The organism is Halomarina pelagica (genome assembly GCF_024228315.1).
Lineage (GTDB): Archaea > Halobacteriota > Halobacteria > Halobacteriales > Haloarculaceae > Halomarina > Halomarina pelagica.
Window position 1 is genome coordinate 1,217,356 of sequence record NZ_CP100454.1, and the last position, 53,823, is coordinate 1,271,178.

Annotated in this window: 57 protein-coding genes and 2 pseudogenes (2 of these 59 cut by a window edge); 30 read left to right on the forward strand and 29 right to left on the reverse strand. The window is 69.9% G+C overall.

What is annotated here, in order from left to right:
- On the forward strand, window positions 1–1,186 hold the 3' portion of the coding sequence (locus NKI68_RS06410; RefSeq protein WP_254545879.1) for an NAD(P)/FAD-dependent oxidoreductase. It extends 158 nt beyond the left edge of the window; the window shows 1,186 of its 1,344 coding nt (coding positions 159–1,344); its start codon lies off the left edge, out of view; its stop codon occupies window positions 1,184–1,186.
- A 60-nt stretch (window positions 1,187–1,246) separates the two neighbouring features.
- Here NKI68_RS06410 and fer read toward each other — a convergent pair whose 3' ends face one another.
- The 3 genes from fer to NKI68_RS06425 form a co-directional block, all read right to left on the reverse strand.
- Window positions 1,247–1,888: a ferredoxin Fer gene (gene fer, locus NKI68_RS06415; protein ID WP_254545880.1), complete on the reverse strand. Its 642-nt coding sequence runs from the start codon at window positions 1,886–1,888 to the stop codon at window positions 1,247–1,249.
- A 123-nt stretch (window positions 1,889–2,011) separates the two neighbouring features.
- Entirely contained in the window at window positions 2,012–3,274 is a 1,263-nt protein-coding gene (locus NKI68_RS06420; RefSeq protein ID WP_254545881.1) for a thermonuclease family protein, read from the reverse strand.
- A gap of 97 nt (window positions 3,275–3,371) precedes the next feature.
- On the reverse strand, window positions 3,372–3,974 hold the full coding sequence (locus NKI68_RS06425; RefSeq protein ID WP_254545882.1) for a DUF6149 family protein: 603 nt from the start codon (window positions 3,972–3,974) through the stop codon (window positions 3,372–3,374).
- A 130-nt stretch (window positions 3,975–4,104) separates the two neighbouring features.
- Between NKI68_RS06425 and NKI68_RS06430 the strand changes: the two genes are divergently transcribed.
- From NKI68_RS06430 to NKI68_RS06465, 8 genes are all read left to right on the forward strand, one after another.
- Window positions 4,105–5,364, forward strand: coding sequence for an NAD(P)/FAD-dependent oxidoreductase (locus tag NKI68_RS06430; protein ID WP_254545883.1), 1,260 nt, complete (start codon window positions 4,105–4,107; stop codon window positions 5,362–5,364).
- A gap of 89 nt (window positions 5,365–5,453) precedes the next feature.
- On the forward strand, window positions 5,454–5,867 hold the full coding sequence (locus tag NKI68_RS06435; RefSeq protein ID WP_254545884.1) for a DUF7124 domain-containing protein: 414 nt from the start codon (window positions 5,454–5,456) through the stop codon (window positions 5,865–5,867).
- 52 nt (window positions 5,868–5,919) lie between these two features.
- Window positions 5,920–6,771 carry a DUF7847 domain-containing protein gene (locus NKI68_RS06440; protein WP_254545885.1) on the forward strand — a complete coding sequence of 284 codons (852 nt, stop codon included), beginning with the start codon at window positions 5,920–5,922 and terminating at the stop codon, window positions 6,769–6,771.
- 38 nt (window positions 6,772–6,809) lie between these two features.
- The gene (locus tag NKI68_RS06445) at window positions 6,810–7,055 is read left to right on the forward strand and encodes a hypothetical protein (RefSeq protein WP_254545886.1); all 246 of its coding nucleotides are present in this window, start codon (window positions 6,810–6,812) and stop codon (window positions 7,053–7,055) included.
- 109 nt (window positions 7,056–7,164) lie between these two features.
- Window positions 7,165–7,695 (forward strand): DUF5815 family protein, encoded by a 531-nt coding sequence (locus NKI68_RS06450; protein WP_254545887.1) that lies wholly within the window; start codon window positions 7,165–7,167, stop codon window positions 7,693–7,695.
- Between the two features lie 61 nt (window positions 7,696–7,756).
- Window positions 7,757–7,984: a hypothetical protein gene (locus NKI68_RS06455; RefSeq protein WP_254545888.1), complete on the forward strand. Its 228-nt coding sequence runs from the start codon at window positions 7,757–7,759 to the stop codon at window positions 7,982–7,984.
- Window positions 7,985–8,340: 356 nt separating this feature from the next.
- Window positions 8,341–11,688: a carbamoyl-phosphate synthase large subunit gene (carB, locus tag NKI68_RS06460; protein ID WP_254545889.1), complete on the forward strand. Its 3,348-nt coding sequence runs from the start codon at window positions 8,341–8,343 to the stop codon at window positions 11,686–11,688.
- 164 nt (window positions 11,689–11,852) lie between these two features.
- Entirely contained in the window at window positions 11,853–12,803 is a 951-nt protein-coding gene (locus NKI68_RS06465; RefSeq protein ID WP_254545890.1) for a hypothetical protein, read from the forward strand.
- Between the two features lie 9 nt (window positions 12,804–12,812).
- Here the strand turns inward: NKI68_RS06465 and NKI68_RS06470 are convergent, their stop codons facing one another.
- The 3 genes from NKI68_RS06470 to NKI68_RS06480 form a co-directional block, all read right to left on the reverse strand.
- Window positions 12,813–14,315, reverse strand: coding sequence for an MATE family efflux transporter (locus NKI68_RS06470; RefSeq protein WP_254545891.1), 1,503 nt, complete (start codon window positions 14,313–14,315; stop codon window positions 12,813–12,815).
- Window positions 14,312–14,917: a TetR/AcrR family transcriptional regulator gene (locus NKI68_RS06475; RefSeq protein WP_254545892.1), complete on the reverse strand. Its 606-nt coding sequence runs from the start codon at window positions 14,915–14,917 to the stop codon at window positions 14,312–14,314. Before NKI68_RS06475 ends, NKI68_RS06470 begins: the two co-directional genes overlap by 4 nt.
- 231 nt (window positions 14,918–15,148) lie before the next feature.
- A complete protein-coding gene (locus tag NKI68_RS06480; protein WP_254545893.1) occupies window positions 15,149–16,081 on the reverse strand; it encodes a methionyl-tRNA formyltransferase in 933 nt (310 codons plus the stop codon).
- Between the two features lie 254 nt (window positions 16,082–16,335).
- Here NKI68_RS06480 and NKI68_RS06485 point away from each other — a divergent pair, with 254 nt between their 5' ends.
- A complete protein-coding gene (locus NKI68_RS06485) occupies window positions 16,336–17,604 on the forward strand; it encodes an inorganic phosphate transporter (protein WP_254545894.1) in 1,269 nt (422 codons plus the stop codon).
- A gap of 42 nt (window positions 17,605–17,646) precedes the next feature.
- Here the strand turns inward: NKI68_RS06485 and NKI68_RS23920 are convergent.
- Window positions 17,647–17,727 (reverse strand): annotated as a pseudogene (locus tag NKI68_RS23920) (hypothetical protein); the annotation flags it as partial.
- On the opposite strand from NKI68_RS23920, the pseudogene NKI68_RS06490 reads away from it, so the two are divergent.
- Window positions 17,693–18,121, forward strand: a pseudogene (locus NKI68_RS06490) (universal stress protein); the annotation flags it as partial. The pseudogenes NKI68_RS23920 and NKI68_RS06490 sit on opposite strands and share 35 nt — an antisense overlap.
- A gap of 37 nt (window positions 18,122–18,158) precedes the next feature.
- Here the strand turns inward: NKI68_RS06490 and NKI68_RS06495 are convergent.
- The 6 genes from NKI68_RS06495 to NKI68_RS06520 form a co-directional block, all read right to left on the reverse strand.
- Window positions 18,159–18,668 carry a winged helix-turn-helix transcriptional regulator gene (locus NKI68_RS06495; protein WP_254545896.1) on the reverse strand — a complete coding sequence of 170 codons (510 nt, stop codon included), beginning with the start codon at window positions 18,666–18,668 and terminating at the stop codon, window positions 18,159–18,161.
- Window positions 18,665–19,003 carry a DUF7471 family protein gene (locus NKI68_RS06500; protein ID WP_254545897.1) on the reverse strand — a complete coding sequence of 113 codons (339 nt, stop codon included), beginning with the start codon at window positions 19,001–19,003 and terminating at the stop codon, window positions 18,665–18,667. Before NKI68_RS06500 ends, NKI68_RS06495 begins: the two co-directional genes overlap by 4 nt.
- 109 nt (window positions 19,004–19,112) lie before the next feature.
- Complete coding sequence (locus NKI68_RS06505; RefSeq protein ID WP_254545898.1) at window positions 19,113–19,634, reverse strand: hypothetical protein; 522 nt, start codon at window positions 19,632–19,634, stop codon at window positions 19,113–19,115.
- Between the two features lie 79 nt (window positions 19,635–19,713).
- A complete protein-coding gene (locus NKI68_RS06510) occupies window positions 19,714–20,397 on the reverse strand; it encodes a hypothetical protein (RefSeq protein ID WP_254545899.1) in 684 nt (227 codons plus the stop codon).
- Window positions 20,398–20,773: 376 nt separating this feature from the next.
- Window positions 20,774–22,618 (reverse strand): Nramp family divalent metal transporter, encoded by a 1,845-nt coding sequence (locus NKI68_RS06515; protein ID WP_254545900.1) that lies wholly within the window; start codon window positions 22,616–22,618, stop codon window positions 20,774–20,776.
- A gap of 190 nt (window positions 22,619–22,808) precedes the next feature.
- Entirely contained in the window at window positions 22,809–23,378 is a 570-nt protein-coding gene (locus NKI68_RS06520; RefSeq protein ID WP_254545901.1) for an ArsR family transcriptional regulator, read from the reverse strand.
- Window positions 23,379–23,855: 477 nt separating this feature from the next.
- Here NKI68_RS06520 and NKI68_RS06525 point away from each other — a divergent pair, with 477 nt between their 5' ends.
- Window positions 23,856–25,553, forward strand: a complete 1,698-nt coding sequence (locus NKI68_RS06525) for an L-lactate permease (protein WP_254546492.1) — start codon at window positions 23,856–23,858, stop codon at window positions 25,551–25,553.
- A 36-nt stretch (window positions 25,554–25,589) separates the two neighbouring features.
- Here the strand turns inward: NKI68_RS06525 and NKI68_RS06530 are convergent, their stop codons facing one another.
- Window positions 25,590–25,727, reverse strand: coding sequence for a hypothetical protein (locus tag NKI68_RS06530; RefSeq protein WP_254545902.1), 138 nt, complete (start codon window positions 25,725–25,727; stop codon window positions 25,590–25,592).
- A gap of 399 nt (window positions 25,728–26,126) precedes the next feature.
- Between NKI68_RS06530 and NKI68_RS06535 the strand changes: the two genes are divergently transcribed.
- Complete coding sequence (locus NKI68_RS06535; protein WP_254545903.1) at window positions 26,127–26,369, forward strand: HalOD1 output domain-containing protein; 243 nt, start codon at window positions 26,127–26,129, stop codon at window positions 26,367–26,369.
- 475 nt (window positions 26,370–26,844) lie between these two features.
- Window positions 26,845–27,132 (forward strand): PadR family transcriptional regulator, encoded by a 288-nt coding sequence (locus NKI68_RS06540; RefSeq protein WP_254545904.1) that lies wholly within the window; start codon window positions 26,845–26,847, stop codon window positions 27,130–27,132.
- Window positions 27,133–28,142: 1,010 nt separating this feature from the next.
- Here NKI68_RS06540 and NKI68_RS06545 read toward each other — a convergent pair.
- Entirely contained in the window at window positions 28,143–29,609 is a 1,467-nt protein-coding gene (locus NKI68_RS06545; protein ID WP_254545905.1) for an MDR family MFS transporter, read from the reverse strand.
- 101 nt (window positions 29,610–29,710) lie between these two features.
- On the opposite strand from NKI68_RS06545, the gene NKI68_RS06550 reads away from it, so the two are divergent.
- On the forward strand, window positions 29,711–30,328 hold the full coding sequence (locus tag NKI68_RS06550; RefSeq protein ID WP_254545906.1) for a DUF8173 domain-containing protein: 618 nt from the start codon (window positions 29,711–29,713) through the stop codon (window positions 30,326–30,328).
- 124 nt (window positions 30,329–30,452) lie between these two features.
- Here the strand turns inward: NKI68_RS06550 and NKI68_RS06555 are convergent, their stop codons facing one another.
- Window positions 30,453–31,616 (reverse strand): endonuclease/exonuclease/phosphatase family protein, encoded by a 1,164-nt coding sequence (locus NKI68_RS06555; RefSeq protein ID WP_254545907.1) that lies wholly within the window; start codon window positions 31,614–31,616, stop codon window positions 30,453–30,455.
- A gap of 159 nt (window positions 31,617–31,775) precedes the next feature.
- On the opposite strand from NKI68_RS06555, the gene NKI68_RS06560 reads away from it, so the two are divergent.
- From NKI68_RS06560 to NKI68_RS06570, 3 genes are all read left to right on the forward strand, one after another.
- On the forward strand, window positions 31,776–32,324 hold the full coding sequence (locus NKI68_RS06560; protein ID WP_254545908.1) for an HD domain-containing protein: 549 nt from the start codon (window positions 31,776–31,778) through the stop codon (window positions 32,322–32,324).
- A gap of 42 nt (window positions 32,325–32,366) precedes the next feature.
- Window positions 32,367–33,083, forward strand: a complete 717-nt coding sequence (locus NKI68_RS06565) for an SDR family oxidoreductase (RefSeq protein WP_254545909.1) — start codon at window positions 32,367–32,369, stop codon at window positions 33,081–33,083.
- Window positions 33,084–33,205: 122 nt separating this feature from the next.
- Window positions 33,206–34,288 carry a carbon-nitrogen hydrolase family protein gene (locus NKI68_RS06570; RefSeq protein WP_254545910.1) on the forward strand — a complete coding sequence of 361 codons (1,083 nt, stop codon included), beginning with the start codon at window positions 33,206–33,208 and terminating at the stop codon, window positions 34,286–34,288.
- 76 nt (window positions 34,289–34,364) lie between these two features.
- Here NKI68_RS06570 and carA read toward each other — a convergent pair whose 3' ends face one another.
- Window positions 34,365–35,441 (reverse strand): glutamine-hydrolyzing carbamoyl-phosphate synthase small subunit, encoded by a 1,077-nt coding sequence (gene carA, locus NKI68_RS06575; protein WP_254545911.1) that lies wholly within the window; start codon window positions 35,439–35,441, stop codon window positions 34,365–34,367.
- An 89-nt stretch (window positions 35,442–35,530) separates the two neighbouring features.
- On the opposite strand from carA, the gene NKI68_RS06580 reads away from it, so the two are divergent.
- Together NKI68_RS06580 and NKI68_RS06585 are read left to right on the forward strand one after the other, a co-directional pair.
- On the forward strand, window positions 35,531–35,944 hold the full coding sequence (locus NKI68_RS06580; protein ID WP_254546493.1) for an Lrp/AsnC family transcriptional regulator: 414 nt from the start codon (window positions 35,531–35,533) through the stop codon (window positions 35,942–35,944).
- Window positions 35,945–36,041: 97 nt separating this feature from the next.
- A complete protein-coding gene (locus NKI68_RS06585; protein ID WP_254545912.1) occupies window positions 36,042–37,007 on the forward strand; it encodes a diacylglycerol/lipid kinase family protein in 966 nt (321 codons plus the stop codon).
- Window positions 37,008–37,065: 58 nt separating this feature from the next.
- Here the strand turns inward: NKI68_RS06585 and NKI68_RS06590 are convergent, their stop codons facing one another.
- Complete coding sequence (locus NKI68_RS06590; protein WP_254545913.1) at window positions 37,066–37,785, reverse strand: PHP-associated domain-containing protein; 720 nt, start codon at window positions 37,783–37,785, stop codon at window positions 37,066–37,068.
- Window positions 37,786–37,838: 53 nt separating this feature from the next.
- Here NKI68_RS06590 and NKI68_RS06595 point away from each other — a divergent pair, with 53 nt between their 5' ends.
- The 3 genes from NKI68_RS06595 to NKI68_RS06605 all read left to right on the forward strand — a co-directional run bounded on the left by NKI68_RS06595 (window position 37,839) and on the right by NKI68_RS06605 (window position 40,225).
- A complete protein-coding gene (locus NKI68_RS06595) occupies window positions 37,839–38,783 on the forward strand; it encodes a diacylglycerol/lipid kinase family protein (RefSeq protein WP_254545914.1) in 945 nt (314 codons plus the stop codon).
- A 52-nt stretch (window positions 38,784–38,835) separates the two neighbouring features.
- Window positions 38,836–39,426 (forward strand): NUDIX hydrolase, encoded by a 591-nt coding sequence (locus NKI68_RS06600; RefSeq protein ID WP_254545915.1) that lies wholly within the window; start codon window positions 38,836–38,838, stop codon window positions 39,424–39,426.
- Window positions 39,427–39,526: 100 nt separating this feature from the next.
- Window positions 39,527–40,225, forward strand: coding sequence for an SDR family NAD(P)-dependent oxidoreductase (locus NKI68_RS06605; protein WP_254545916.1), 699 nt, complete (start codon window positions 39,527–39,529; stop codon window positions 40,223–40,225).
- Window positions 40,226–40,431: 206 nt separating this feature from the next.
- Here NKI68_RS06605 and NKI68_RS06610 read toward each other — a convergent pair whose 3' ends face one another.
- The 5 genes from NKI68_RS06610 to NKI68_RS06630 form a co-directional block, all read right to left on the reverse strand.
- Window positions 40,432–40,836, reverse strand: coding sequence for a methylated-DNA--[protein]-cysteine S-methyltransferase (locus NKI68_RS06610; RefSeq protein WP_368410933.1), 405 nt, complete (start codon window positions 40,834–40,836; stop codon window positions 40,432–40,434).
- A 227-nt stretch (window positions 40,837–41,063) separates the two neighbouring features.
- Window positions 41,064–41,264, reverse strand: coding sequence for a hypothetical protein (locus NKI68_RS06615; protein ID WP_254545918.1), 201 nt, complete (start codon window positions 41,262–41,264; stop codon window positions 41,064–41,066).
- 14 nt (window positions 41,265–41,278) lie between these two features.
- Window positions 41,279–41,428: a hypothetical protein gene (locus tag NKI68_RS06620; RefSeq protein ID WP_254545919.1), complete on the reverse strand. Its 150-nt coding sequence runs from the start codon at window positions 41,426–41,428 to the stop codon at window positions 41,279–41,281.
- A gap of 413 nt (window positions 41,429–41,841) precedes the next feature.
- A complete protein-coding gene (locus NKI68_RS06625; RefSeq protein WP_254545920.1) occupies window positions 41,842–42,489 on the reverse strand; it encodes a helix-turn-helix domain-containing protein in 648 nt (215 codons plus the stop codon).
- A 267-nt stretch (window positions 42,490–42,756) separates the two neighbouring features.
- On the reverse strand, window positions 42,757–43,485 hold the full coding sequence (locus NKI68_RS06630) for a helix-turn-helix domain-containing protein (protein ID WP_254545921.1): 729 nt from the start codon (window positions 43,483–43,485) through the stop codon (window positions 42,757–42,759).
- 234 nt (window positions 43,486–43,719) lie between these two features.
- Between NKI68_RS06630 and NKI68_RS06635 the strand changes: the two genes are divergently transcribed.
- Both NKI68_RS06635 and NKI68_RS06640 read left to right on the forward strand, forming a co-directional pair.
- Window positions 43,720–43,893, forward strand: coding sequence for a hypothetical protein (locus tag NKI68_RS06635; protein ID WP_254545922.1), 174 nt, complete (start codon window positions 43,720–43,722; stop codon window positions 43,891–43,893).
- 362 nt (window positions 43,894–44,255) lie between these two features.
- The gene (locus NKI68_RS06640) at window positions 44,256–45,638 is read left to right on the forward strand and encodes an NAD-dependent succinate-semialdehyde dehydrogenase (RefSeq protein ID WP_254545923.1); all 1,383 of its coding nucleotides are present in this window, start codon (window positions 44,256–44,258) and stop codon (window positions 45,636–45,638) included.
- A gap of 34 nt (window positions 45,639–45,672) precedes the next feature.
- Here the strand turns inward: NKI68_RS06640 and NKI68_RS06645 are convergent, their stop codons facing one another.
- Together NKI68_RS06645 and NKI68_RS06650 are read right to left on the reverse strand one after the other, a co-directional pair.
- On the reverse strand, window positions 45,673–45,783 hold the full coding sequence (locus NKI68_RS06645; RefSeq protein WP_254545924.1) for a rubrerythrin-like domain-containing protein: 111 nt from the start codon (window positions 45,781–45,783) through the stop codon (window positions 45,673–45,675).
- A 67-nt stretch (window positions 45,784–45,850) separates the two neighbouring features.
- Complete coding sequence (locus tag NKI68_RS06650; RefSeq protein ID WP_254545925.1) at window positions 45,851–46,363, reverse strand: DUF6789 family protein; 513 nt, start codon at window positions 46,361–46,363, stop codon at window positions 45,851–45,853.
- 157 nt (window positions 46,364–46,520) lie between these two features.
- Here NKI68_RS06650 and coxB point away from each other — a divergent pair, with 157 nt between their 5' ends.
- The 4 genes from coxB to NKI68_RS06670 are packed head-to-tail and all read left to right on the forward strand — an operon-like array spanning window position 46,521 to window position 50,407.
- Window positions 46,521–47,330, forward strand: a complete 810-nt coding sequence (coxB, locus tag NKI68_RS06655; protein WP_254545926.1) for a cytochrome c oxidase subunit II — start codon at window positions 46,521–46,523, stop codon at window positions 47,328–47,330.
- Window positions 47,327–49,882: a cbb3-type cytochrome c oxidase subunit I gene (locus NKI68_RS06660; protein ID WP_254545927.1), complete on the forward strand. Its 2,556-nt coding sequence runs from the start codon at window positions 47,327–47,329 to the stop codon at window positions 49,880–49,882. Before coxB ends, NKI68_RS06660 begins: the two co-directional genes overlap by 4 nt.
- 9 nt (window positions 49,883–49,891) lie before the next feature.
- Complete coding sequence (locus NKI68_RS06665; protein ID WP_254545928.1) at window positions 49,892–50,149, forward strand: cytochrome C oxidase subunit IV family protein; 258 nt, start codon at window positions 49,892–49,894, stop codon at window positions 50,147–50,149.
- Window positions 50,150–50,152: 3 nt separating this feature from the next.
- Window positions 50,153–50,407 (forward strand): hypothetical protein, encoded by a 255-nt coding sequence (locus NKI68_RS06670; RefSeq protein WP_254545929.1) that lies wholly within the window; start codon window positions 50,153–50,155, stop codon window positions 50,405–50,407.
- Between the two features lie 24 nt (window positions 50,408–50,431).
- On the opposite strand, the gene NKI68_RS06675 is transcribed toward NKI68_RS06670, so the two are convergent.
- The 4 genes from NKI68_RS06675 to NKI68_RS06690 all read right to left on the reverse strand — a co-directional run bounded on the left by NKI68_RS06675 (window position 50,432) and on the right by NKI68_RS06690 (window position 53,387).
- Window positions 50,432–50,710 carry a DUF7410 domain-containing protein gene (locus NKI68_RS06675; protein ID WP_254545930.1) on the reverse strand — a complete coding sequence of 93 codons (279 nt, stop codon included), beginning with the start codon at window positions 50,708–50,710 and terminating at the stop codon, window positions 50,432–50,434.
- Complete coding sequence (locus NKI68_RS06680) at window positions 50,707–52,128, reverse strand: hypothetical protein (protein WP_254546495.1); 1,422 nt, start codon at window positions 52,126–52,128, stop codon at window positions 50,707–50,709. The genes NKI68_RS06675 and NKI68_RS06680 overlap by 4 nt, the downstream gene beginning before the upstream one ends.
- Before the next feature lie 65 nt (window positions 52,129–52,193).
- A complete protein-coding gene (locus NKI68_RS06685) occupies window positions 52,194–52,889 on the reverse strand; it encodes a DUF7546 family protein (protein ID WP_254545931.1) in 696 nt (231 codons plus the stop codon).
- A gap of 54 nt (window positions 52,890–52,943) precedes the next feature.
- Entirely contained in the window at window positions 52,944–53,387 is a 444-nt protein-coding gene (locus NKI68_RS06690; protein ID WP_254545932.1) for a hypothetical protein, read from the reverse strand.
- A 101-nt stretch (window positions 53,388–53,488) separates the two neighbouring features.
- On the opposite strand from NKI68_RS06690, the gene NKI68_RS06695 reads away from it, so the two are divergent.
- Window positions 53,489–53,823 carry the 5' portion of an acetolactate synthase large subunit gene (locus tag NKI68_RS06695; RefSeq protein WP_254545933.1) on the forward strand. The gene runs 1,261 nt beyond the window's last position, so the window shows 335 of its 1,596 coding nt (coding positions 1–335); its start codon is at window positions 53,489–53,491; the stop codon falls past the right edge of the window.

Sequence of the window (53,823 nt, forward strand, 5' to 3'; positions counted from 1 at the left end):
CCACCTCTCGAAGTCGGAGACGGCGATCGTCGACCTCGCGACGGTGGTGGGCGTCGGCGACCGGATCGAGTGGCGCGTCGGGAAGAACGCCTGCTACGTCGACGGGACCGTCTACCCGCTCGACGCGCCGTGGGAGGTCCTCGCCTACCCGGAGCTGAGCCTCTACGACACGCTCAGGCTGGGGCTGCTCACGCTCGGCGTCGACGTGCGCGGCGGTCGCCCCCGGCGGAACGCCTACGACGACCTCGCGGCGTTCGACGACGTTCCGGTCCGGGAGTTCCTGCTCGAACACGCCACGGAGGGCGTCTACGAGCGCTTCTTCGAGCCGCTGCTGGACGCGAAGTTCGGCTCGCGCAAGGACGACGTGAGCGCCGCCTGGCTCCTCGGCCGGATCCGGTTCCGCGGCGAGCGCGACCCCCTCAGGGGGGAGGTCCTGGGCTACGTCGAGGGGGGGTTCGGCGTCCTGCTCGACGCGCTCGTCGAGGCGGTCGGCCGCGAGAACGTCGTCACGGGTGCCAGGGTGACGGAACTCGACTACCGCGACCGCGTCGAGTCGCTGACCGTCGAGACGCCGGACGGCGAGGAGACCCACGACGTGGAGGCCGTGGTCGTGGCGACGATGCCCGACGTGCTGGAGGCGCTCACGGGCTACGCCTGCGGGATCGACTTCCAGGGCTCGGTCTGCGCCCTGCTCACGATGGAGGAGGCGCTCACCGACACCTACTGGCTCAACGTCGCCGACGAGGCACCGTTCGGCGCGCTCGTCGAACACACGAACTTCGTCCCGCCCGCGCGCTACGGCGGCGAGCACCTCCTCTACGTCGCGAGCTACGTGCAGGACCTGACGGAGGAACGCTGGACCCTTGACGACGACGCCCTGCGCGAGCGCTGGCTCGCGGGCATCGAGGACCTCTTTCCCCGGTTCGACCGCGGCGCGGTGACCGACGTCCGCGTCGCGCGCAACCCCCGAACCGCCCCCGTCTACGAGTGCGGGTACCTCGACGCGGTCGTGCCCTACGACCTCGCGGAGGAGGTGGCGGCGGGGGTCTACTACGCCGGGATGGCGAGCCGCGCGCAGTACCCCGAGCGGTCCCTGGACGGCGCGGTGCGGGCGGGCTACGAGTGCGCGGACCGGATCGAGCGGGAGGGCGTGGCGATCGGAGCGACGCCCCGCGGGCGTCGCTAGGAGCAGTCGCGGGCCGGGAGTGGGAGCGGGGGCGGGACGGGAGCGGGGGCTGACGGCGGGCTACCCCTTCGGGTACGCCTGCTCGAACGGGCGGGGCGGCAACCGGAGTTCCTCCAGCCCCGGCCGGTGTTTGACGTTGTAGACGACCCGCAGTTCGTCCGTGACCGGTACGCCGTTGCAGGACAGCCGGATACCGCGGTCTAGCATCTCGGCGGGGAGGATGTGATCGACCGGCATCGCCAGTTCCCCGTCCATCATCGCGACCGCGCAGTTGGCGCAGGCCCCGCCTCGACAGGCGTACGGCCACGCGAACCCGCGGTTCTCGGCGGCCTCGAGGAGCGATTCGTGGGGTCGGACGAGGAACCGACCGTAGTCCGCCGGATCGAGCCCCCGCGAGGAGGCCTTCTCGAACAGTTCGTCGTCGTCGAGGTCCCAGCCGTGATCGTCGAGCACCTCGTAGTTGAGGTACTCGACCCTGGTCTCCTGCCGCTCGTCGGTCGCCTCGCGGTCGCTCTCGGCGTCCGGCATCTCGCCGTCCCGTCCCGACCGAACGTGGTCGTACGCCGCCAGGACGACACGAAGCTCGCGCGCCGACCCCCCCTGATCCGGGTGCGTCTCCTTCACTCGTCGTCGGTACGCCTCCACGATTTCGTCGTCGTCCGCATCCGGATCGATCCCGAGAACGTCGAACGGGGAACTCACACGTAGCGATAGGAAAATGAGGCGGATAAATCCTCCCCCCGACCGCGAGATTCCCGGCCGGGGGCCCGCTCTGCGTCCCCGGTAACCGAGCCGAGCGCCGCCCCCGATCGGAGCGACGGACGCTCAGCCCGAGAGCGACTCGCAGGCGACGCCGTCGCCGTCGCCGTCGAGCCGGTGCGGATCGCCGGCGGTGAGGTACTCCTGCGCCTCGGACTGGGTGTCGAAGTCCGAGCAGTCGTAGTCCCGCTGTCCGTCGCCGCCGGACGGCGTGGGTTCAGGGGTGGGTTCGGGCGTCGGCGTGGGCGTCGGCTCCGGCGTGGGTTCGGGCGTCGACGTGCGCGGCGGCTCGTAGTTCCAGAGTCCGACGTCGTCGGCCTGGGCGGCCCGTTCCGCGCTCGCGAACGCGTCCCGCTTCGAGAACGACGAGTCGTACATCCGGGCGTACCCCTGCTCGATGAGCTGGCGGTTCACGTTGGTCCCGTCCTGCTCGTAGACGTAGACGAGGAGCCGACCGTAGGAGCCGCGGCGGTCGGCCCGCGGGTCGGTGGCGATGCGGACCGGGTCGCCGCCGACCCGGGAACGGGCGAACTCGCTCGCCTTGTGCCCCCAGTCGCGCAGCCACCGCCTGCCGTCCTCGGTGTTCGGGATCCCCTCGAACTCGGCCGGATCGGTCGCGGTGTGGACCTCGGGGGTGTCGACGCCGAGCAGGCGGACGTCCTCGGTGTGTCCGTCGGGGAAGCGCACCTCGTAGGTGTCCCCGTCGACGACGCGGACGACCTCGACGGTCCACTCCGTCTCCCCGGAGGAGTCGGGGGCGTCGTCCGCGTCCGACCCGCCGCCGTCTCCCGCGCCGGCGTTCGATCCGTCCGGGAGGCTCTCGCAGGCGACGCCGTCGCCGTCGGCGTCCAGCCCGTTCGGATCGCTCGAATCGCGTTCGAGGGCCGCCTGCGCCTCGTCCTGCGTCGCGAAGTCGCCGCAGTTCAGGTCACCGTCGCCGGCGGTCCCGTCGCTCGAATCGTCGCTCGAATCGCCGTCCGATCCGCCGTCGGTCTCGTCGGACTCGGTCGCGGTCGAATCCGTCGCGGACGGCTCCGTCCCGGTCCCGTCGTCCGTCCCCGACGGCGTCTCCGTCGGCGCATCCGTCGCCGGGCCGTGCGTCGCGTTCCCGCCCGGCGTCGACGACGCGTCGGTGTCGAGCGAACTGTCGTTCGTCGTGTTCGTGGAGTTCGTCGAGTTCGTCGACGGATCCGAGTCGACGTCGTCGCTCGACGGCTGGGGGTCCGGGGTCGTCTCGTTGGCCCCCGGCGTCCCCGAGCAACCGGCCAGAACGAGCAGGCAGACGAGCGCGAGCGCGAGCACGTCGGCCCGCCGTGAGAGATCGATCATTGACGATCGAATCACCACCCGCCGGTACAATATATGTTGTGGGAATTACATTAATCCGTGACTGTCACGGTATCGTGTTCGAACGGCGGAGAGGGCGTCAGTCGGCGTCCGCCCCATCGTCCTCGTCGCCCACTCCGGGGGCGTCGCGCACGCTCACGTCCGCCGGTTCCTCGCCCCCGCCGACGGTCACGTCGCCCGTCCCGTCCTCGACGTACACGTCGTCGGAGAACCCCGCGACGGCGTTCTCGTAGGCGGGGTCGTCGAGCTTCTCCGGCGTCGGCGGGGCCTCGGGGACGCCGTCGGGGGGACGGAACTCCCCGAGCGGGTCGTCGATGGTGATCCCGTGGCGCTCGAAGAACTCGCCGTAGCGGCGGTAGTGCTCCTCGAACTCCTCGGGCGGGATCTCCATCATCTCGGTCCAGCCGTGGTTGAAGAAGTCGAAGTTCGCCTGGAGGTGGGTGATCTCGCGCGCCTCGGCCTCCGAGTAGCCCGCGGAGAGCGCCGCGACGTAGGCGTCCATCGTGGCGTCGAAGAACCCGTCCAGGTGATCGCGGCGCTCCTCCCGGCGCGACTCCGCTGCTTTCCCGAGGAAGATCCGCGTGTGGAGCTTCACCAGTCCGTAGGTGGCGACCGCGCCGACGCCCGGCGTCGTCAGCGCCTTCTTCGCGGCCCAGTGACGGGGGTTCTGTCGGAGTTTCATCGACACGTGTTTGGAATGCGACGGTATTCAATGTTCGGCAGATCCGCCGGACGGCGGCGCAGTGTACCCGTTTCGCTCGCGAATTAAACAGATAGCAATCCACATTAAGGGGGCAGACTAACCGACGGCCATGAGCACGTCGCACGTGATTATCGGCGATGGCATCGCGGGGAGTTCCGCCGCGGAGACCGTCCGCGAGGCCGACCCGGACGCCGACATCACCGTCATCACCGACGAGGGAGAGGCCCTCTACAACCGCATTCTCATCAAGGAGTTCGCGAAGGGCAAGATGCCCGCCGGTCCGATCTCGATCCACGACGAGAACTGGTACACCGACCGCGACATCGACCTCCAGCTCGACACCCACGTCACCGACGTCGACACCGACGCCCACGAGATCCACACCCACCGGGGTGACGTCATCGAGTACGACGCGCTCCTCATCGCCACCGGCGGCACGCCGACCCAGCTCCCCGTCCCCGGGAGCGACGCGGAGGGCGTCCACCACTTCTGGACGTTCCAGGACGCCCGGGCGATCAAGGAACACGCGGAGGAGGCCGAGACGGGTGCCGTCATCGGCGCGGGGCTGCTCGGCATCGACCTCGCGGCCATCTGCGGCGCGCAGGACGTGAAGGCGAACTACCTCATGCGCGGCAACGCGTGGTGGCGCTACGCGCTCAGCGAGGAGGGCGCGGAGATCATCCACGGGGCGCTCCGCGAGAACGACGTCACGCCCGTCTTCGGCAGCGGCGTCGATCACTTCGAGGTGGACGACGGCCACGTCACGGGCGTCGTCGACCCGAACGGCGAGCACTTCGACGCGGACTTCGTCGGCGTCGCCATCGGACTGAACTACAACACGGAGTTCCTGCAGGGCAGCGGCATCGAGCGCACCGACAGCGGCTCGATCGTCACCGACGAACACATGCGCACGAACGTCGAGGACGTCTACGCCGCCGGCGACCTCACCTACTTCTACGACGTGCTCATCGAGGAGATGGCCCAGAACGGCGCGTGGGGCAGCGCCAAGGAGCAGGGGTCCATCGCGGGGACGAACATGGTCCACGACCAGCACGGCGACGGCGAGGAGGCGACCTTCGAGTGGGTCTCCTCGTACTCCATCACGCACTTCGACTTCCCGTTTCTCTCGTTCGGCCACCCGACCATCGGCGACGACAGCGTCGAACGGAAGTACTCCGACACGGAGTGGCGCCGCGTCGCGATCAAGGACGGCAAGGTCGTCGGCGGCGTGCTCATCGGCGACCTCGCGCCGCAGTCGAAGCTGAAGCGACTCGCGCGCGACCGCGTGGACGTGAGCGAGACGAAGGAGTTGCTCCTGGAGGAGACGATCGACCTGGAGAACTTCGAGGCACCCGAGGCCTCCAGCTAGGCCGGGGTCCCGCGCGGTTCGGACCGATCGGTCCCGTCACGCCGTGTTCGGACCGAAGTGATTTTGCGCGCGGCGGGTTACGGAACCGTATGAACGGCGGTGGCTCCTCAGACATGACGCTCGCCTTCGAACTGGAGGCGCTACAGCGACTCGCGGACCCCGAGGCGGTGTTCAGCGACGCCCGGACGTGGACGAAGTACCTCGGCGTCGTCAGCGAGAAGCCGACCTACGTGGTGACGAACTTCACCCGCAAGAACCGCATCCGCCAGGACTTCTTCTCCGGCCCGCGAGGCAAGCGGGAGAGCCTGGAGAACGTCAAACGGCAGTTCGACACCGACCGCCACGTCTTCGTCGGCACCTCGGCGGAGGACGAGGCGCTCGCCGAGGCGGTCGACTGGGAGTACCTCCCGCTCGAGACGGCCGCCGAAGCCGCGGGGTGGACGATCGGCGACCCGGAGCAGCCGACGACCGCGAGCGGGGAGTCGCGCGACGACTGGCCCTGACGGCGACGGACATACCTGAATCTTTATACGTTTTCCCGACCCGAAACGCGGTATGGCCCTGGATATCGGTTCTGCGCTGTCCGAGGGAGCGAGTCGCGCGTTCGAGCGGAACGGCCTGCTCCTCCTCGCCCTCTTCGCGACGCTCGGCGTCGTCGCGGGACTCGCGGGCGACGTCATCGCGAGCGAGTTGCTGCGACAGTTCGTCGAACTCGCGACCGAAGCGGCCCGCGAGCAGGGCGACCCCGCGGCCGCCCGGGAGTTCCGACAGAGCGTCCCGCGCGTAGATCCGATCGTCACGATGCCGATCGGCGCGGCGGTCGTCCTGGCGCTCGCCGCGTTCGTCCTGAACGAGGCGGCCCGCATCGTCGCCGACCGAACGTTCGTCAGCGACGCGACCGAGACCCTCTACGAGCCGACCCGGAACCTCCCGCTCGCGGTCGTCAACGGCGTCGTCGCGGTCATCGTCGTCGGGTTCGTCATCGTCGCCGGGTTCTCCGTCGGACTGCTCGGGCTGCTCGTCGGCGGTCCCATCCTCGCGACGTTCCTCGGCGTGAGCCTCTTCTTCGTCCGTCAGGAGATCGCCGTCGAGGACAAGAACTTCGTCGACGCGCTCGTGGGTAGCTGGGCGCTCGCGAAGGGCGACCGCCTCGAACTATTCGTGCTGGCGCTCGCGCTGCTCATCGTGTCGCTCCTCGTCGGGGGCGTCCTCGGGTTCGTCGTCGGGCTCCTGCCGGCCCCGATCGCGCTCGTGGGGAACGCGATCGTCAGCGCTGGCGTCGGCGTCTTCGCCAGCGCCGTCGTCGCCGACGCCTACCGTCAGCTCGTTGCCGCGAAGCGCGACGGCGACGCGGCGACGGACGATCGACTGCCCGACGCCGAGGAGTGGAACGACCCGGCCTGGTAGGCGGAACGCCTTACTTCCGACCCGACGTACGGACGCCCATGGCAGATCGGAGGAACGTCGACGTCGACGTCGAGGTGGAGGTAGAAGTGGACGAGCGGGAACTCGAGATCGAGGTCGGCGAGACGCGGACCGCGGAGGCAGAACTGGAGGTAGACGGCCTCTCCATCGAGGTTGAGATCGAGATCTCGGTCGAAGGTGACGAGGGAAATGACGACGAAGAGGACGAAGAGGACGAGGACGACGAAGAAGACGGAGACGAGGACGACGAAGAAGACGAGGAATGAGACGGGAATGAGACGGGGAGGGCGACGGTGAGAGCGAAGCGGGCGACGCCTCGTCGCGAACCGCCGCGCAAGCGCGGCGCTTAACAGCGAGACGGCGTAAGCTCTCTGTATGTCTGAACCTCGCGTGCCGGGCGGCCGCGGAGCCGAACTGTCGTTGCCCTGTGGCGAGTCCGTCGCCGTCCACGACCTCGACATGGGGATGCGGGAGTTCGCCTGTCCCTGCGGCGCGACGCACGCCGTCGTGATGGACATGCACCCGCTCGGTCGATGGGTTCCGGAGGACCTCGTCGCGGTGCTGCGCGAGACGGTCGGGACCTCGACGGGCGACGAGTTCGACACCATGCACGTCATGGGGATGGTGCTGGAGGAGTTCCCCGAGGCCGTCGTCAGCCTGGACGCGAGCGAGGACGGGCACGTCGGCTTCGCGCTCGTCTGGGTGACCGACTTCGACGCCCGTCGCCTGCACGAGATCGTCGTCGAGTTGCTCGTCGAGCTGATGGAGCACGCCGTCAGCCACGCCCGCGACGATCGCGCGATGACCGAGTTCGAAGAGCAGATGCTCCAGTTCGACGTGAGCGCGTTCGTCGAGGAGTACCGCGCCCAGCGCGACTTCGAGGACGAGTTCGATCGGCCGGCGTGACCGTCCAACCCTTTACGCGTACGGCCCAACGGTTATCACCCCCCACCGAGTGTGCACCCACATGCCCACGCGCCGCGGCGAGTTCGAGCGCATCCGGTCCGTCCTCGCGGACGCAGACGACCGAGAACCGCTGACCGCGCGTGAGATCCTCGACCTGCTGGAGGCCCACGGCGAGTCGTTCGAGAGCGCCCACCGGGTCGCCACGGTGCTCGGCAGACGCGAGGGAACCGACGTCGAGGTCATCCGCGACCGGCCCTATCGCTACCGCGTGATCGACGGGACGGACTGAACTCCCTCGACGGCACGTCGTTCCCCGCCGCTTCCCGACTCGTTCTGCGTACCGCGTGCCGTCCTCCCCGGCGGTACCCCCATCGGTTCCCCGCCGGTTCGTGTCTCCCGTCACTCCGCGTTCGTGTTCCTCGTCCGCTTCTGTGTTCCTCGTCCGTTCTATTCCTCGCGTGCGCACGCAAAAACCGTGAGAACGACGCACGGCCGCAAACGCCCCGATGAGGGGGATCGCTGCGGACCGCGTAGCCGTCAGGGGGCGTTCGCGAGCGCCGACGCCCGTTCCGAAATTCGTAATCCGATTTCGTGATTCGTAGCGATTCGTCGGATTTATTACGATGTACCGAGTCCGACCGTGTAATGAGCGACGAGGACGAGCTACGCTCGGCTGACGCCGGGACGGAGCCAGAGGAACGGACGATCCTGCTCATCGGAAGCGGCCCGATCCAGATCGGGCAGGCGGCCGAGTTCGACTACTCCGGCGCGCAGGCCTGCCGCGCACTCGAAGAGGAGGGCGCGCGAGTCGTCCTCGTCAACTCCAACCCCGCGACGATCATGACCGACCCCGAGATGGCCGACAAGGTGTACATCGAGCCCATCACGACCGAGGCCATCGCGGAGATCGTCCGGAAGGAGCGGCCGGACGGCGTCATCGCGGGGCTGGGCGGTCAGACCGGGCTGAACGTCACCGCCGAGCTCGCGGAGGAGGGCGTCCTCTCCGAGTACGACGTCGAGATCATGGGGACGCCCCTCGACACCATCTACGCGACCGAGGACCGCGACCTCTTCCGCCAGCGGATGGAGGACATCGGCCAGCCCGTCCCGCGCTCGACGACGATCGCGCTCGAGGAGGGCGAGTCGGTGACGAACCTCGACGAGGCGGCGCTCCACGAGCGCGTCGACGAGGCCGTCGAGTCGGTCGGCGGGCTTCCGGTCATCTCGCGGACCACCTACACGCTCGGGGGGAGCGGGTCGGGCGTCGTCGAGGACATCGAGGAGCTGTACGAGCGCGTCCGCAAGGGCCTCCGCCTCTCGCGCAACAACGAGGTCCTCATCACCGAGTCGATCGCGGGCTGGATCGAGCTGGAGTACGAGGTGATGCGCGACGCCGACGACTCCTGCATCATCATCTGCAACATGGAGAACCTCGACCCGATGGGCATCCACACGGGCGAGTCGATGGTCGTGACGCCGTCGCAGGTCATCCCCGACGACGGCCACCAGGAGATGCGCACCGCGGCGCTCGACGTGATCCGCGACCTGGGGATCCAGGGCGGCTGTAACATCCAGTTCGCCTGGCGGGACGACGGCACGCCGGGCGGGGAGTACCGCGTCGTCGAGGTGAACCCGCGTGTGTCCCGCTCCTCCGCGCTCGCCTCGAAGGCGACCGGCTACCCCATCGCCCGCGTGACGGCGAAGGTCGCGCTCGGAAAGCGCCTCCACGAGATCGAAAACGAGATCACCGGCGAGACGACCGCCGCCTTCGAACCCGCAATCGACTACGTCGTCACGAAGGTCCCCCGGTGGCCCAAGGACAAGTTCGGCGACGTGGACTTCACGCTCGGCACGGCGATGAAGTCCACCGGCGAGGCGATGGCGATCGGGCGGACCTTCGAGGAGTCGCTGCTCAAGGCCCTCCGGTCGAGCGAGTACGAGCCGAACGTCGACTGGGCGGCGGTGGGTGACGAGGAACTCGAGGCCGACTACCTGGAGACGCCGACGCCCGACCGGCCCTACGCCGTGTTCGAGGCGTTCGAGCGCGGCTACACCGTCGAGGAGGTCGTCGAGCTGACCGGCATCCACACGTGGTACGTCGAGCGCTTCGCGCGGATCGTCGAGGCCACCGAGGCCGCCTCGCGGGGCGACTTCGCGCCCGCCGCGAGCGCCGGCTTCACCAACCACGAGATCACGGCGCTGGCCGGCGGCGAGTTCGGCGACACGCACGCCTCCTGGCTCCCGACGGTCGGCCCGGACGACGCGGAGCCCGAGGCGCGTCCCGACGGCGCGGGGGCGACGGTCGACGAGGTGGAGGCCGACGTGCCCGGGCGCACGTACAAGCAGGTCGACACCTGCGCCGGCGAGTTCGCCGCCTCGACCCCGTACTACTACTCCTCGCGCCAGCCCGAGTGGTTCCGGGGGCCGTACGAGGGCGAGGCGGCCGCCGGCGAACTCCGCGTCGACCGGGACGTGGAGAGCGTCGTCGTGGTCGGCGGCGGGCCGATCCGCATCGGCCAGGGCGTCGAGTTCGACTACTGCGCCGTCCACGCGGTGCGCGCGCTCCGCGAGATGGGTAGCGAGGCGCTATACGCCTCGCACGATTCGAGCGGGGAACGCCCGCGAGACCACATCGACGCCCACGTCGTGAACAACAACCCGGAGACGGTCTCGACCGACTACGACACCTCCGACGGCCTGTTCTTCGAGCCGATCACCGCCGAGGAGGTCGCCGACGTGGTCGAGGCGACCGGGGCCGACGGCGTGATGGTCCAGTTCGGCGGGCAGACCTCCGTGAACATCGGCGCGCCGCTGGAGGCTGAACTCCGGCGTCGGGGCCTCGACTGCGAGGTCCTCGGGACGAGCGTCGACGCGATGGACCTCGCGGAGGACCGCGACCGGTTCAACCGCCTGATGGACGGCCTCGGCGTCAGCCAGCCCCGCGGCGGCACCGCGACGAGCGAGGCGGAGGCCCTCGAACTCGCTCACGACATCGGTTACCCCGTCCTCGTCCGCCCCTCCTACGTCCTCGGCGGCCGCGCGATGGAGGTCGTCTACGACGACGAGGAACTCTCGACCTACATCGAGGAGGCCGTCCGCGTCAGTCCCGAGAAGCCCATTCTGATCGATGAGTTCCTCGAGGACGCGGTCGAACTCGACGTTGACGCCGTGAGCGACGGCGAGGACGTGCTCATCGGCGGCATCATGGAGCACGTCGAGAGCGCCGGCGTCCACTCCGGCGACTCCGCCTGCGCCATCCCGCCGCGTTCGCTCGGCCGGGAGGTCAACCGTGAGGTCCGCGAGGTGACCGAGAAGATCGCCCGCGCGCTCGACACGGTCGGCCTGCTGAACGTGCAACTGGCCGTGAAGGACGGCGAGGTGTACGTGCTGGAGGCGAACCCGCGCGCCTCGCGGACGGTCCCGTTCGTCTCGAAGGCGACGGGCGTCCCCATCGCCAAGCTCGCGGCGAAGGTGATGGCGGGCGCGTCGCTCGCCGACCTCGACGCCGAGGAGCGGGTGCCCGTTCACACCAGCGTCAAGGAGGTCGTCCTCCCGTTCGACCGCCTGCCCGGCTCCGATCCGCGCCTCGGACCGGAGATGAAGTCCACCGGCGAGGTGATGGGGACCGCGCGGTCCTTCGGCAAGGCCTACGACAAGGCGCAGGACGCGACGAACCGGCCCGTCCCGACCGCGGGGACGGCCATCGTCGACCTTGACGTGGACGGGTTCGAGGAGTTCTTCGACCTGCTGGAGATCGAGGGCGCGGCGGCCCGCCGCGAGGCCGTCCGCGAGGGCGAGGTCGACCTCGTCGTCTCGCGCGACCGGCCGACGCTCGAGGCGTGCGTCGAGGAGGCGGTCACGTACTTCTCGACCGAGGCGAGCGCCGAGGCCGCGCTCGACGCCATCCGCGCCCGCGACGACCCGCTCGACGTACAGAGCGTCGACGAGCGCCCGACGCGGGTCGAGCGCTGGGGGCAGCCGAAGGCGGAGTAGGCCGAGGCGGAGTAGGCCGAGGCGGACGAGGCCAAAGCGAACGGCGGGGAGACGGCGACCCGGCGACCGAGGCCGACCCCCACCGTCAAGCGGCGGACGTGATGTAGTTCAGATGATGCGAACGGCAAAAATCGTTATCCGTTGCTTCTCCTAACGTCAGGGTAATGAGTTCCGACAAATCGCGCCGAACGCCGGGGCGCGCCTCTCGATCGTCGCGCTCGCCGTCACGCGGAGGCGGAGGCGGAGGCGGAGACGGGGGCGGAGACGGAGGCGGCGGCGGAAGAGGCGGAGGCGACGACGAGTCGATCCTGGAGGACATCGGCGGTATCACCGTCATCGTGGTCGCCATCGCGGTGCTCCTCATCGCCATCGCCGCCATCGGGTTCTGGGTCATCCCGTCGTTCTTCGGCGACGGCGGGGACAACGCGACCAACGCCACGAACGTCACCAACAACACCACGAACGTCACCAACAACACCACGAACGTCACCAACAACACCACGAACCGTACGGCGACCGACGCGCCGGCGACCACCGAACCGACGGAGGAGCCGACCGAGGAGCCGACGGGGACGCCGACGGCGACGCCGGAGCCCACGCCGACGGAGACGCCCGAACCGACACCTGAACCCACGCCCGAGCCGACCCCCGAGCCCACGCCCGAGCCGACGCCCACGCCGACGCCCGAACCCACCCCCGAACCGACGCCGGAACCGACCCCCACGCCGACGGAGACGCCGTCGGGGAACGGGACGAACAGTACGGGCGGAACGAACGGTACCGGTGGGACGAACGGTACCGACGGAACCAACACCACCGGCGGGGCGAACAGCGTCAGTGGGACAAACGCCATCGGCGGGACGACCAGCGCCGGTGAGACGGCCCGTACCAGCAGGGCGAACGGTTCCGGCGAAGCGAACGGGAGTAGCGGGGCCAGCGGCCCCGGTGAACCGAACGGTTCCAGCGGGACGGACGGTCCCGGTGGAACGAACGGCAGCGGCGGGAGCAATAGCACCGACGGGAGCAATAGCACCGGCGGAGCGAGCGATTCCGGCCGAACGAACGACACCAGTGGAACGAACAGTTCCGGCGTCGAGAACGGCACGACGGCGTGATCGCCGCCGTCAGTCGTCGCCCGCGGCCTCGGCCTCGACATCGACGGTCGGCGCGCCGTCGAAGCCCTCCGTGAGATCCGCGTCGCGCCACGTTCCCCGCAGGAACCAGAGGTAGGCGACGACGCCGCCCGCCACGTTGGAGACGGCGAAGGACACCCAGAGGCCGAACTCGCCGAGCGCGTCGGCCGCGACCCACGCCATCGGGAGCCGGATCACGCCGAGCATGACGATGGCGACGGCGGCCGCGATGAGCGTCTTCCCGGCCCCCCGGAACCCGCCGCTGTAGGAGCGCATGACGCCGATGAAGCCGAACGTCGGCGCGGTGATGCGGAGGAAGTCGGTCGCCACTGCGACGACGGCCGGGTTGTCGGTGAACACCGCCGCGATGGGGGCCGCGGCGAGGAAGATGGCGAGCCCGAGGGCCGTGAGCGTCACGAGCATCACCTTCGCGCCGTAGTGGTTCGTCCGCTCGGCGCGGTCGAGGTTCCGCGCGCCGATGTTCTGGCCGGTCATCGTCTCGACGCCCTGCGAGAAGGCGATGGCGGGGAGGAAGATCACCGAGAAGACCCGCGTGCCGATGCCGAAGGCGGCGACGGTCGTCGTCGGGAACGCGGCGATGATGAACAGCATGAGGTTCACCGAGAGCGCGCGGCCGGTCCCCTCGACGCTCGCGGGTAGCCCGATGTCGAGCAGCCGCCGGGCGTACCGCCGCTCGGGCAGGAGTTGCCCGAGACGGATCCGCACGCCACGCTCCCCCCGGAACATGATGCCGATTCCGACGGCGAACGCCAGCGCGCGGCTGAAGACCGTCGCGATGGCGGCCCCCTCGATCCCCGCCCCCGCGAAGCCGGTCCGGGCGAGGAGGGTCGCCTCGAGGCCGCGCGCGCCCAGGTAGCCGAACAGCGGGTTGTCGTCGAAGCCGAAGATGAAGATCGGATCGAGCGCGATGTTGAGCACGACCGACCCGAACATGACGAGCATGGGGGTGACGGTGTCGCCGTAGCCCCGCATCAGCGAGACGAACACGGCGAAACCGAAGACGAACAGCAGGCCCAGCGAGTACACCTGCATGTAACCGGTCGCCAGCGGGACGACCTCGGGTGCCGCCCCGAGGATCCGGAGGAAATCGTCGACCGCGACGTACCCGAGCGCGCCAAGCAGCAGGGAGACGACGACGGTGAACCCGACGGTCTGGGAGGCGGCGTACTCGGCCCGCCGCGGCTCCTCCGCGCCGGTGTACTGGGCGACGAGGACGCTCCCGGCCACCGACAGCCCGAGCGCGAGCGCGATGAGTAGAAAGACCATCGGGAAGGCGAACGTGATCGCCGCCAGCGCCTCGGTGCTGTACTGGCCGAGCCAGAACGTGTCCGCGAGGTTGTACGCCGTCTGCAGGAGGTTCGTGATGACGATGGGGACCGAGAGGTAGAGCAGCGGCTTCGCGATGCTCCCGGAGGTGAGGTCGAGTTCCTCCCGGTCCTTGAACAGCGACCCGAGTCGATCGCGGACGCTCACTCCGCGACGACCTCCCGTCCGTTCCCGTCGGCGAGCAGCGACGACTCGACGTACTGCCACAGCATGCGCCGCGTTCCGTCGAGGGGGTACTCGACGGCGACGTAGCGGCTCCGCGCGCCGTTGAGGACGGTCACGAGGAACTCGGCGGTGCAATCGGGATCGACGTCCGCCGCGAAGTGGCCCGACTCGACGCCCTCCCGCAGCACCCCCTCGATGCGGTCGTGCATGAGGCGGTCGAACTTCGTGAGCTTCTCGCGGAACGTCTCGTCGTACGGTCCCTGCGCCTTGATCTCGAGGATCGCCGTCTGGAACTGCTGGTGGGTGTTCTCGTCTCTCGGGGTGAGGAGGTAGTCGAGCAGCGCCGTCAGCTCCTCGATCGGGTCCTCGCCCGTCGGCTCCGCGATCCGCTCGGCGAAGGAGTCGTACAGGTAATCGAGGAAGGCACAGAGCAGGTCGTGCTTGCTGTCGTAGTAGTAGTGCAGCGTCGCCTTGCTCTTCGTCGACTCGTCCGCGATGTCCTGCATCCGCAGGGACGCGTAGCCGTGCTTGCAGAGCGCGCGGTAGGTCGCGCCCATGATCTCGTCTATCGTCTCGTCGGTCATGGTGGAGGGGGGCCGGTCGATCGACCGGCCGGTTCGATACCCTAACTGACTGGCCGGTCAGTTAAATACGTTCGGTTCGCGATAGGTGCGCCCCCCGTTGCTCCGCCGCACGGCCGCCCGGTACGCTCCCGGAGGACGGTCGGCGGTGGCGGTGGCCGCGATCGCGGTGATAGGGATTGCGGTGGCCACGAGTGCGGTGGCGGTGGTCGCGGTGGCGGCGGAAGGGGCGACCTACGGGAGTCGGTCGCGCGCGGCCTCGAAGCGGTCCCCGAAGGAGACGCCCTCGCGGTCGAGCAGCGTCGCGGCGGGGCGTTCGTCCTCGCCGTCGACCTGCACGCGCGCGAGTTCGACGACGCCCTCCCACGCGCCGACGCCGAGTGCCCCGCCGTCCCGGTAGAGCAACTCGCCGGGCGCGCAGAACACCCGCTCGTCGGACGGGGGGTCCGCCGCCCAGAGCGTCACCCGCCGGCCGTGCAGGTACGAGAACGCGCCGGCGTGGGGGCGACTCAGCCCCCGGATCCAGTCGTGGACCTCGCCCGGCGAGCGGGTCCAGTCGACGAGTCCGTGTCGCGGGTCGCGCTTCGGCCACCAGGTCGCCTCGTCCTCGTCCTGCGGCGTTCGCGGCACCTCGCCGCGTTCGAAGGCCGGGTAGTGCGCCCGGATCGACGCCCGGGCGGCCTCGACGACCTTCTCGCGGAGCGCGGCCGCGTCGTCCGTCGGTTCGATCTCGATGGACCGCTGGCCGACGAGGTCGCCCGCGGTGGGGTCCTCCGCGAGGTGGAACAGCGAGAGCGCCGTCTCCTCCAGCCCCTTGATGAGACTCCACGCGACGGGGTCGTGACCCCGACCGCGCGGGAGCGGGGCCGGGTGCACACCGAGCGCGGCGACGGACGCCAGTTCGAGTATCGTCTCGTCGACCAGGCGCGACCACCCCACGGCGAACAGCAACTCGGGGTCGCACCCGTCGATGCGCGACCTCGGTTCCGGCGCGTCGACGCTCACCTCGTAGAGCGGGACGTCGTGGCGGTCGGCGAACGACGGGAGGTCGACCGCGGCGTCGGCGGACGGCCGGGTGAACACCCCTCGAACGTCCGCCCCGAGGTCGATCAGTTCGTCGAGGCAGGCGAGGCCGACCTCGTCGTTCGTGAGGAAGACTACGCGCATGCTCGGGACGGTGACTGCGGTTCGATCTCGACCGGGCCCGCCCGGACGGTGATCGCGGTCATCCGTTCCCCGTTAGGGAGGCGGTACCATAGTTAGCGACGGGTTTTCACCCGCACCGGAACCGAGCGGACGCTCCGCGTGCGAGGGTCGGTGGTCTCTCACGCCGCTCGGATCGCCGGACGGTAGTGTCCGTCCGTCGTGAGCGAAACGGGATGTGCCTGCGGACGCAAATCCCAGCGGAGACTCAGAGAGAGATGGTGGTCGGACTACTGATCGTCGGACTGTTCGTGGCCGCGTTCGTCGGATACAACATCGGCGGTTCCTCGACGGGGGTCGCCTTCGGTCCGGCGGTGGGAAGTCGGATCGTGGGTACGGTCGGCGCGGCGGCCCTGTTCACCGGCTTCGCGTTCTGGGGGGGCTGGACCGTCGGCCGGAACGTCGTCGAGACGATGAGCGAGGGGATCGTGCCGGCGAGCCAGTTCACCCTCGAAGCGAGCATCGCCGTGCTGTTCTTCGCCGGGTTCGCGCTGCTGATCTCGAACCTGTTCGGCGTCCCCGCCTCGACGTCGATGACCGCCGTCGGCGCGATCGTCGGTCTCGGGGTCGCGACCGACACGCTCGACGAAGCCGAGATGTTCGTCATCGTCTCGGCGTGGATCGTCGCCCCCCTCACGGCCTTCTGGCTCGGCGTGATCGTCGGACGGTACCTCTACCCGCACCTCGACGCTCGCTTCTCGTTCGGCCGCATCGAGAGCGGCCTGCTCAGGCTCGACCGATCGGGGACCGTGCCCCGCCCGGCGCTCGGCGAGGACGTGACCGGGCGTAACGTCGTCGGCGCGGCGCTCGTCCTCGCCATCTCCTGCTACATGGCGTTCTCGGCGGGGGCGTCGAACGTGGCGAACGCCGTCGCGCCGCTCGTGGGCAACGGGGCCATCACGATCGACGAGGGGATCGTCCTCGCGATCGCCGCCATCGGACTCGGCGCGTTCACCATCGCCCGCCGGACGCTCGCGACGATCGGGGAGGGGATCACCGACCTGCCGATCCTGGCGGCGCTCGTCGTCTCGGTCATCGGCGCGACCATCATCACGGTGCTCTCGCGGCTGGGCATCCCGGCGAGCCTCGCCGTCAGCACCACCTCGTGCATCATCGGACTCGGCTGGGGGCGCGCGAGTCGGGCCGTGACGGTTGCCGAGGTCGCGACCAGCGCGGTGCAGGGCGGGGACGGCCCCGACCTCTCGGCGGGCGCGCTCGTTGCCGACGCCGAGGGGGAGGTGCCGCCTGGACCCACCGTCGGCGACATCGCCACCGGCGAGGCGGACCCCGAACCGCCAATCGAGCGCGAGGAGGCCCCGTCGAGCGTCCCCCCGATCGGCGAGGAGGACGCCGGCGAACTCGCCGGCGAGGACCTGTTCGACCCGGCCGCGACGGCCCGCATCGTCGTGCTCTGGATCCTCTCGCCGACCCTCTCCGCGGTCGGCTCCTACCTCCTGTTCGAGTTCGTGCTGCGGACGGGGGCGTGACCCCCGGCGTCGGGGGATCGTCCCGACTGCGTGATAAAACGTTTAGCGCGGCGAAGCCGTGACGTCGGTCATGGGTGAGCACATCCTCGTTCCGACCGACGGGTCGCCGGAGGCCGAGCGCGCGTTCGAGTACGCGCTGACCCTCCCGCACGACGAACTCACCCTCATCACGGTGATCAACCCGTTCGACGTCGACCCGATCAAGCCCGGCTACCAGTCGCCGCTCGGGAAGGCGGGGATGCCCGCCTTCTCCCAGGAGTGGTACGAGAACGTGCGCGACGACGCGAAGGGGATGCACGAGGAACTCCGCGAGCGGGCCGACGACCCGGACGCGGTCGGGAGCGTCGTCAGGTTCGGCCAGCCGACCCGGGGGATACTGAGATACGTCGACGAGGCCGACGTGGATCACGTCGTACTCGCGAGCCGGGGCAAGCGCGACCTCTCGAAGCTGTTGCTCGGTAGCGTCGCGGAGACGGTCGTCCGTCGGTCGCCCGTCCCCGTGACCGTCGTCCGGTGACCGTCCGTCCGGTGACCGTCGTCCGCGTCGGCGAGCGCTACTCCTCGAGGAGGGAGTCCACGAGTCGCGCGAACCGGCTGACCATCCGCTCGGGGAGCGACGGGGACAGGTCGGTGAGCAGGCGCGCCGTCGCCTCCGGCCGGGCGACGACGAGCGTGACCCGACGGCCGTCCCGGACCTTGTCTACGATTTCGCGCTCCGTGAGACGGTCGAGGTGCCACTCCAGCGTACTCCGGGCGATGTCGACCGCGTCCGCGACCGCGTCGGGCGACGCGGGACCGGCCTCGAGCAGGAAGACGACGACGTCCCGGGCCGTCTCGCGGCGCAGGAGGGCGAGCGCGCCGCGCTCCCACGGCCCGTACGCCGGCGGGTAGTAGTGCGTCTGACCGTAGAGGCGCGCCTCGACGACCGCCCCCTGACCGAGCAACCGTCTGAGGTGGTACTGGACCTGTCCCGGCGCGAGGTCGAGGTTCCGGACGACGGCGTTGAAGTGGACGCCCGGGTTGGTCCGCACGTGGTCCCGGATACGGGTTCGCTGGCGTGTCATGGATCGTGATCGAACTGTCGAGCGACCGTCCGCGCGTAGTAGACCGCGCCGACGACGAGGGCGACCATCAGCGCGTCGAGCGCGTGCTCGACGAGGTGGTGGTCCGTCGTCGAGACGTGGCCGGTGATCGAGAGCCCCGCGACGACCGACCGCGCGAGCAGCGCGGCGAGCGCGAGGGCGACGAGCAGGTACGACCGCGACTGCCGCCTGCGGAACGCCGCGACGCCGAGGCCGAGCAGCGCCGCCGAACCGAGGGCCGCGAGCGTGAGCACCGCCGCGAAGGCGAGGGCCGCGTCCGCCGACGGATCGGCGTGCATCCACACCTGCGATCTCATCGGTGCACCTCGACGCTCGAACCGTACATGCGCGTCGGTTCGCCGGGGCGGCCGCGATCGGGCCGACCGCCGGCGGTCCGGTCGCGACCCGTCGACCGCGGCCGACGGCCTATCGGCGGCAACCGACGACGGTCACCTCGTCCGTGCCCGAGTAGCCGTGTTCGCCGCCCGCGCGCTCCGTCCAGCGGAGTTCGGCCGCGTCGTCGGCCGCGTCGAACCCGGCCTCGTCCGCGCGGAAGAACAGGAGGAGGCTCTCGCGACCGTCGCCGTCGAGGTCGACGGGGCGGCCCGCCCGGACCGGGCGCGCGCCGCCGCCGTCCGCGAGGACGTCGGGCGCGCCGAACCGGTAGTGCTCGGGGCGCGTCGTCGGGTCGAAGACGACGCGCTCACCGTCCCGCTCGAACGTCGTGCGACGGACGGCGACCGGGACGAGGCCGCGTCCGCGCGCGGGGACGACGTTCCGGTCGCTCCCCGGGCGAACGTCGATAGCGAGTCGGTCCGGGAAGTGGGCGGCGGCGACCCCGCTCAGCGCCGGAACCGCGGCCGTCGCGGCGAGCGCCCCGGCCCCGACGCCGAGCAGTCGCCGTCGGGTCAGCTCCGCACGTGATTCGCGCCTTTCGGGCTCGGACATGTGCTCGGTAGTGCCGACGGCTCGACGATGGGCGTTCTGGTCCGATCGTCGAACGGCGGCGGCCACCGGTACGGCGCGCTCAGAACGGACCGAGGGCGGCGACCTGCTCGGAGAGCAGCAGGAAGCCGACGCCGACGCCGAGCGCGCCGGCCGCGAGGCGGAGGACGGAGGCGAACGCCGTGTCGAGCGTCCGGTCCCAGAGGACGGAGACGACGCCCATCGTGAGGACGGAGAGCGCCGAGAACGCGAGGAGGAAGGCGAGCGCCGTTTCGACCGTCGGCGCGGTCGACGCGAGGACGATCACGAGCGCGCCGCTCCCGGCCAGTCCGTGGAGGACGCCGACGAGGAACGAGTCGCCGTGGAGGTGGCGGTGGGACAGCCCGAACGACGCGCCCCCGACCCGGAGGTGGGCGTGGACCGCGCGCAACCCGTGGGAGTGCCGGTAAGCGTCGAGCACGCCGAGCGCGCCGAGGAGCATCCGCCCGCCGAGGGCGACCAGGACGACGCCGACGACGACCTCGAAGACGCCGGCGACGGCGTGGGGCACCCGGAGGCCGAGCCAGGCGAACGCCAGCCCGACGGCGAGGATCGGCAGGGCGTGGCCGACGCCCCACGAGACGCCGACCGCGCCCGGGGTCCGTTCGGTGCCCTCGTCGCGGACGAGCGTCGCGACGGCGGCGAGGTGGTCGGTTTCGAGCGCGTGACGGACGCCGAGGACGCTCCCCGCGGCGAGCGCGGCCCCGATCGACGTGGCGACGGACATGCGTGTTCCTCTCCGTGGGTCGGCGTTTCAACCTACCGAAGGACCGGCGGCGCTCGACGGTCGAGCGAGTCGTTACTGATCGAAAGGCCGCCCCGCGGTCCCGGGGGCCGGTCCCGCGCGGCCGAGCCGCGGATCGAGAGCGTGCGGCTACGTTCCGAGGGTACCGCGCGGGGCGGGGCGACTGCACACGAAATCGAATCGTCCGGCGTGCGAACCGTTACCCATGGTCTCCTCTCCACCGGACGTTCTCCACCGAGGAGTATCTAATGATAAGCGTTACGGATCCGGCGTCTTGGGCCGGGAGAACGCGCCGACCCGGCGGGGCGCTCGTCGAATCGGCTGCCGGGTCGGACCGGCCGCGGAGCGCGAGCGCCGATCACCGGGAGCGTCCGCGCGCCGCCGCGCCGTCGACGGTTCCCTGCGACCGGAGCTTGTGTCCCGCGGTGCGAACCACCGTGTACCCCTGCACGAGGGAGAACGCGAGCCAGAGGAGGTACCCGCCGGGTGCGCTGCCGACGACGGTGACGCTCGCGTGGAACGCGACGGTGTCGAAGGTCGCCGCGATAGTCCGATCGACCAGCAGGACCGAGAAGTAGCCGAAGAAGGCCGCCGCCCACCACATGGCGACGACGCGCGGCCAGCCCGGCCGGACGGGTTCGGGGAGGCGCGTCACGTTGATCACCTGCGTCAGGACGATGTACGGCCACATCATCAGCCCCGACATGGCCCCGCCGACGACGAGGAGGCTGAACGGGTCCTCGACGGGGACCGGCAGGACGAGGATGAGGACGCCCCAGCCCGCGAAGACGGTCAGCAGGACCCAGAAGATCCGCGGGAGGCTCCAGCCGGCGGTCCGGCCGTAGCTCTCGTAGACGATGTCGGCGCTGTTCCGGACGAAGGACTCGACGATGGCGAACTCCGTGGTGAAGAGCGCGAGGAAGAGCACGACGTAGATGAGCGCCCGCCCGAGGCCGCCCACGGCGGGGGCGATCTGGAGGAGCCACATGTCGACGCCGCTCGCGTCCGTCCCCGCCGCGAACGCGCGCGCGACGGCCATGAGCGCCGTCGCGCCGACGAGCAACCCGAGCACGAACGTCAGGAGGTGTTCGAGCCGGGCGACGCGCCACCACTCGCGCCAGCGAGCGACGTTCGTGCGCGTCGGCCGGAAGAAGAACCCGTCGCGCTGGACGGGTTCGGGGTCGTCGCCGATGAGCGGGTTCTTCACGCGACCCTGGTACCGACCCATTCCGTACCCCTTCTCGCGAACCCAGAGGCTCTGAGAGAGGTTGAGGTACCCGCCCGCGCCCGCGTACGCGAGCCCGCCGAGGAAGACCGCGATGTCGCGATCCGGCGGGAGCGTACCGACGCCGACGGCGGCGGTCGGGATCGCGGCGAGTTCGTCTGTCGGGGCGACCACGACGAACAGCAGCAGCGCGAACGCGATGGCGAGCGCGACGAGGACGATCTGGAACCGCTCGACGACGTTGTACACGAGCGGCGTGAGCTGGTACGTCAGCCAGATGAACGCCATAAGCAGGACGCCGAGGGTTCGCCACCCGACGAGGGTGACGCCGACCCCGGGGAGCCGGTAGTGGCCGAGGGCGAGCCCGGCGGCACCGATCTTCGCCGCGCTCGCGGCCCACCCGGGCCAGCCGAGGCTGACGAACCCGGCGACGAGGAAGAACCACGGCCAGTACGGGTGGACGCGGTCGTACGCGCGGAAGATACTCTCGCCCGTCGCGAGCGTCCAGCGCTGGATCTCGGTGTTGACGACGAACTGGGTCAGCACGCCGACGAAGAACGCCCAGTAGAGCGCCCACCCGTGCTGGGCGACGAGCAGCGGCCAGAACAGCGTCTCGCCGCTGCCGAGCGACGCGCCGAGCATGATGGCGCTCGGCCCGACGACGTGACTCACCTCGGGGACCTTCGGGAGGTCGAGGAGGCGAAAGCGGCCGCCGGTCCCCCGATCCGGGTACTCGTCGCCGTCGGGGGCGGTCTCCAGGTTGTCGTAGGCGACGGGAACGTACACCGAACCGCGGTACTCCGATCCGGCGTCGGAGGCGTAGACGTCCGACGCCGCGATCCCGCCACCCCCGTCGCTACGGTCGGTCCCGTCCGGGGTCGTCCCGTCGGCATCGTCCGCGTCGCTCCTGTCGCCCGCGTCGCTCTCCTCGCTCTCCTCGCTCTCCTCGGTCGATCGGTTCGGTGGGTTCGAGGTCATCTATCGACCTCGGCGTTCGAGCGCGCCGCCGACCGACCTCGAGCGGCGCGGCGGACGAGGGCGACGCGACCGATGCGCCGTCGGGGGGAGCGTCGACGGGAGGTACTCACACACATCGGCTATCGTGCGCGTGGATCCGCGCGTTACGTACCGTCGCGGAGGCGGTGCGGTTATATCTACCTAACCGGGGCTAGCCGCCCAGGAAGTGCCAGATGTGCCCCCGTTCCTTCGGCGGGTCGACGCCGGGGAGGTCCTTGAGGGCGGGCTGGATCGCGTTCCACCACCCCTCCGCCGTCTCGTACCCGGCGGGGTTCTCGGGGAACACGTCGCGGAGGAAGTCCGACTTCTTCGCGCTCGGGTGTTCTCTCAGGTACTCGTAGGCGGTTCGGAGGGCTCTGCGCCGGTCGGCGAGGGTCTCGCCGGTGCCGGGGAGGTCGACCTCGCTGGTGACCTCCCGCGGCGCGCCCGCGGCGCGCGACTCCCCGGTCGCGTCGCCGGAGCGCTCCATCGGGATCCACCACACGCGCCCCCGCGCGCCGATCTTCCGCGTCGCCAGGAGGTCGCGCTCGACTAGGTCGTTGAGTTTGTTGTGCGCCGTCCGGCGCGAACAGTCGAGCGCCTCCATGACATCCGTCGCGGTCAGGGGGCGCGCGAGATCGTCGCGCCCCTCGAAGACCTCCAGGGCGGCCCGAGCGGGGATCCGGTCTGCGTACTGGCCGGACTCGTTTCTCTCCCGCTCGTCCGACGGTCGACTCGCCATGCCACATCCCACTACACACGACTGCATAAGCCTTTGCACACGACTGTATCCCGGTGCACACGACTGCAGAGGGTGCGAGCGGGCGCGTGCGTATCCGTCGACGAGGGAGACGAGAGGCGGAGGGCTTTCGAAGAAATCGGCGGACGAAGCGGCCACATTCGTGTGTACAGGTAACGGCAGACGTTCCGATCGTCGGCGGAACGAATCGTGCTCCCCCGCCGGCTCCTGTGAACCGCCCCTGGGATCCGGGGCTCCACAACGGAACGTCGGCCCGTCGGACCGCCCATCCGCGTCGCGACGGATCGACGACGCAGTACGCCGTTTTCCCGACAAACCTATCGAACTGACGACGACAATCGGTAAGTATAAAACCGTACAGATTCGATGCCAGATTCATGCCAGTCGTGATCGAGAACCGTGGCTGTGCGACGGTCGGTTTCGAGGTGGAGTTCGGTGGCTAGCGCGGTCGAAATCGCGATGGCGGTCCTGCCGCTCGCCGTCATCGCGTATCTGATGGTCGGTCGGTACTGGCCCGCCACGCGGGCGATGCCCGTCGCGTGGTTCGTCGCGGTGGTCGTCGGCTTCGTCGGCTGGGAGATGACGCCGACGTGGATCGCCGCCGCGACGATAAACGGCTTCATCACCGCGGCGAACATCCTCTGGATCGTCTTCGGGGCGATCCTCCTGCTGTACACGCTGAAACAGACCGGGGCGTTCGACGCGATCAACGCCGGGTTCACCTCCATCAGCGAGGATCGCCGCGTGCAGGTCGTGCTGCTCGTCTTCCTGATGGGATCGTTCATCGAGGCCGCCGCCGGGTTCGGTACGCCCGCGGCGGTCGTCGGTCCCCTGCTCGTCGGGCTCGGCTTCCCGCCGCTCGCGGCGGTCGTCGTCGCGCTCACGGGGAACCTGATGGCGATCACGTTCGGGGCGGTCGGCACGCCGCTCATCATCGGCCTCCAGGACGTCTTCGAGACGGCGGGCGTCGAGACGCCCCCGGGGATGGGGGTCGAGCCGTGGATCGCCGAGATCGGCACGTGGGCGGCCACGTTCCACGTCGTCGTGGGGGTCTTCCTCCCGTTCATCGGCGTGGCGATGATGACGCGCTTCTTCGGCGAGGAGCGCTCGATCCGGCCCGCCCTCGAGGTGCTCCCGCTCGCGCTGTTCGCGTGGGCGTCGTTCGCCGTCCCCTACTGGCTCACGGCGTACCTCATCGGTCCGGTCTTCCCCGGCCTCATCGGCGCGATGGTCGGCATGGCCGTCACCGTCGGCGCGCTCAAGGCGGGGTTCTTCCACCCCGACGAGGAGTGGGACTTCGCCCCTCAGAGCGCCTGGCCCGACCACTGGGTGGGCGACATCGAACCCGGCGAGACCGGCGACCGCGACGGCGCGATCGCCGCGGACGGCGGGTTCGTCACCGGCTCGCCCCGACAGTCGGGGTCGATGCCGCTCTGGAAGGCGTGGACGCCCTACGCGCTGCTCGCCCTCCTCCTGGTGATCACGCGCGTCGTCCCCCCGGTGACGGCGTTCCTGACGAGCACGCTCGTCCTCGGCTGGGAGGACATCCTCGGGACGGGGCTCGCCAACGACTTCGCGCTGCTCTATCTCCCGGGCGCGGTGTTCGTGTTCGTCCACCTCGTGACGATCCCGCTCCACGGGATGAGCGGCCGGGAGGTCGGGGACGCGTGGGTCGAGACGGGGGAGAAGGTCGCGCCGGCCGTCCTCGCCCTGCTGTTCGCGGTGGCGACGGTCCAGATCATGATCCAGTCCGGCGAGGCGGCGAGCACGGAGAGCATGCTCCGGGTGCTCTCGAACACCACCGCGAACGCCGCGGGCGGCATCTACCCGCTGTTCGCCCCCTTCGTGGGCGCGTTCGGGGCGTTCCTCGCCGGCTCGAACACGGTCAGCGACATCCTGTTCGGGACGTTCCAGTACAACGTCGCCCAGAGCCTCGGCGTCTCGCGGACGATCGTCGTCGCGGCGCAGGCGGTCGGCGGTGCCATCGGGAACCTCATCGCCGTGCACAACGTCGTCGCCGCGCTCGCCGTGGTCGGCCTGGTCGGTGAGGAAGGACGCGTCATCCGCTACGAACTCATCCCGCTCGCCTACTACGGGGTGACGACGGGCCTGTTGACGCTGCTGTTCGTCTACGTCCTCTTCCCGGGGACGTTCTGATCGGCGTCGGTTCGACCCCCCGACGGGATCCGTCCGTCAACGCATCGCGTCGAGGTCGTACCACTTGTCCGAGACGACCCACCCCTGATCGCCCGTCGTCAACTTGATGCGGTAGTCGGATAGCTGGAGGAACTCGATGTCCGGACCGTCGGCGTCGCGTTGTTCGGTGCTCATTGTTTCGTTCTCGTGGTGCCAGCCGCCGGATCGCTAGCGATCACCGGTTGGCCGTCGGTCCCCTTTGTTACGTCTCGGTTATCCGTATCGTCGCCAGCCGCGCTCGGATGGGCGCGAGCGTACGACCCTCGAACGGACCCCTCGGGCGGAGGCGGACCAGGATAGCGTTTTCCGACCCGTGCCGCCCGCTATCGTCGGTGAACGGACGGTTATGAGAGCGTTAACGTGTACCGAGGCGGCGCGCGAGGCCCACCGGGTGACCGGGGCGGGAGGACCGTCGGGCAGGTCGACGCCGGTTTCGTTCACTCGGGACGGAGTAGTACGAACTGATCATAATACTACAACACAGAATGTCACGACAGCAACAAACTTATTACAGTGTCTTTCCGGTTGGGGCATATGTCCGACGTGAGCACCGATGTCGTCGAAGCGATCTCGGCCGAACTGGCGATCGATCCCCTCCGTCTTCCACCGCTCTACGAGTCGATCGATCCGGACGCGATCGACTCGCTCGCTCGGGACGGGGTCTTCATCGAGTTCACCCACGCCGGGTGCGACGTTCGGATCGTCGACGGGATCGTCTCGGCCACCGCACGGATCCCCGAACGCGGCGAACGCGAGCCGTCGCTGTCCGACTGCTGACTGTGCGGGGCCACTGGCCCGAGCGGCGGCACCGTGAGCACAGGCGACCGTCTATCCGAACGTGTCAGACGGTATGAAGGCGTGTTCCTCAGTTCGGGGCAACGAGTCGTCCGGCGGGAACGGACGGCAGAATCACGCGCGATAGTGACTGCTACATTACATTATTGATCCCATGAATAGTTTCGTTTCGTGTAAATGGTACCATACGGTAGCGTAACTCACCGAATAACTCCCTCTCGCGGTCCGTCTCACCGCTCTCCTCGTTCGACGCCCGATCGTCTCGACGGCCTCGCCCGTCCGGTTATCTCCGATCGTTGCAGTAGTTAAAGCAAGAATATTCGTCCGAGTCGAGCGCGACGGTTCGTTTCGCTGCCCTTAGCGGCAACTCCTCGAGCGTAAGCCGCAGAAAACGGCGACAGGGCGCTCGGGAGGGGCCGACTAACAATGGTACTACCAGAAGAACGGTCAGTCGCCAATGACGCTCTTCGAGTTGACGGGCTTCCAGCGGGACCTGCTCTACGTCATCGCAGGTGAGGGCCGCCCGTCCGGCCAGCAGATCAAAGAACGAATCGAAGCCGACACCGGCAACGAAGTCACGCACGGTCGTCTCTACCCGAACCTCGACACGCTCGTAAACAACGACTACGTCGAGAAGGGCCAGATCGACCGCCGAACGAACTACTACACGCTCTCGGATAAGGGACGTGACGCTCTCGACTCCCGTCGGCAGTGGGAGAACTCCTATCTCCCGGACGAACGGTAACCGGCGGCGATCGGACGGCGCGTCGGCCGGAGGTCGTTCGACGAGCGCCGCTTCGATCCGGTGACGGCCGCCGCCGTCGCGACCGCCGCGCGGACCGGGAAGCGGCCACGAGAGACGTCTGCGTCGTCCGGGCTGCCCATCGAATCCGACCCGCTGGACTCGAACGGCCCCGTCAACGCGACGTCGTTCGACGTCGCTCTCCCCGATTCCTGAGCGATGGGCCACTGTCCGCGCGCTCGCCGATTGGGTCGCCGGACTCACGCCCGTCGCGACGGGCGTGAGTCAGAGACCGACGAAGACGAGACGACCGGCGAGGCGCTGAGACCGTCTCGCCCCGAGCGGTCGAGAGAGAAGCGTACCGTCGCCGTGGTACGCCCGGTAGGGGGACGGGTTCCATGGTCCGCCACCGGGCATCCGTCCCTCTAGAGTGTCAGATGATAAACTCTACGGAGGGTCAAACCGGCGTTTGACCAACGGACTCGGCCGGCGTTCCGCTGGCCAGCGGTCGTCGACGGCAACCGGCCGGAGGAGCGCCTGTTCGTCGATTCGGTCCGAGAGAAGGTTGATCGTGTGCGTGCGGTGCTCGCCCGGTTCGACGGTTCGGAGAAGCGTCGCCCCGGTTTCCCCGCGAGGTCGACGCTCGCCTCTCTGCCTACTGGCCCTTGAGCCAGCCGCCGATGTTGCGTCGGGCGTCGTCGAGGAACAGCCGGATGTGTTCAGTTCGGTTCACAATCGTTACTCGGATCCGAGTAAATTTATATCTGGCGGTGAGGGCGAAGCCGGGGCGGTTCGAGCGACCGCGTCCGCGCGCTTCGCTCGAAGGACGGCGGCCGGAAAACCGATCGCACCGTGCAGGCGCTCGCTTCCGTCGGACATCGACGCATTCAACTGTGGTGCTGGCAGTCGTCGCCGTGGAGGCGTCCGGGCGTGCCAGTTCGTCCACGCCACGGCCAGCACCCCGGCCTCGCTTCCACGCGCTTACGCGTCCCGCTCCGCCGCCTCCGCCGCGATCAGTCGTCCACGCCGAGCGCGGCCGTCGTCCCCCCGCGCAGCCGCGGCAGGTAGACGACCAGTCCGACGGCGAGGAGACACACGACGACCGAGGCGGCGAAGACGGCCGTCAGTCCCTCCGTCATCGCGGCCGCGAGGCCGTCCGGCGGGCTGCCGGAGGCGAGCAGGAGTCGCTGGAGGTCGCCGACGTTCGACACCCGGGGGAGCGACGCGAACCGCTCCCGGAGGACGACGTTGAGCGCGACCCCGAGGACGGCGACGCCGACCGTCCCGCCGAGGTTGCGGAAGAACTGCTGGGAGGAGGTCGCGAGACCCATGCGTTCGGTTCCGAGGTGGTTCTGGATGGCCGTCAACAGCGGCGGCGTGAGCGCCCCCATGCCGACCCCCATCACGAACACGTTCGCGACGATGACCGAGAGCGGCGTCCCGACGGTCCACAGCGTCGCCGCGCCGAAGCCGAGGGTCATGAGTACCGTACCGGTCGCGATGAGCGCGCGCTCGCCGAACCGGTTGACGAGGCGGCCCGAGACGAAGCTCGTCCCGGACCACCCGATGGAGATCGGGAAGACGGCGAGGGCGGCCGCGCCCGCCCCGCCGCGCAGCGCCTGCACGAACAGCGGGACGTAGGTGATCGCGCCGAAGATGACGAAGCTCGAGAGGAAGCCGACGGCGTTGGTCACCACGAACACGCGGTCGTCGAACAGCGAGAGCGGGAGGATCGGCACGCGCGCCGACCGCTCGACGCGGACGAACGCGACCAGGGCGGCGACGCCGACGACCGCCAGCGCGCCCGCCGCCGCCGTCCCCACCGTCTCGAAGAGCTGGAGCGCGAGGAGGAGCGCGCCGACGCCGACCGAGAGGGCGAGCGCGCCCGCGTAATCGACGTGCGGGTCTGCCGCGCCGGTCGTCTCCTCCAGCGACCGGGCGATGAGCGCCACCGCGCCGATCCCGACGGGAACGCTGAGGTAGAACACCCAGCGCCAGCCGAGCGTCGTCACGATCAGGTAGCCGAGCAGCGGGCCGACGACGCTCGATATGCCCCAGACCGCGCTCCCGTAGCCGATGGCCCTGCCGCGCTGTTCGGGCGGGTGGATGACCCCGAGGATGGTGTAGGGGATGGCGAACATCGCGCCCGCGCCGACGCCCTGCACCGCGCGGAAGGCGATGAGCTGAGGCATGGTTCGGGAGAGCCCCGCGAGCGCGCTCCCGAGGACGAAGACGGCGACGCCGACGTAGAACAGCCGCTTCCGGCCGTAGATGTCGGACAGCCGGCCGAACAGCGGCATCGAGATGGCGGCGAACAGCATGTACGCCGCGAAGACCCACGAGTAGAGGCGCAGGCCGCCCAGGTCGGCGACGACGGTGGGCATCACGGTGCTCACGACGGTGCCGTCGATACCCGCGAGGAAGATGCCCAGCATGACGCCGAGCGTCACGAGGCGGCGATCAGACGTCGGAGCGTCCATGCCGGGGCGACGGCCTCCGGGGGTAAAACTCCGACCGACGACCGCCGCTCGGACGTGTTCGCGAACCGAAAGTACTTGCCACGAACCGCCCACGTCGCGCCATGACCGCGCGACCGTCCCCCCGTCGGGCGATGCTCCTCACGATCGCCGCGACGGGCGCGCTCACGCCGCTGGCCTCCGGTACCGCCGCCGCACAGCCGCTGCCCCCCGGCATCCCGCCGATCGACGCCGCGCTCGCGGTCTACGGGACGGTGCTGGGGATGGTCGTCGGCCTCGCCGTCCAGCTCGTCGTCGGCGGACTGCTCGTCTCGGCGGCCGAGCGGTACACCCTGGCGGTGACAGACGAGATGCGACGCGAACCGGTGGCGGGCGCGCTCGTGGGTATCGCGCTCTTCGTCGGCTTCGTCGCCGTCTCCGTCCTCCTCGCCGTCACCGTCGTCGGTATCGTGGTCCTGCTCCCGCTCGCGATCGCGTTCGCCGTCGTCAGCCTCGTCGGTCTCGTCCTCGCGAGCGTCCTCGTCGGGCGGCTCCTGCTGGAACGCGGCGGCGAGCCGCGACTGATGGCGAGCCTCGTCGTCGGGAGCGTCCTCGTCGCGGCCGCGGGCGCGATCCCCGTGCTCGGCGGCGCGATCGACTTCCTCCTCGGGTCGCTCGGCACCGGAACCGTCGTCGCCCGCTGGTGGCGGCGGAGAGGGGGTCGGCGACGAGGACGACGTTGACCCACGTTCTGACCGCCGAGCGACCCGACAGGCGTTCTCGCCGGAAGCGACTCCCATCCCGGAGCAGACCCGCGGACGGCGCGTTCGAGCGCGTTCGCCCCTGGCACGACGACTACTCGCGCCCCTAGCGACCGGGGACGAGGTCCGCCCAGACGAGCCGGTGGTCCGAGGCCGCCTCCGCGTCGGCACCGAGTCCGCGGCGTGACGACGACCTCGCCGGCCAGACGACCCCCGTCCCCCGGCGGTCGAGGTCGGGCGAGGGGAGCACGTAGTCGATGGTGATGGTCGAGTCGAACGTCGCACGCGGGTTCCCCCGACGCGCGCCGCCGGGGCTGGTCGGCAGGGGTCGCGCGTCGAAGTCGGGGGTATCGAGGAGGAACTTCGTGGCGGCGTCGAAGTTGTCCGCCTGACCGGGGTAGGCGTTCATGTCGCCCAGGAGCGCGTAGGAGGCGTCCGGGTCGAGCCCGCCGCTGACGCCGTCGTCGTCGTAGAGGTAGTCGGCCCCGGCGACGTAGTCGGCGAACAGGCGCACCTCGTCGTGACAGCGCCGGCCGTTGAAGTTCTCCGGCCCATCGAATCCCGACGGCGTGGGGTGGGCGAGCAGCGCGTGGACGGTGCGGTCGCCCACCTCGATTGGCACGTCGACGTGCGTCTTCGAGGACAGCCGGAACCGCTCGGCCTCCTCCTCGGTCAGGTAGACGTCGTAGTCGTCGTCCCGGACGATCAGGTTCCCGGGCATGTCCTCCCAGACGAACGTCCGGAACGACCGCACGGCCGCCTCGTCGAGCGGGTACCGACTGACGAGCGCCAGCGCGTACTGGCCGGGGTACTCGCCGTATCCGAAGGCGTCGTTGCCGTACGTCCGATCGCCCGGCGTGTCGTCGACGACACCGTTGTTATCGAGGTCCATCCCGCTGTGGACGCCCGTGTTGCTCTTCGGGACGTAGACGTGCTCGTAGTCGATCCCCCGGAGGAAGTCGCGCTGCGGAACCGAGAGGTAGTTCTCGACGAACGCGCGGGCGTTCGTGCGGTCGGTGCGGACGCCCTCCTGCCGGTTGTTGACGACCTCGTTGAGCGCCAGCACGTCCGGCCGAGCCTCCTGGATCACCCGCGCGGCCGCCTCCGCCTGCGGGTCGCCGGGCGTCTGGACCTGCTCGGTCGTGAGGTCCCTGATGTTGTACGTCGCGAATCGAACGGGATCGGGCGTCGCGCTCGCCGCCCCCGTGACCGACGCGAGCGACGCGCCGGCCGTGGCCAGGAATCCCCGTCGCGTGAATCGGATAGACATTCGATCGGAGATTTCACTCGTCCGTATTAAGAATTATCACATATCGTGAAGTATGCGAAAATATATCGATAGGGGGACAGGCGACGGGGAATCACCGTCGAATCAGCGCGCGCCGCGGGATTCCGAAGCCGCTTCGGTCCGGGGGTGCGAGGCGGTGGTATGAGCCACGTAGACCTCGACCGCGCGTTCCCCGAACTCGCCGCCATCGAGGACGCCGACCTCCGAGCGGGCGTCCGCGAGGCGTGGACGATCGCCATCGACGACAACGGGATCGACGACCTCGCGGCGGTCCCCTGGTTCCCGCCCGCCCAGCGGCGGCTCGACCTCCCCGACGCGACGCTCGTCGAGCACGTCCGCGACGTGACCGCCGCCGCCGTCGCGCTGGCCGAGACGCTGGTCGAGCGCGGACACGACCCCTCGATCGACCTGGTGCTCGCGGGGGCGCTGGTCCACGACGTGTCGAAGCTGTACGAGTTCGACGGCATGGACGAGACCGCCGTCGGTCGGCTGCTCGGCCACCCCCACTACGGCGCGGCGGTGGTCGACCGCGCCGGCCTGCCGGTCGAGGTGGCGCACGTCGTCCTCTCGCACACCCGCCGGACGGCGGTCGAGCCGGCGACGCTCGAAGCCGAGACCGTCCGCCGGGCCGACGAGGTGGCGGCGAGCGCGCTCCGCCTCCGCGCGGTGGACGACCTCCGGGACGCCTGACCGCGCGAAAGGCCGAAGGAGCCGGGGGCCCTCCGTCGACGTATGAACGAAATGACAGTACTGGTCGCCGGGGCGAGCGGCCGGACCGGCCGCGACGTGCTCGACGTGCTCCTCGACGCGGGGATCCGCGTCCGGGCGCTCACCAGTTCGCCGGGGAAGGTCGAGACGCTTGAACTCCAAGGCGCGGACGAGGTCGTCGTCGGGGACCTCCTCAGCATCTCGGCCGCCCGCGAGGCGGTCGAGGGCGCAGACGCCGTGATCTGTGCGGTCGGCTCGACGCCGGGGGCGAACCTCCTCCGCGGCCCGCTCGTCGACCGCGAGGGGGTCGTCAACCTCGTCGACGCCGCCGCGGACGAGGGCGTCGATCGGTTCGTTCTCGTCTCCTCCATCGGGGTCGGCGACTCGAAGGAGGGCATGCCGAAGCCGTTCCGTGCGCTGCTCGACCTCTTCGGCATCCTCGACGCGAAGGAGGCGGGCGAGGAGCACCTCCGCCGGTCGGGGCTCGACTACACGATCGTCCGCCCCGGCGGCCTGACGAACGACCCCGCCACCGGCGACGTGCTCGTCGGGGAGGGCGGGGACACCGTCTCGGGGTCGATCCCGCGCGCCGACGTGGCGCGCCTGCTCGTCGCGGCGCTGTTCACCCCCGAGAGCGAGAACCGCACGTTCGAGGTGGTGAGCCGGGAGGGCCGCCGTGGGAGCGCGACGGGCGTCGTGGACGTCGACTGGCGGCACCCCGAACCGGTCGTCGAGCGGTAGCGCCCGGCGTCGGTCCGAGGGCGGTAGCGGCGCGCGGTCCCCGGCGAGTGCCGACGAGCGCCGACGCCGGTCGGTATCGACCGGCGACGAACGCTTATGTTGGGTGCCACCACAGCACGGTCATGGTCGCCGAATCGTTCGTACTGGCCGCGGCGCAGGTCGAACCCGAGTACCACGACAAGGAGGGCACCCTCGACAAGACGTGTCGCTGGATCGAGCGGGCGGGCGACGCGGGCGCGGACCTCGTCGTCTTCCCCGAGACGTACTTCCCGGGGTACCCCTACTGGCGCGGCAGCGTCTCGATCCCGCGGTGGACGGAGCTGATGGTCGAACTCCAGAAGAACAGCCTCCACGTGGAGGACGAGGCGACGGCGGTCCTCGGCGACGCGGTCGCCGAGGCGGACCTGTACGTCGCCCTCGGGACCAACGAGCTGAGCGACCGCCCCGGCAGCGAGACGCTCTACAACTCCATCTTTTACTTCGATCGAACCGGAGAGTTGCTCGGCCGCCACCGCAAGCTCATGCCGACCCACCAGGAGCGGGCCATCTGGGGCCGCGGCGACCCGGCGCACCTCCGCACCTACGAGACCGACCTCGGTCGCCTCGGCGGCCTGGTGTGCTACGAGAACCACATGACGCTGTCGAAGGCGGCGCTGACGGCCCACGGCGAGGAGATCCACGCCGCCGTCTGGCCGGGCTTCTGGGAGCAACACGGCCACCCCGGGGACAAGAGCCGCGCGGCGGACGCCGGCGCGCGCGACACCTGCGACGTCTACCCCGCGATGCGCGAGTACGCCTTCGAGACGCAGTCGTTCGTCGCCGCCTGCTCCGCGTACGTGAGCGACGACGTGGCCGGCGAGTACGCCGACGAGCTGGGGTTCAACGTCGCCGCGGGCGGGAGCATGCTCGTCAACCCGGCCGGGATCGTGAAGGCCGGCCCCGCGGTGGGCGAGGAGGCGCTGCTGACCGCCGAGTTCTCCCGCGACGAGCGCCGCGCCACGAAGGCGTACTTCGACGCGATGGGCCACTACACCCGCTGGGACGCGGTGCGCCTCGACGTGAGCGACGGGGCGCTCTCGCCGGTGCGCGAGCGACCGGAGGCGCGTCGACCGTCGCTGTCGCCCGCCCGCGCCGAGGAACTCGCCGCGGAGTACGGGGTGCCGGTCGAGGCCGTCGAGGCGGTGGCCGAAGAGCTAGCTCCCTGAAGCTCCCTGAAGACTCGTTGGAGGGGAGAACGGGGAGAGAGCGATGGGAACGTAGACGAACGGGACGGTTCGGCGCTCAGTCCGCCGCGACCTGCGTCCGTGATCCCGTCATCGCCAGCACGTCGTCGAAGAAGCCGAGGGTGTCGTGCGGGCCGGGGTTGGCCTCGGGGTGGTACTGGCGCGTGATGACGCGCAGGTCGTCGCTCTCCAGGCCCTCGGGGGTGTCGTCGTTGACGTTCACCTGCGTCACGTCGAGCGGGCCGGGGTCGGCGACGGTGTAGCCGTGGTTCTGCGTCGTCATCACCACCCGCCCGGTGCGCAGGTCGCGCACGGGCTGGTTGACGCCGCGGTGGCCGAAGGCCATCTTCTCCGTCTCTCCGCCGAGCGCGTCCGCGATGACCTGCTGGCCGAGGCAGATGCCGGCCATCGGGATTTCGCCGGCGAGGTCCCGGACGAGGTCCTGGGTCGCCCCGAAGTTCGCCGGGTCGCCGGGACCGTTCGAGATGAACAGCACGTCGGGCGCGAGCGCCTCGACTTCCTCGGACGTCGCGTCGTAGGGCAGGCGGTGGACCGTCGCGCCGCGCTCGACGAGCGAGGAGACGATCGATCCCTTCGCCCCGCAGTCGATCAGGGCGACGTCCGGGCCGGAGCCGTCGGGGTTGTACGTCGTCGGCTCGCGGACCGTGACCTGCTCGCCGATCTCGGTGTGTTCGCTCATTCCCTTGCACCGCGAGAGCTGGTCGAGCGCGTCCTCCGGGGTGACGTCCTCGCCCGCGACGATGCCGCACTTCATCGCCCCCTCCTCGCGGATGCGGGTGACGAGGTCGCGCGTGTCGAGGCTGTCCACGGCGGGGACGCCCTCGCGTTCGAGCCACGCGGCGACGTCGTCGGTCAGTTCGCGCGCGACGACGGCGCGGGGGTGGACGCGGTCGGATTCGAACCGCTCGGATCGGACGCCGTAGTTACCGATCAGGGGATACGAGAACGTGAGGACCTGCTCCTCGTAGGAGGGGTCGGTGAGGCTCTCCTCGTAGCCCGTGTAGGCGGTCGTGAACACCAGTTCTCCACGCGTCTGACCGGGAGCGCGAGCGCGCGCTTCGACCACGCGCCCGCCCTCCAGTGCCACGTAGGCGTCCATCGTTACGAAGAACATAGAAACAGACCCCTATAATCGTTGTGTTCGAAGCAGCGTTACGAAATTCGTAATCGTCAAGTACGAGAGGTGTGTACCGACGCACCTCGATGGACAACCTCGACCGGGACATCCTCGACATCCTCCGACGCGACGCGCGGACGCCCTACACGGAGATCGCCGCCGAGGTGGGGACGAGCGAGGGCACGGTCAGGAACCGCGTCGATCGCCTCGTCAAGGACGGCGTCATCGAACGGTTCACCGTCGCCACGCGCACCGGGAACGTGAAGGCGATGATCGAGGTCGGCGTCGACGTGAGCGTCGACACGAGCGAGGTCTCCGAGCGGATGGCCGAGTGGCACGACGTCGACTTCGTCTGGCAGGTCTCCGGCGAGGAGGACCTCGTGCTCATCGTCGACGCGGCCGACACCCGGGGCATCAACGACCTGATCACCCGCGCGCGCGAGCAGGACGAGGTCGTGAGCACGAAGACGCGCCTGATCCTCGACGAGCGGCTCGGGTAGCCACCGGGAGACGGACCCCCGACGCGCGTCGTACGTCCGGCGGTCGGACGGGGACAGCCCACAGTATATCTCCGCCGGCGGCCAACGCTTCGGTGAGATGGCTCGGGCGACGGGGAGTGGCGGGCGAGGAGACGAGGGGGATCGCGTCCTCGTCCTCAATCCGAAGAGCGGCGGCGGACGCGGCACCGACGCGATCGGGGCGTTGGCCGCAGATCGCGGGTTCGCCGTCCGCGAGGCCGAGGGCGCGGCGGTGGTCGAGGCCGCGCGGGGGGCCGCCGAGTCCGGGGCGTCGCTCGTCGTCGCATGCGGGGGCGACGGAACGGCGAGCGGCGTCGTGAACGGCATCGCCGACGCCGACGCGTTCGACGACGTCGCCTTCGGCGTCGTCCCGAGCGGGACGGGGAACAACTTCGCGGGGAACGTCGGCGTCGGGAGCGTCGAGCAGGCGTTCGACGTGCTCGAGACGGGCGAGGAGCGCCGCATCGACGTCGGGCGCGTCGTCCTCACCGACGCCGACGGAACGACCGACGAGCGACTGTTTCTCAACTCCTGCGTCGCGGGGCTGACCGCCGACGCGAGCGAGCGAACCTCGGCGGAGTTGAAGCGACGCTACGGGGCGTTCGCCTACCTCGCCACCACGCTCGGTGCGGTGCCGACCTACGAGTCCCTCCCCCTGCGAGTCGAGGGGCCGGCGGACGACGATCCGTGGCGCGGGGACGCGCTCTGCGTCTTCCTCGGGAACGCTCGCGGATTCCCCCGCGGCGGGAGCGTCCGGCTGACGCAGGCGAACGTCGAGGACGGTCTCCTGGAGGTCGCGCTCGTGAGCGACGCGTCCGCGCTCGAACTCGCCGGGGACGAACTGATCCGGCGACTGTTCCGGGGGGAGACGGTCAACATCGAGCTACGGTCGCTCCCGTCCGTGACCGTGACGACGGAGGGCGAGCCGATCCGCTTCAGCCTCGACGGCGAGATGGTCAGCGCAGAGCGCCTCGACGCGGGGACGCTCCCGCGGACGCTTCGCGCCCGCGTCGGGGCGAGCTACGTGCCGGACCCGCCCGCGTGAGACGGGCGACCCGCCGCCGAGACGGCGGCGGGAGTCGGGAGATCGGGCGGCCCGTCGATCAGTCGTCGTCCTCGCCGGGCGGGCGTCCGACGCCGGGAGTCGGGGCCTCGTCGAGCCACGCCGGCGTCTGGAGGTGGCGCTTCTGCTCGTGGACGCGCCGGTAGAACCGCCGGACGAGGCGGTCGGTGAGGTGGGTGCCGACGCGGGGTTCGACCCGCCCCTCGCGGATGGCGGCGACGACGTTCTCCGGGGTGAGTTCCTCGGCGTCGACGCGCGTGTACGCGCGTCCCACCTCGACGGGGTAGTGGGCGTCGCTGCCGCCGACCAGCGGGAGGCCGTGGTCGTCCGCGAGCTGGCGCACCCAGCGCTCGGTCCGGGGGTGTTTGCCGTTGACCTCGATGGCGTCGAACGGGGCATCGACCTCGCGGACGGTGCTGTTGCGGTAGGGGTGAGCGATGATCGCCGCACAGTCGCGGTCGTGGGCGAGCGCGACCGTCTCCTCGGGGGTGAGGCGCTCCGGGCGGGTGAACCGCGGCGGATCCGGGCCGACCACGAGGACGTGTCCGCGGGTCGTCGTCACCTCGATGCCGGGGACGCGGACCACGGGATCGGTGGAGAGCGGTTCGTAGTAGTCGTGGTTGGTGAGCGCGACGCCGTCGAGATCACGCAACTGGGCGACGACGCCGAGCGCCCGCGAGCCGACGGGGTCGAAGGGCGTAGAGCGGGCGGTAAACCCGTGGAAGAACCGGGTGTGCGTGTGGAGATCCAGCGCGAACACGACCGGCGCTACGAGCGCGTACCTCTTTGTGGTTCCGCCGAGAACGCCGTCCCATGACAAACGACGGGCGCGCGCCGGGGGGCAGATCCGACGGGCGCGTCCTGATCCTCAACCCCGTCAGCGGGGACGGCGAGCACGCGCCGCGCGTTCGCGAGCTGGCCGCGGACCACGGGTTCGCCGTTCGCGAGACGGAGCGCTCGGGCGACGGCATCGAGCTGGCGCGGGAGGCCGCGAGGGAGGGGGCCGACCTCGTCGCCGCCTGCGGGGGCGACGGGACGCTGAACGAGGTCGTCCGGGGGCTGTGGAACGCGGACGCGCTCCCGGGGACCGCGTTCGCCGTCGTCCCGGGCGGGACGGGGAACAACTTCGCGGGGAACGTCGGGATCGAGGGGATCGAACACGCGTTCGAGGTCGTCGAGTCGGGCGACTGGCGCACCGTCGACCTCGGCCTCGTCGCCGTCGACGGGGGCGAGCCGCTCCCGTTTCTCAACTCCTGCGTCGGCGGGCTGACGGCGAACGCGAGCGCGAGCACCTCGTCGGAGCAGAAGGAGCGCTTCGGCGTCCTCGCGTACGTCCTCAACACGCTCCGCGAGATCGCCTCGTTCGAGGGGATCGCGCTCGACGTCACGCCGGTCGAGGGGGGCGAGGGGTGGCACGGGGACGCCCTCTGCGTGCTCATCGGGAACGGGCGTCGGTTCCCCGGCGGGGGCGACGAGCAGGCGAACATGGAGGACGGCCGGCTCGACGTGACGATCGTCGAGGACTACCCGACGGTGGACCTCGCGAGCGAGGCCGCCGTCCATCGGCTGTTCGGACGCGAGACGCGGAACATCGCGCGGCTACAGACGACCGAACTCGACGTGACCGTCCACGAGGGCGACCCGGTCACCTTCAGCCTCGACGGGGAACTCGCCTCCGTGCGCCACCTGCACGTCGAGTCCCGGCCGGGGACGCTCCGCCTCCCCGTCGGCGACGCCTACGATCCGGCCCCCGGCTGACGCCGGCCGCGCGACTCGAAGAGTCCTTAAGACGCCTCACCGAGAGGCAGGTATGAGCGTGGACGACGCACGTACGCAGGAGCGGTCGGAGGGAGCCGCCGACCACGAGCACCAGAACGCCCGACAGGACGTCGTCGCGGTGGACGCGGACGACAACGAGCAGGGGGTCGTAAACCGCCTCGACGCCCACACCGGCGACGGCATCCGCCACCGCGCGTTCACCGCCCTCGTGTTCGACGACGAGGGGCGCATCCTGCTCGCCCAGCGCGCCGCCGACAAGCGCCTCTGGGACACCCACTGGGACGGGACCGTCGCGTCCCACCCAGAGCAGGGACAGAGCCAGGAGGAGGCCACTCGCCAGCGGCTCGAGGAGGAACTCGGGATCACGCCCGACCAGTACGACGACCTCCGCGTGACGGACAAGTTCGAGTACAAGCGCTACTACCTCAACGAGGGCGTCGAGCACGAGGTCTGTGCGGTGCTGAAGCTCACCCTCGACGACATCTCGCTCGACCCCGACCCCGCCGAGGTCGGCGGACTGCTCTGGGCCGACTACCGCCACCTCTACGAGCACCCCAAGCTCTACCGGCAGCTTCGCCTCTGCCCGTGGTTCGAGATCGCCATCCGTCGCGACTTCGAGTGACCCGCCGTCGCCGAGGTGCGCATCGGACGACACTCACGGGGCCGTGAGATACCATCGCGAGTGAGATAACCTCAAACGCGCAGCAGTCGTACGGAAAGACATGACGACGGAGTTGTACGACCGCCTCGACGGGCAGGTGGCGCTCGTCACCGGGGCGACGCGCGGTATCGGGGAGGCGGTCGCGGCGGCGCTCGCCGACCTCGGAGCGACCGTCTACGCGGGTGCCCGGAGCACGCGCGACGTGGACGACCCGGACGCGATCCCGGTGCGCCTCGACGTGACCAACGAGACGACCGTCGAGAAGGCGGTCGACCGGATCGACCGCACGGAGGGTCGCCTCGACGTCCTCGTCAACAACGCGGGCATCGAGGGGCCGAAGCCGCCGCTCCACCGCGTCGGCACCGACAGCATCGACGCCACACTCGACACGAACCTCCGGGGACCGATCCTCGTGACGAAGGCCGCCCTCCCGCTCCTGCTCGAACGCGAGGGCGGCCGCGTCGTCAACGTCTCCTCCGGGATGGGCGCGCTCGGCGAGGGGATGAGCGGCGGGTACGGACCGTACCGCATCTCGAAGGCGGGCCTGAACGCCCTCACCGTCTACCTCCACGGCGAGTACGGCGAGGAGGGCCTCATCGCCAACTCGGTCTGCCCGGGGTGGGTGCGGACCGACCTCGGCGGGCCGGACGCCACCCGAAGCGTCGAAGAGGGGGCGGACACGATCGTCTGGCTCGCCCGCTTCGAACCCGGGAGCGAGTCTGGACGGTTCTGGCGGGATCGGGAGGCGATCGAGTGGTGAGGAGAGACCGCGAGCGAGTGTGACGAGCGAGCGGTTTTGTCGTGCAGGGGTTTGGCGGGGTTCGACGAGACGCGAGCGGAGGGAGCGTCGAGGAGGACCCCGCGAAAGCGGTGCAGGTGGCGGGTCTGGCGGGATCGGGAGGCGATCGAGTGGTGAGGAGGAACCGCGAGCGAGTGTGACGAGCGAGGGAACGCGCTGACGTACCGCTACAGCAGCGTTCGCTGTCCCGCTTCGAGGTGGAGAAGGCGGCGTTTCAACAGCGCGCTCCGCGTCCCGCCCGCCGAGAACCCGCCGAGGGAATCCGCCCCGACCACCCGGTGACAGGGCACGACGATCGGGACCGGATTCCGCCCGCAGGCCGCGCCGACCTCGACGGGGGTCGCGCCGAGGTCGGCGGCCAGTTCGCCGTAGGTCCGCGTCTCGCCGTACGGGATCCGCTCCATCGCCGCCATCGCGTCGCCCGCGAGGCCGGCCGGGTAGGAGAGCGCCACGTCGAACGATCGACGTTCGCCCCGCTCGTACTCCCGAACCTGCTCGCGGACCGTCGCCGCCGATCCGTCCAGAATCGTCTCGTCGACGTCGACCGACATACCGAATATCTCTACGTTCATTCGTACTCGCGCTCGCTACCGTCGAGAGGGAGGGGACCGCGATATACTCCCGCCGCGGGCCGAAAGTGATCGTCGCCCGATCCCCGGGCGACGCCGCGGAACCGTACACACGCTCGTTCGGCCCGAACCCCGGGGCGGCTGACCTCTCGTGTGGGGAACGACGTCGAACGCCGGGGGGGGGCAGACCCCCGGAACCGAGCCGTCGCTTCGCCTCTGTCACTCCCGCGCTATCGTTCCTCGTCGGTCCCCCGCAAGTGCGCGATCTCGACCGTCCAGTCGGGCGTCTCGCGGTTCGCCGTCCGGACGCTCCACCCGCCCTCGACCTCGACGCCGTTCGCGTACGCCTCGTCGAGGAGCCGTCCGAGGAGAGCTTTCAGCTCCTCGATCGACTCGACGCGCGCATCGGGACCGTCGGCAGACGCAGTCATACGTGGTGTATCGACTATTGTTCGATCGGGATCGTGAGCGTGGACTCGATCCACGCCGCGGGGTTCTTCGGATCCGTGATCACGCCGATCAGGACGCCCCCGGTCGTGAATTCGGTGTACTCCTCCCGCACTCGGTTCCGCTCCGGACGATGTCTCGTTGCCATCTCGAATCACTCGTGTCGCCGTACCCGTCGCTCACCGAGCGACCCACACGGTATCGGTAGTAACGTCGGGCGATCACGGACGACCGCCGACCCCGTCGACCGGTCGTCCGGTTCGACGCGGCGGCGACGGCGGCCCGCTTCGGACCCTCGTTCTACGGTCGTAGGTAGTAGTCCGGGGGGGCTGAAGCTACGGGTTCAGCAGTTGCGCCTTTATATACCACTCCTCGTCGTCCGGTCGCGACGGGCGACCCGGCGATCGGTTCGTGGGGAACGAGGCCGCCCGACGGGGGAGGCGAGGGGGAGCGGACGATCGGACGACAGTCGGCGACGATCGTGCGGGCGACGATCGTGCGAGCGACGATCGTGCGAGCGACGATCGTGCGAGCGACGATCGGACGGCGACCGGGCGACGGTCAGACGACGGTGTGCTCGAGCAGGTTCGCCGTGCCCCGGCGGAGGCGTCGCCCGGTCGCGGCCGGCGAGATCCCGAGCTGTGCGCCGAGTTCCTCGAGCGAGGTCGCGCGGGGCTCGTCGAAGTAGCCCGCCCGGAACGCGAGTTCGAGCGCCTCACGCTGTGCCGCCGTCAGCCCGAACCGGGTACCCGGCGTCGCCTCGTTCTCGTGGTAGAGCTGTCGGACCGTGATCGAGACGTCCCGTGACTCACAGAACCTGCGGAACGCCGTGAACGGCCGCAGATCCGCCATCTGTAGCTTGAGGACCCATCCGCCGTCGTCGCTGTGGGCGTCGAGGATCTGGATCCCGAGTTCCGCGAGCGTGGGCGTGACGACCACCGCCCGGTCGGTGAGGTGAACGCGATAGACGCGCTGGCGGTCGAGATCGGCGATGAGCCGCGGGGTCGAAACGGTCGGGTCGCGTTCGAGGGCGGCGTCGAACCCGTCGAGGTCGTCGGGACTGTTGCCTTCGACGGAGAAGAACAGCACCAGCGCGTGTCGTACGCCGACGGGCTGGAACTCGCGGCTGATTCGCGCGGCCGGAACGCTCCTGATCGCGGGACTCAGTACGAGTGAGGGGTGTTCGAGGTGGATCTCTGCGATGGGCATGAGGGTTCGGAGGGGGAGACCGAACCGATCACGCGCGCGACCGTTCGTCGCTCGTCCTCGCAGGTGGCCCGTCCAGTCGTCGTTCGAAACGCGTTCGCCGACACCGTCTTCGAGGGCGCTCGGGGGGTGCGCATGTTAGTACGAGTATACCTACGTCCGGCCCGCGAGTAAGGGTGTCGGAGGAGAGCACCGCTTCACCGTCGAGCGGTTCGCTCTCCCCGGAATCCGGTCTGCCTCCGAAATCGAGCGTCTCCATCGCGTCCCCGATCACCGCCCGTCGCACGGCTCACCGAGCAGTTTCGCCTCTATCTTGCGCAAGTGTTCGTGGAGCGTCGAGGTCGTGATCCCGAGTTCGGCCGCCAGCTCGCCCGCCGAGGCTCGCCTCGGCCAGGCGTAGTACCCCCGGTCGCGGGCGAGTCGGAACACCTCGCGCTGTCGCCGCGAGAGCCGATCCAGGGGAAGGCCGCCCGTCCCGCCCGTCCCGCCCGTTCGATCCGCCCGCGTCACCCCCGTGACGGTGATCTCCGCGTCCCGCTCCTCGCGGATCTCCTCGAGCAGTCGTCGCACCGTCTCCCGATCGCGATCGGTCAGCACCGTCCAGCGCTCGATCCCCCCGCGCACGTCCACCGGTTCGGCGTAGACGAACCCGCGCGAGGTGAACGACGGACTGATCTGGGTCGTCCCGTCGTGCGCGACCAGGAGGTCCCTGGTCGCGTTTCCGGGCGTCGCGACGGATTCGAGACGGTAGCCGTGGGTCATCTCCGCGACGCCGTAGACGTGCGGCGACGCCCGGATCGCGTCGAGCGCCTCGTCGACGGTCGCCCGCTCGTCCGCGTAGACGGTGAAGAACGTGCTCGTTCGCCCGTCCTCCGCGGCGTGGATGCCGTAACCGAGCACGCCCACGTCGACCCGTTCGCTCGTCCGGATGACCCAGCAGTCGGGGTGCCACACCTCCATGGTGAGACGGAGCGCGTTCCCCTCGGCGCGGGACTCCATACCCTCCCTCGGCGGCTGTCGCGCGTGAACGTATCGCTCACGGCAAGCGGTTGACCTGTCGCCCATCGCGCTTCGTCCGTCGTCGATCGCGATCGCACCGCGTGACGCGACCGCCTGTCATAACAGGTCGTCGGGTTACGTCGGTCCGGGACCGAGGGGGAGGTAGCGACCGGGGCGGCGCGATCGATCGCGCTGGTGCGCTCGTCCCGCCGCCGCGACCCCAACCAGAGATCCATGCCGACGACAACCCACGACCGTCGATCGCCCGCCGAGTACGCGCTCTCGGGGAGCGCCGCCTGTTCGCACCCCCCGTCCGCCCGGACCTACCTCGGGCACAACGGGGCGCTCGCGTTCCACCGGTGCGATCGGTGCGAGGCGGTCGTCCTCGTCGACGCTCGATCCGGGTAGGGGCGTCGGGGTCCCGGACCAGCAGGCGCTCGCTCTGGCGTTACTCGACGGACCGATCCTCACGCAAACGGCCACTGTGAGACAGACACGGCCGAGTACTTCTACTACCGATCAGCCAACGATCTATCGAGATCGAACATACGGTACGTCGGGAGTCGTAGTCGTGAGTGAATCGTATGAACTACTCGCGTACGCTCGACCTATTGCCTACACGCGGGTTCTGAAGCGGTCGACGTCGTCGAAGTGGCCGGGAATCGAACTGCTCGACTCCACTGTGGTTCACGTTCCGAACTCACCCCGGGAGCCGACCTGTCGATCCCCGGGAACCAACCACTATCACGTCGGCGCGAGTGGAGTACTCCATGGACCGCGTGAATCCGGCCACCGGGGAGAAGCTGGAGCCGATAGAGGAACACACCGCAGAGGAGGTGGACGAGGCGCTCGCCGGGTCCGCGGAGGCGTACGCGGAGTGGAGCGAGCGGTCGATGGAGGACCGCCAGAGTCTCCTGAGCGACGCGGCGGACGTGCTCCGGGAGAACGTAGACGAGTACGCGGAGATCATGACCCGCGAGATGGGCAAACCAATCGCGGGCGCGCGCTCGGAGGTCGAGAAGTGCGCGTGGGTGTGCGACCACTACGCGGAGAAGGCGGGCGAATACCTCGCCGACGAGCGCATCGGGACGGAACCGCACGCGGAGGCGTTCGTCTCCTACGAGCCGCTGGGTCCCGTCCTCGCGATCATGCCGTGGAACTTCCCCTTCTGGCAGGTGTTCCGCTTCGCCGCGCCGACGCTCACGGCGGGGAACACGGGGCTGCTCAAGCACGCCTCGAACGTCCCCGAGTGCGCGCTGGCGATCGAGGACGTGTTCCGGGAGGCGGGCTACCCCGAGGGCGTCTTCCGGAGCCTCCTCGTCGGCTCTGACCTCGTGAACGACGTCATCGAGGACGAGCGCGTCAGGGCGGTGACGCTCACCGGAAGCGAGCGGGCCGGGCGCGCCGTCGGGAAGGCCGCGGGCGAGCAGTTGAAGCCCTCGGTGCTCGAACTCGGCGGGAGCGACCCGTTCGTCGTCCTCGGGGACGCCGACGTGGAGGTCGCGGCGGCGGTCGGCGCGCGGGCGCGGACGATCAACTCCGGGCAGTCGTGCATCGCCGCCAAGCGGTTCATCGTCGTCGACGAGGTGTACGAGGCGTTCCTCGACGCCTTCGTCCGCGAGATGGAGGCGCTGACGGTCGGCGACCCGACGGACGAGGACACCGACGTCGGCCCGCAGGCGCGCGAGGACCTCGTGGGGGACCTCCACGAGCAGGTGGAGGCGACGCTCTCCGAGGGGGCGACCCTCCAGACGGGCGGTGAACCCCTCGACCGCGAGGGCTTTTTCTACCCGCCGACGGTCGTCACCGACGTGCCCCGCGACGCGACGATGAGCTGCGAGGAGGTGTTCGGCCCGGCCGCGGCGGTCTACGGCGTCGAGGGCGAGGAGGAGGCGATCGACCTCGCGAACGACTCGCACTACGGGCTCGGCGGGTCGGTCTGGACGGAGGACCTCGACCGCGGGAAGCGCGTCGCGCGCGAGATCGAGTCCGGGTGCGTCTTCGTCAACGAACTCACGAAGTCCGACCCGCGCATCCCCTTCGGCGGCGTCAAGGACTCCGGGTACGGCCGGGAACTCTCGGATAAGGGGATCAAGGCGTTCGTCAACGCCAAGACGGTGTGGGTCCAGTCCGCAGCCGATCAGGACGTCTAGGGACGGCGGGGCCGTCGGACGGCTCGACGGCCGCTCACTCCCGGCCGACGCTGATGTTCTGCAGGGCGCTACCGCAGACGGGACAGACGCCGCCGTGGAGGCTCACGACGCGCTCGCCACAGTCAGTGCACTCGTAGTACGGCATGCCACTGGTACGCACGGTCGGGGGATGAAGGTTCCGCCGCGCTCGGATCGTTCGGGGGCGTGACGGGTCAGACGAGCGAGTCGGGGCGGTTCGAGAGGTACTCGAACACCGCCCCCAGGCTGAACCCGTAGACGAGGTGCGCGATCAGCGTGAGCACGAGGTACAGCACGAGCGTCAGCCCCTGGAACCCGGTGTAGAAGCCCATCGCGAACCCGGTCCACAGCGCGGCCCCGAAGAACAGCCCGCTGATCGGCGGGCGCTCGCCGGGGAGGTACGCCATCAGCGCCGCGAAGAGCAGGGGGAACGGCACCATCCCGTTGGCGAGGAAGATGAGGTACCCGACGGTCACCGGGGAGGCGACGTCCCCGAGACCGATCGGCAGGGTGAGCGAGGCGAACGACTGGAACGAGAACGCACCCATCGTCGAGGCGATGAACAGCACGCCGGTCATCAGGGCCGTCCCGACCAGCCCCCCGGCGGCACCGACGACGCCGTCGGCGACGATGCCGAACAGTCGATCGTACTTCTCCACCTGCTCGGCGGGCGTCAGGTCGTCGAACTCCGAGCGTGCTCCAACCATGCCGCCTACTACCACCGAAACAATGTTAAATGTTACCACAGAACTATACTGCTCGGCGGTGGCGATTCCCCCGGATCGAAATAGTGGTTGTCGGTAACATACCCCACATGCTAAATAGGATGGACGATAATGAAATATCCGTAGGAGGGCCATTCGGATGTACGGAGCGACACGCGCAGTCGTGCAGGCGGGCGACCTCGTCCCGACGGGGTCGCGGGTAGCCATCTTTCGGGAGATCTACTGGGTGTTTCTCGTCCTGGGGACGCTGGTCGGGGTGGTCGTCGTCGGCTACATGCTGTACAACGCCTACCGTTACCGGGATCGCGACGGGCGGGACGACGACGACGATCGCCCCCAGCTCGGCGAACTCCCCAGCGGGGGCGGGAAGGGGCGGAAGCTGTTCCTCTCGTTCGCCATCAGCGCGGTCATCGTCGTCTCCCTCATCGTGTGGACCTACGGGACGCTCCTGTTCATCGAACAGCCCTCGACGGCGGCCGCGGCCGAGGGGGAGGAACCGCTCGAGATCCAGGTCGTCGGGCGGCAGTTCATCTGGCAGTTCGTCTACCCGAACGGCCACACCACGACGGGCGAACTCCGGGTGCCCGCCGACACCCGCGTGACCCTCGTCGTGACCTCCGAGGACGTGTTCCACAACTTCGGCGTCCCCGGGTTGCGCGCGAAGGCCGACGCCATCCCCGGGCAGACGACCGAGACGTGGTTCGTCGCGGAGCGGCCGGGCGAGTACATGGCCCACTGCTACGAGCTGTGCGGCACCGGCCACTCAGAGATGAAGGCGACGGTGATCGTCATGGAGCCGGAGGAGTACGAGCGCTGGTACGCGAACGCGGGCGGCGGTGAGGGCGGCGGAAACGGAACGAACGGGACGAACGGGACGAACGGGACCGGCGGTGCGAGCGGTGCGAACGACACGGGCGGCGCGAACAGCGCGGGAGGGACCGGCGCATGAGCGACGAGGAGCGAACGGACGAGGAGCGAACGGACGAGGGACGGACGGACGGCGGTCGGGCGGACGGCGGCCACGCCGGCGTCGGCTCCGAGTTCGCGCTCCCGGTCGAGGAGCGGGAGGCGGTCACCGACCACGGACTCCCCTCGAAGGCGTCGATCCGGCGCTGGTTCGTCACGACGAACCACAAGGACGTCGGCGTCCTCTACCTGGTGACGTCGCTGTTCTTCCTCGTCTTCGGCGGCGTCCTCGCGCTGCTCATCCGCCTGCAGTTGCTCGAACCGGGCGGAACGCTCCTGTCGGGGGGCGCGTACAACCAGACCGTCTCGGCCCACGGGCTGTTGATGGTGTTCTGGTTCCTCTCGCCGTTCGCCTTCGGCTTCGCCAACTACGTCGTCCCGCTCCAGATCGGCGCGAAGGACCTCGCGTTCCCGCGCCTCAACGCGCTGTCGTACTGGCTCTATCTCTTCTCGGGGGTGCTGTTCGGCATCTCGTTCTTCCAGGGCGGGACGTTCAGCGGCGGCTGGACGATGTACGCGCCGCTGAACGTGCCCATCTACATGCCGGACGTCGGCGCGACCACGGCGATCCTCGCGCTCGTGCTGTTCGTCGCCTCCGTCACCGTGGGGTCGGTGAACTTCATCACGACCATTCACCGGATGCGCGCGGAGGGGATGACCCTGCGGCGCATGCCGCTGTTCACGTGGACGATCCTGCTGACGGTGTGGATGATGCTGTTCGCGTTCGCGGCGCTGCTCGCGGCGCTGCTCATCCTCTCGTCCGACCGAATCCTCGGAACGACGTACTTCCACGCCACCGACCACGCCGGGTCGCTCCTCTGGGCGCACCTGTTCTGGTTCTTCGGCCACCCCGAGGTGTACATCGTCTTCTTCCCGGCGCTGGGCGCGATGGCCGAGATCTTCCAGACGTTCACGGGCCGCCGCATCGTCGGGCGGAAGTGGTTCATCGCGGCGATGGTGCTCGTGGCGCTCCAGTCGTTCGCCGTCTGGATGCACCACATGTTCCTGACGAGCATCAACCTCCAGATCAAGACGCTGTTCATGGCGACCACCATCGGCATCTCGCTGCCGTTCGACCTGATGGTGTTCGCGCTTATCTACACGATGATCAAGGGGCGGATACGGTTCCGGACGCCGTTCCTGTTCGCGTTCGGCGCGCTCGTGCTGTTCATCCTCGGCGGCATCACCGGCGTCTTCCTCGGGGCGGTGGTGCTCGACTACGAGTTCCGCGGCACCTACTGGGTGGTCGCGCACTTCCACTACGTGATGGTCGGCGGGGTGACGGGGCTGATCGGCGGCCTGTACTACTGGTACCCGAAGATCACCGGGAAGATGTACGACGAGTTCCTCGGGAAGGTCCACTTCGCGACCTACTTCGTCGGGTTCAACCTGCTGTACTTCCCGATGTTCCTCGCCTGGGAGACCCCCCGACGGGTGTTCGACTACCCGCCCGCGTTCACCCCCTGGCACCAGCTGGCGACGGTCGGGGCGTTCCTGCTCGGCGCGTCGTTCCTCGTCATGTTCTACAACCTCTACGCGAGCCTCGCGACCGGCGAGGACGCCGACGCCTGCCCGTGGGCGTACGGGACCACTGCGGAGTGGACGGTCCCCTCGCCGCCCCCGCTGGACAACTACCCCGGCGTGCCGAGCTACAGCGGCGGGTCGCTGCACTTCCTCGACGAGGTTCGCGGCCGTCCGGCGAGCGGGGGAGCGCCCGCGGCCGACGGGAGCGGCGAGACGGAGACCGACGGCGGGACCGCGACCGCCGTCGATCACGATCACGGGGAGAGCCACGCGAGCATCTGGCCGTTCGGCATCGCGCTGGGCGCGTTCCTCGCTCTGCTCGGCCTCTCGGGCGTTCGCGACGCCGGACCGGCGTACGTCGGGCTCGCCGTCGCCGGGGGCGCGCTCCTGATCTACACGTTCGTCGGACTGGCGCGAGAGCGGTTCCACGGCCCGGCGGGGCCGTTCGGCGAGTCCTGGCCGTTCGCGCGCGTCGAGAACACGAAGCTCGGGATGTGGGTGTTCCTCGCGAGCGACGTCGTGCTGTTCGGCGCGTTCATCGGCTCCTACGTCTTCATTCGGGTGGCGTTCGGCTGGCAGGCGTGGCACGTCGTGCCCCACGACCCCATCCCGGGGCTGCTCAACACCTACATCCTGCTGACGAGTTCGTTCGCCGTCGTGCTGGCGCTCGTCGCGGCGGAGAAGGGGAGCCGCGCCGGCGTCGTCACGAGCCTGCTCGTGACGTTCCTGCTGGGGGTGGGCTTCCTCGTCAACAAGGGCATCGAGTGGTACGCGCTGTACCAGGAGGGAGAGTGGCTCTCGACGAGCATCGAGACCTCGACGTTCTTCCTGACGACGGGCCTGCACGGCGCACACGTCGTCGTCGGCCTGCTCATCGTACTTTACATGATCGCGCGGGCGTGGCGGGGGGCCTACCTCGACGACGAGCGCCCGGTGGAGTACTTCGGCCTCTACTGGCACTTCGTCGACATCGTCTGGCTGTTCCTCTTCCCGCTGTTCTACATCCTGTGACACACCACCATGAACACCAAACTGTACACGGCGATCTACGTCGTCCTCTTCGTCGCGGCGACGGCACAGGTGCTGATCGAGTTCGCGGGCCTCACCTACTGGACGGCCTTCTGGGTGATCATCGCCCTGTCCACCGTGAAGGCCCTGTTCGTCGCGGGGTACTACCAGCACCTCCGGTACGAACCGCGGTCGATCAGCTACGTGATGCTCGTCGGACTGCTGGCGGCGCTCGCGCTGACGCTCGCGGCCGCCTACTCCATCACCTAAACCATGACCGGAACCCTCCACGGAGCCGTCGTCGTCGGGGTCATCGCGGGACTCCTCACCCTCCTGTACGCCGAGGCCGCCCACCTCGGGGACGCGTTCGTGGTCGGCGGGGGCGTCCTCGTCGTCCTCAGCGTCGGCGTCCTCGCCGCCGCCATCGCGTGGGCGGAGGCGGGTGGCGATGGAGAACGGGGACTCGAAGGCGAGCGCGGGCGCGAGCACGGGGAGGACCCGGAGGCCCGTCCTCCGCCGTTCGAGTGAGCCGACGAGCCGGCCCGAGGCGATTTACGCCAGCACGAACGCGTAGGTGTACGCGAGGAAGAACGCGACGAGGACGATGGCCGCGATGACCTTCAGGTGGTAGACGAACAGGTCGTCGGCCTCGGCCTCGGCGGCGGTCTCCGCGGCCGCCCGCTCCCCGTCGGTGGACGCGTCGGCGTGGCGTTCGCCGACGTGGAGGGTTCGCAGCCGCTCGCGGGGGAACGGCCGCCCGCAGTACGGACACCGGACGGCCGGCTCCCCGTCGGGAACGCGCGTCGGGATCGGGTCGGGAGGCGCGGTCATAGAAACGGCGGTGCGGCGTACGGTTGCACGAGCAGCCACATGCTCGTCATCGTGTAGGCGACCATGAGGACGACGTAGGGGTACTGACTTCGGATGGGCTGGAGGCGGCCGGTGAACGTCTCGAACGCGATCGCGTGGGCGACCCACACCGCCACGAGGTGACCGAGGACGACGAACGCGAGTTGCACCCCGCCGAACCAGTTCGGCAGGGCGAGCACGACGAGGGCCGTCGGCGGCGCGAGCGGGTCGGTCAGCACCGCCGCCAGCGTCGGCGATAGCGCGAGGAAGTACCCGCTGAAGTGCGCGAGGTGGTAGCCGGCGGCGATGGGGAGCAGCGCGAGGACGAACCGTCGCTCGATCTCGCGGGTCGTCACGTAGGTGCCCGCCGACCGTCGGACCAGCCGGGACGCCCCCCGAAACGCGCCGAGGAAGAGCGCGAAGCCGCCGGCGAGCGCCCCCAGGTAGACGGCGAGCGGCGGGACGCCGGCCGCGACGATCGGACGGCCGAACGCGGCCCACGCCGGCGTCGAGACGAGGCCGTCGAACGTCGTCACCCACACTAGCGCGACGACGAACGCCACGTCGTCGAGTCCGTCGACGAGCGCCCGGCGGTCGCGTCCGACGCCCGCGCCGTCGGCCCGAACCGGTCGCCGGGCGTCGGACCGGGGGCCGGTCGGGACGGCGACGCCGGTCTCGCCCGCCGTCAGCGCCGCGCCCGGGACCCGGAGCGTGACGGACCCTCCTCGGCGCTGGAACGGCGCGAGCGCGCCGTAGTAGCGGAAGACGCGGGCGATCGGATCGACCGCGGCGAACCACGTCTCCCGGCCGACGGCGGCCGCGCCCGCGAGCGTGAGGACGGTGTAGCCGAGGACGACCGCGACGAGCAGTCGTGGGGCGTCCGCGAGCGGACTCACCACCTCGATCCACACCAGCCCGAGGAGGGCGGCGACGCTCGGCCACGCGCCCAGCCGGTCGGGGTACGGTCGGTCGAACGACGGGAGCAGTTCGGAGAGGGTCCGCCACGGGTTCAGCGCGGGCCAGGTGTCCCCGACGAGGTAGACCGTCATCGCGTAGCCGGCCCACCACCCGACCCACACGAGGAGGACGGCGAGGTTCGCGACGGCGGCGCTCGGGCCGACCAGTCCGACGAGGACGACGGCGAGGAGACCGACGAGGCCGACGAGCCGGAGGACGCGCCGACCGGCGGCGAGAAACGGGCCGACCGGGACCGTCGGTCCCCGATCGTGGATCGCCCGGATGAGTTCGCGATCGGTGACGAAGCTCGTGAACAGGAACGACGCGACGACCACGCCGCCGCCGGTGAGCGCGAAGAGCCACGAGGGGACCGAGACGGGTTCGGCGCTGCCGAGCGATCCCGCGTGCGCGAGCGCGGTCCCCGCGAGCAGCCAGCCCGCCAGCGCGCCCGCGAGTCCTCCCGCGAGCGCGCGCCGGGCGACCGACCGCGAACGCCCGGTCGGGGGCGTCACTTCCCCCACCTCCACCGCGACGACCGCTCCGGCACCCGGTAGAGCAGGGCGACCGCCAGCACGAACGCGGCCGTCGAGAGGTCGAGCGAGAACCCGAGCGCCGCGGTCGACAGCCCGGAGGAGGAGCCGACGGTCGCGGCGGCCAGGGACGCGAGGATGGGGAAGCTACAGCTGAGGCAGGCCGCCAGTCCGACGACCCCGGAGAGCGCCGCGGCGCTCGCGTCGAGCGCCCGGGCGTAGACGAGGTACGCGAGCGCGAGGTAGCCGAGCACCCGGTAGGGGACGAAGTAGACGTGGAAGGCGTGGCCGGCGTACGCGATCCGCGGCCCCCAGCCGGGTGCCGAGGGGACGAACAGCCAGCCGTGGAGGTGGGCGTGCGCGTGACCGTGTCCGCCGGGGTAGATCCCGATCAGCCCCGCGAGCCACGCGAGGACGAGGAAGTAGGCGACGGCGAGGAGGGCGGCCGCCCACCGGAGTCGGCGGGCGGCGGGTCGCGGCGGCGTCCGGACGGCCGCCCAGAGGCCGACGTCGATCCAGACGAACGGGTAGAGGACGTACCGGAGGGTCGTCGGTCGCGCGTCGGTGACGCCGAAGTAGCCGACGAGCAACAGCGCCTCCGCGAGGACGACGACCGCGAGCCACCGGAGGTCGGCGGGGAGGCGGGCGAACCGCCGGGGCGACGCGAGGCTCACGACCGACCTCCCGACGATCGACCTCCCGACGACCGACGAGCGCCCGACATGGCGCTACCCGACGAGGAGGTTGACCGAGACGGCGAGGACGAACAGCGCGCCGACGACCCAGGCGCTGACGGCGAACGCCTCCGCGCTGGTGCGACCGCGAAACCGGATCGTCCGGTAGATCCCGAGCACGAGGAACAGACAGAGCGCGAGGACGCCGAGGAGGGCGGCCGCGACCCCCGCCATCTGCCCCGTCGGGCCGCCGACGAGGAAGAGCACGGCCGCCGCGCCGACCCCGAGCGCGAGCAGGAGGAAGCCGAGGATCCACGTCGCCTGTCTGGTCGCCGCGGCGGCGAGGACGCCGTACGCACCGGTCAGCCGCCCCCCGCGATCGTCGGACGACGCCGGGTCGTAGCGCCGCCAGTCGCGGAGGCGGAGCAGCGCGACGACGATCGCCACCAGCAGGAGGCCCGTCAGAAACGCGCTCGCGATGTTGGTGACATCGTCCATGGTACGTGTAAGCACAACACGGCAGGTGATTTCAAACTATCGTCCGTGAGGGTCGTCGGCCGTGGCGAGTTTCATGTGCGCGGCCGACGAAGCGGACGTCGATGAAGACATCCGATCTCCTCGTCGCCTGCCTCGAGGCGGAGGGCGTCGAGTCCGTCTTCGGGCTCCCGGGCGAGGAACTGGAGGACGTGCTGTTCTCGCTTCGCGACTCGTCGATCGAGTTCGTTCCCGTGCGCCACGAGCAGGGCGCGGCGTTCATGGCGGACGTGCACGGTCGCCTGACCGGTCACGCCGGGGTGTGCCTCTCGACGCTCGGGCCGGGCGCGACGAACCTCATCACGGGCGTGGCCGACGCCCACCTCGACAAGTCGCCGGTGGTCGCCATCACCGGACAGGGGGGCCGCGAGCGCCTCCACCAGGAGAGCCACCAGCGGCT

Excerpts from the sequence above, each read along its gene's own strand:
- NKI68_RS06595 (WP_254545914.1), top strand. The coding sequence starts at position 37,839 with ATGACAAACGACGGGCGCGCGCCGGGGGGCAGATCCGACGGGCGCGTC.
- NKI68_RS06665 (WP_254545928.1), top strand. The coding sequence starts at position 49,892 with ATGAACACCAAACTGTACACGGCGATCTACGTCGTCCTCTTCGTCGCG.
- NKI68_RS06425 (WP_254545882.1), bottom strand. The coding sequence starts at position 3,974 with ATGAAACTCCGACAGAACCCCCGTCACTGGGCCGCGAAGAAGGCGCTG.
- NKI68_RS06535 (WP_254545903.1), top strand. The coding sequence starts at position 26,127 with ATGTCCGACGTGAGCACCGATGTCGTCGAAGCGATCTCGGCCGAACTG.
- NKI68_RS06525 (WP_254546492.1), top strand. The coding sequence starts at position 23,856 with ATGGCGGTCCTGCCGCTCGCCGTCATCGCGTATCTGATGGTCGGTCGG.
- coxB (WP_254545926.1), top strand. The coding sequence starts at position 46,521 with ATGTACGGAGCGACACGCGCAGTCGTGCAGGCGGGCGACCTCGTCCCG.
- carA (WP_254545911.1), bottom strand. The coding sequence starts at position 35,441 with ATGTTCTTCGTAACGATGGACGCCTACGTGGCACTGGAGGGCGGGCGC.
- NKI68_RS06605 (WP_254545916.1), top strand. The coding sequence starts at position 39,527 with ATGACGACGGAGTTGTACGACCGCCTCGACGGGCAGGTGGCGCTCGTC.
- NKI68_RS06585 (WP_254545912.1), top strand. The coding sequence starts at position 36,042 with ATGGCTCGGGCGACGGGGAGTGGCGGGCGAGGAGACGAGGGGGATCGC.
- NKI68_RS06520 (WP_254545901.1), bottom strand. The coding sequence starts at position 23,378 with ATGGCGAGTCGACCGTCGGACGAGCGGGAGAGAAACGAGTCCGGCCAG.
- NKI68_RS06505 (WP_254545898.1), bottom strand. The coding sequence starts at position 19,634 with ATGTCCGAGCCCGAAAGGCGCGAATCACGTGCGGAGCTGACCCGACGG.
- NKI68_RS06560 (WP_254545908.1), top strand. The coding sequence starts at position 31,776 with ATGAGCCACGTAGACCTCGACCGCGCGTTCCCCGAACTCGCCGCCATC.
- NKI68_RS06485 (WP_254545894.1), top strand. The coding sequence starts at position 16,336 with ATGGTGGTCGGACTACTGATCGTCGGACTGTTCGTGGCCGCGTTCGTC.
- NKI68_RS06440 (WP_254545885.1), top strand. The coding sequence starts at position 5,920 with ATGGCCCTGGATATCGGTTCTGCGCTGTCCGAGGGAGCGAGTCGCGCG.
- NKI68_RS06480 (WP_254545893.1), bottom strand. The coding sequence starts at position 16,081 with ATGCGCGTAGTCTTCCTCACGAACGACGAGGTCGGCCTCGCCTGCCTC.
- carB (WP_254545889.1), top strand. The coding sequence starts at position 8,341 with ATGAGCGACGAGGACGAGCTACGCTCGGCTGACGCCGGGACGGAGCCA.
- NKI68_RS06450 (WP_254545887.1), top strand. The coding sequence starts at position 7,165 with ATGTCTGAACCTCGCGTGCCGGGCGGCCGCGGAGCCGAACTGTCGTTG.
- NKI68_RS06420 (WP_254545881.1), bottom strand. The coding sequence starts at position 3,274 with ATGATCGATCTCTCACGGCGGGCCGACGTGCTCGCGCTCGCGCTCGTC.
- NKI68_RS06615 (WP_254545918.1), bottom strand. The coding sequence starts at position 41,264 with ATGACTGCGTCTGCCGACGGTCCCGATGCGCGCGTCGAGTCGATCGAG.
- NKI68_RS06660 (WP_254545927.1), top strand. The coding sequence starts at position 47,327 with ATGAGCGACGAGGAGCGAACGGACGAGGAGCGAACGGACGAGGGACGG.
- NKI68_RS06515 (WP_254545900.1), bottom strand. The coding sequence starts at position 22,618 with ATGACCTCGAACCCACCGAACCGATCGACCGAGGAGAGCGAGGAGAGC.
- NKI68_RS06475 (WP_254545892.1), bottom strand. The coding sequence starts at position 14,917 with ATGACCGACGAGACGATAGACGAGATCATGGGCGCGACCTACCGCGCG.
- NKI68_RS06620 (WP_254545919.1), bottom strand. The coding sequence starts at position 41,428 with ATGGCAACGAGACATCGTCCGGAGCGGAACCGAGTGCGGGAGGAGTAC.
- NKI68_RS06500 (WP_254545897.1), bottom strand. The coding sequence starts at position 19,003 with ATGAGATCGCAGGTGTGGATGCACGCCGATCCGTCGGCGGACGCGGCC.
- NKI68_RS06670 (WP_254545929.1), top strand. The coding sequence starts at position 50,153 with ATGACCGGAACCCTCCACGGAGCCGTCGTCGTCGGGGTCATCGCGGGA.
- NKI68_RS06645 (WP_254545924.1), bottom strand. The coding sequence starts at position 45,783 with ATGCCGTACTACGAGTGCACTGACTGTGGCGAGCGCGTCGTGAGCCTC.
- NKI68_RS06580 (WP_254546493.1), top strand. The coding sequence starts at position 35,531 with ATGGACAACCTCGACCGGGACATCCTCGACATCCTCCGACGCGACGCG.
- NKI68_RS06430 (WP_254545883.1), top strand. The coding sequence starts at position 4,105 with ATGAGCACGTCGCACGTGATTATCGGCGATGGCATCGCGGGGAGTTCC.
- NKI68_RS06650 (WP_254545925.1), bottom strand. The coding sequence starts at position 46,363 with ATGGTTGGAGCACGCTCGGAGTTCGACGACCTGACGCCCGCCGAGCAG.
- NKI68_RS06570 (WP_254545910.1), top strand. The coding sequence starts at position 33,206 with ATGGTCGCCGAATCGTTCGTACTGGCCGCGGCGCAGGTCGAACCCGAG.
- NKI68_RS06635 (WP_254545922.1), top strand. The coding sequence starts at position 43,720 with ATGCCGACGACAACCCACGACCGTCGATCGCCCGCCGAGTACGCGCTC.
- NKI68_RS06455 (WP_254545888.1), top strand. The coding sequence starts at position 7,757 with ATGCCCACGCGCCGCGGCGAGTTCGAGCGCATCCGGTCCGTCCTCGCG.
- NKI68_RS06540 (WP_254545904.1), top strand. The coding sequence starts at position 26,845 with ATGACGCTCTTCGAGTTGACGGGCTTCCAGCGGGACCTGCTCTACGTC.
- NKI68_RS06675 (WP_254545930.1), bottom strand. The coding sequence starts at position 50,710 with ATGACCGCGCCTCCCGACCCGATCCCGACGCGCGTTCCCGACGGGGAG.
- NKI68_RS06625 (WP_254545920.1), bottom strand. The coding sequence starts at position 42,489 with ATGCCCATCGCAGAGATCCACCTCGAACACCCCTCACTCGTACTGAGT.
- NKI68_RS06435 (WP_254545884.1), top strand. The coding sequence starts at position 5,454 with ATGAACGGCGGTGGCTCCTCAGACATGACGCTCGCCTTCGAACTGGAG.
- NKI68_RS06530 (WP_254545902.1), bottom strand. The coding sequence starts at position 25,727 with ATGAGCACCGAACAACGCGACGCCGACGGTCCGGACATCGAGTTCCTC.
- NKI68_RS06555 (WP_254545907.1), bottom strand. The coding sequence starts at position 31,616 with ATGTCTATCCGATTCACGCGACGGGGATTCCTGGCCACGGCCGGCGCG.
- NKI68_RS06610 (WP_368410933.1), bottom strand. The coding sequence starts at position 40,836 with ATGAACGTAGAGATATTCGGTATGTCGGTCGACGTCGACGAGACGATT.
- NKI68_RS06550 (WP_254545906.1), top strand. The coding sequence starts at position 29,711 with ATGACCGCGCGACCGTCCCCCCGTCGGGCGATGCTCCTCACGATCGCC.
- NKI68_RS06545 (WP_254545905.1), bottom strand. The coding sequence starts at position 29,609 with ATGGACGCTCCGACGTCTGATCGCCGCCTCGTGACGCTCGGCGTCATG.
- NKI68_RS06600 (WP_254545915.1), top strand. The coding sequence starts at position 38,836 with ATGAGCGTGGACGACGCACGTACGCAGGAGCGGTCGGAGGGAGCCGCC.
- NKI68_RS06630 (WP_254545921.1), bottom strand. The coding sequence starts at position 43,485 with ATGGAGTCCCGCGCCGAGGGGAACGCGCTCCGTCTCACCATGGAGGTG.
- NKI68_RS06465 (WP_254545890.1), top strand. The coding sequence starts at position 11,853 with ATGAGTTCCGACAAATCGCGCCGAACGCCGGGGCGCGCCTCTCGATCG.
- NKI68_RS06495 (WP_254545896.1), bottom strand. The coding sequence starts at position 18,668 with ATGACACGCCAGCGAACCCGTATCCGGGACCACGTGCGGACCAACCCG.
- NKI68_RS06690 (WP_254545932.1), bottom strand. The coding sequence starts at position 53,387 with ATGGACGATGTCACCAACATCGCGAGCGCGTTTCTGACGGGCCTCCTG.
- NKI68_RS06565 (WP_254545909.1), top strand. The coding sequence starts at position 32,367 with ATGAACGAAATGACAGTACTGGTCGCCGGGGCGAGCGGCCGGACCGGC.
- NKI68_RS06640 (WP_254545923.1), top strand. The coding sequence starts at position 44,256 with ATGGACCGCGTGAATCCGGCCACCGGGGAGAAGCTGGAGCCGATAGAG.
- NKI68_RS06445 (WP_254545886.1), top strand. The coding sequence starts at position 6,810 with ATGGCAGATCGGAGGAACGTCGACGTCGACGTCGAGGTGGAGGTAGAA.
- NKI68_RS06510 (WP_254545899.1), bottom strand. The coding sequence starts at position 20,397 with ATGTCCGTCGCCACGTCGATCGGGGCCGCGCTCGCCGCGGGGAGCGTC.